At 64.7% G+C, this 56,391-nt stretch carries 52 protein-coding genes, 1 tRNA gene, 1 other RNA gene and 1 pseudogene (2 of these 55 only partly in view); 20 read left to right on the top strand and 35 right to left on the bottom strand.

Translation table 11 applies throughout. The features are described 5' to 3' along the window. A protein-coding gene (locus ABIB90_RS01790) for a phosphoenolpyruvate carboxykinase (protein ID WP_354200021.1) crosses the window boundary here: on the top strand, nt 1-1,360 show its 3' portion. 257 nt of this gene lie to the left of the window's left edge; the window shows 1,360 of its 1,617 coding nt (coding positions 258-1,617); its start codon lies off the left edge, out of view; the stop codon is at nt 1,358-1,360. Nucleotides 1,361-1,571: 211 nt separating this feature from the next. Here the strand turns inward: ABIB90_RS01790 and ABIB90_RS01785 are convergent, their stop codons facing one another. After that, nucleotides 1,572-2,387: an acyl-CoA thioesterase gene (locus ABIB90_RS01785; RefSeq protein WP_007597740.1), complete on the bottom strand. Its 816-nt coding sequence runs from the start codon at nt 2,385-2,387 to the stop codon at nt 1,572-1,574. Between the two features lie 94 nt (nt 2,388-2,481). Beyond that, nucleotides 2,482-4,998, bottom strand: coding sequence for a glycogen/starch/alpha-glucan phosphorylase (locus ABIB90_RS01780; RefSeq protein ID WP_007597739.1), 2,517 nt, complete (start codon nt 4,996-4,998; stop codon nt 2,482-2,484). A gap of 205 nt (nt 4,999-5,203) precedes the next feature. On the opposite strand from ABIB90_RS01780, the gene ABIB90_RS01775 reads away from it, so the two are divergent. Beyond that, nucleotides 5,204-5,461 (top strand): hypothetical protein, encoded by a 258-nt coding sequence (locus ABIB90_RS01775; RefSeq protein ID WP_354200376.1) that lies wholly within the window; start codon nt 5,204-5,206, stop codon nt 5,459-5,461. 50 nt (nt 5,462-5,511) lie between these two features. Here the strand turns inward: ABIB90_RS01775 and ABIB90_RS01770 are convergent. Beyond that, nucleotides 5,512-5,812: pseudogene (locus tag ABIB90_RS01770) on the bottom strand (GIY-YIG nuclease family protein). Nucleotides 5,813-6,001: 189 nt separating this feature from the next. Between ABIB90_RS01770 and ABIB90_RS01765 the strand changes: the two are divergent. Further along, on the top strand, nt 6,002-6,433 hold the full coding sequence (locus ABIB90_RS01765) for a hypothetical protein (RefSeq protein WP_007597734.1): 432 nt from the start codon (nt 6,002-6,004) through the stop codon (nt 6,431-6,433). A gap of 122 nt (nt 6,434-6,555) precedes the next feature. Here the strand turns inward: ABIB90_RS01765 and ABIB90_RS01760 are convergent, their stop codons facing one another. Continuing rightward, nucleotides 6,556-7,332, bottom strand: a complete 777-nt coding sequence (locus ABIB90_RS01760) for a DUF2865 domain-containing protein (RefSeq protein ID WP_354200375.1) — start codon at nt 7,330-7,332, stop codon at nt 6,556-6,558. Between the two features lie 258 nt (nt 7,333-7,590). Next, entirely contained in the window at nt 7,591-8,154 is a 564-nt protein-coding gene (gene pyrE, locus ABIB90_RS01755; RefSeq protein ID WP_007597730.1) for an orotate phosphoribosyltransferase, read from the bottom strand. A gap of 198 nt (nt 8,155-8,352) precedes the next feature. On the opposite strand from pyrE, the gene ABIB90_RS01750 reads away from it, so the two are divergent. Further along, on the top strand, nt 8,353-8,979 hold the full coding sequence (locus ABIB90_RS01750) for a glutathione S-transferase family protein (RefSeq protein WP_035995324.1): 627 nt from the start codon (nt 8,353-8,355) through the stop codon (nt 8,977-8,979). Between the two features lie 120 nt (nt 8,980-9,099). Here the strand turns inward: ABIB90_RS01750 and ABIB90_RS01745 are convergent, their stop codons facing one another. From ABIB90_RS01745 to ABIB90_RS01730, 4 genes are all read right to left on the bottom strand, one after another. Next, nucleotides 9,100-9,735: a LysE family translocator gene (locus tag ABIB90_RS01745; RefSeq protein WP_007597728.1), complete on the bottom strand. Its 636-nt coding sequence runs from the start codon at nt 9,733-9,735 to the stop codon at nt 9,100-9,102. Nucleotides 9,736-9,815: 80 nt separating this feature from the next. Next, nucleotides 9,816-10,451 (bottom strand): LysE family translocator, encoded by a 636-nt coding sequence (locus ABIB90_RS01740; RefSeq protein ID WP_007597727.1) that lies wholly within the window; start codon nt 10,449-10,451, stop codon nt 9,816-9,818. A 34-nt stretch (nt 10,452-10,485) separates the two neighbouring features. Next, a complete protein-coding gene (gene polA / locus ABIB90_RS01735; RefSeq protein WP_354200020.1) occupies nt 10,486-13,566 on the bottom strand; it encodes a DNA polymerase I in 3,081 nt (1,026 codons plus the stop codon). 209 nt (nt 13,567-13,775) lie between these two features. After that, nucleotides 13,776-14,843, bottom strand: a complete 1,068-nt coding sequence (locus ABIB90_RS01730; RefSeq protein ID WP_354200019.1) for an acyltransferase family protein — start codon at nt 14,841-14,843, stop codon at nt 13,776-13,778. Nucleotides 14,844-15,036: 193 nt separating this feature from the next. Here ABIB90_RS01730 and ABIB90_RS01725 point away from each other — a divergent pair, with 193 nt between their 5' ends. The 4 genes from ABIB90_RS01725 to ABIB90_RS01710 all read left to right on the top strand — a co-directional run bounded on the left by ABIB90_RS01725 (nt 15,037) and on the right by ABIB90_RS01710 (nt 21,430). Next, entirely contained in the window at nt 15,037-16,353 is a 1,317-nt protein-coding gene (locus ABIB90_RS01725; RefSeq protein ID WP_354200018.1) for a UDP-glucose dehydrogenase family protein, read from the top strand. A gap of 143 nt (nt 16,354-16,496) precedes the next feature. Beyond that, nucleotides 16,497-18,974 carry an ATP-dependent helicase HrpB gene (gene hrpB / locus ABIB90_RS01720; RefSeq protein ID WP_354200374.1) on the top strand — a complete coding sequence of 826 codons (2,478 nt, stop codon included), beginning with the start codon at nt 16,497-16,499 and terminating at the stop codon, nt 18,972-18,974. 257 nt (nt 18,975-19,231) lie between these two features. Continuing rightward, nucleotides 19,232-19,741 carry a TIGR02281 family clan AA aspartic protease gene (locus ABIB90_RS01715; protein ID WP_354200017.1) on the top strand — a complete coding sequence of 170 codons (510 nt, stop codon included), beginning with the start codon at nt 19,232-19,234 and terminating at the stop codon, nt 19,739-19,741. A 189-nt stretch (nt 19,742-19,930) separates the two neighbouring features. Continuing rightward, the gene (locus tag ABIB90_RS01710; protein WP_219682996.1) at nt 19,931-21,430 is read left to right on the top strand and encodes a phosphomannomutase/phosphoglucomutase; all 1,500 of its coding nucleotides are present in this window, start codon (nt 19,931-19,933) and stop codon (nt 21,428-21,430) included. 144 nt (nt 21,431-21,574) lie between these two features. On the opposite strand, the gene ABIB90_RS01705 is transcribed toward ABIB90_RS01710, so the two are convergent. The 9 genes from ABIB90_RS01705 to ABIB90_RS01665 form a co-directional block, all read right to left on the bottom strand. Continuing rightward, nucleotides 21,575-22,084, bottom strand: coding sequence for an Lrp/AsnC family transcriptional regulator (locus tag ABIB90_RS01705; RefSeq protein WP_354126968.1), 510 nt, complete (start codon nt 22,082-22,084; stop codon nt 21,575-21,577). A 67-nt stretch (nt 22,085-22,151) separates the two neighbouring features. After that, on the bottom strand, nt 22,152-23,105 hold the full coding sequence (locus tag ABIB90_RS01700; protein WP_354200016.1) for a sugar kinase: 954 nt from the start codon (nt 23,103-23,105) through the stop codon (nt 22,152-22,154). 8 nt (nt 23,106-23,113) lie between these two features. Continuing rightward, nucleotides 23,114-24,052: an NAD(+) diphosphatase gene (nudC, locus tag ABIB90_RS01695; protein ID WP_354200015.1), complete on the bottom strand. Its 939-nt coding sequence runs from the start codon at nt 24,050-24,052 to the stop codon at nt 23,114-23,116. 11 nt (nt 24,053-24,063) lie between these two features. Further along, on the bottom strand, nt 24,064-24,483 hold the full coding sequence (locus tag ABIB90_RS01690; RefSeq protein WP_219682994.1) for an HIT domain-containing protein: 420 nt from the start codon (nt 24,481-24,483) through the stop codon (nt 24,064-24,066). A gap of 278 nt (nt 24,484-24,761) precedes the next feature. Then, nucleotides 24,762-25,889 (bottom strand): muconate cycloisomerase family protein, encoded by a 1,128-nt coding sequence (locus ABIB90_RS01685; protein WP_354200014.1) that lies wholly within the window; start codon nt 25,887-25,889, stop codon nt 24,762-24,764. Further along, nucleotides 25,886-26,641: an SDR family NAD(P)-dependent oxidoreductase gene (locus ABIB90_RS01680; protein ID WP_007597709.1), complete on the bottom strand. Its 756-nt coding sequence runs from the start codon at nt 26,639-26,641 to the stop codon at nt 25,886-25,888. The genes ABIB90_RS01685 and ABIB90_RS01680 overlap by 4 nt, the downstream gene beginning before the upstream one ends. Next, the gene (locus ABIB90_RS01675; RefSeq protein WP_354126964.1) at nt 26,641-27,438 is read right to left on the bottom strand and encodes an amino acid ABC transporter ATP-binding protein; all 798 of its coding nucleotides are present in this window, start codon (nt 27,436-27,438) and stop codon (nt 26,641-26,643) included. Before ABIB90_RS01675 ends, ABIB90_RS01680 begins: the two co-directional genes overlap by 1 nt. Beyond that, the gene (locus ABIB90_RS01670; RefSeq protein WP_354126963.1) at nt 27,435-28,097 is read right to left on the bottom strand and encodes an amino acid ABC transporter permease; all 663 of its coding nucleotides are present in this window, start codon (nt 28,095-28,097) and stop codon (nt 27,435-27,437) included. The genes ABIB90_RS01675 and ABIB90_RS01670 overlap by 4 nt, the downstream gene beginning before the upstream one ends. 223 nt (nt 28,098-28,320) lie before the next feature. Then, nucleotides 28,321-29,166, bottom strand: coding sequence for a transporter substrate-binding domain-containing protein (locus ABIB90_RS01665; RefSeq protein ID WP_035993754.1), 846 nt, complete (start codon nt 29,164-29,166; stop codon nt 28,321-28,323). Between the two features lie 193 nt (nt 29,167-29,359). Here ABIB90_RS01665 and ffs point away from each other — a divergent pair. The 5 genes from ffs (at nt 29,360) to ABIB90_RS01640 (ending at nt 32,790) form a co-directional block, all read left to right on the top strand. Further along, nucleotides 29,360-29,456: signal recognition particle sRNA small type (ffs, locus tag ABIB90_RS01660), an RNA gene on the top strand. 94 nt (nt 29,457-29,550) lie between these two features. Further along, the gene (locus tag ABIB90_RS01655) at nt 29,551-31,368 is read left to right on the top strand and encodes a DNA polymerase III subunit gamma/tau (protein WP_007597705.1); all 1,818 of its coding nucleotides are present in this window, start codon (nt 29,551-29,553) and stop codon (nt 31,366-31,368) included. A 24-nt stretch (nt 31,369-31,392) separates the two neighbouring features. After that, nucleotides 31,393-31,722, top strand: coding sequence for a YbaB/EbfC family nucleoid-associated protein (locus tag ABIB90_RS01650; RefSeq protein WP_007597704.1), 330 nt, complete (start codon nt 31,393-31,395; stop codon nt 31,720-31,722). A 1-nt stretch (nt 31,723) separates the two neighbouring features. Beyond that, nucleotides 31,724-32,326 (top strand): recombination mediator RecR, encoded by a 603-nt coding sequence (gene recR / locus ABIB90_RS01645; RefSeq protein WP_007604678.1) that lies wholly within the window; start codon nt 31,724-31,726, stop codon nt 32,324-32,326. A 26-nt stretch (nt 32,327-32,352) separates the two neighbouring features. Further along, nucleotides 32,353-32,790, top strand: coding sequence for a hypothetical protein (locus ABIB90_RS01640; RefSeq protein WP_007597700.1), 438 nt, complete (start codon nt 32,353-32,355; stop codon nt 32,788-32,790). A 130-nt stretch (nt 32,791-32,920) separates the two neighbouring features. Here ABIB90_RS01640 and ABIB90_RS01635 read toward each other — a convergent pair whose 3' ends face one another. The 3 genes from ABIB90_RS01635 to ABIB90_RS01625 all read right to left on the bottom strand — a co-directional run bounded on the left by ABIB90_RS01635 (nt 32,921) and on the right by ABIB90_RS01625 (nt 35,989). Next, a complete protein-coding gene (locus ABIB90_RS01635; RefSeq protein WP_354200013.1) occupies nt 32,921-34,285 on the bottom strand; it encodes an AmpG family muropeptide MFS transporter in 1,365 nt (454 codons plus the stop codon). Between the two features lie 113 nt (nt 34,286-34,398). Beyond that, nucleotides 34,399-34,701, bottom strand: a complete 303-nt coding sequence (locus ABIB90_RS01630; RefSeq protein ID WP_007597697.1) for a GIY-YIG nuclease family protein — start codon at nt 34,699-34,701, stop codon at nt 34,399-34,401. Between the two features lie 88 nt (nt 34,702-34,789). After that, nucleotides 34,790-35,989: a DNA recombination protein RmuC gene (locus ABIB90_RS01625; RefSeq protein WP_354126960.1), complete on the bottom strand. Its 1,200-nt coding sequence runs from the start codon at nt 35,987-35,989 to the stop codon at nt 34,790-34,792. Between the two features lie 171 nt (nt 35,990-36,160). Between ABIB90_RS01625 and def the strand changes: the two genes are divergently transcribed. The 3 genes from def (at nt 36,161) to truA (ending at nt 38,686) form a co-directional block, all read left to right on the top strand. Next, a complete protein-coding gene (gene def / locus ABIB90_RS01620; RefSeq protein ID WP_219682519.1) occupies nt 36,161-36,685 on the top strand; it encodes a peptide deformylase in 525 nt (174 codons plus the stop codon). A gap of 207 nt (nt 36,686-36,892) precedes the next feature. Then, nucleotides 36,893-37,828, top strand: coding sequence for a methionyl-tRNA formyltransferase (gene fmt, locus ABIB90_RS01615; protein WP_354200012.1), 936 nt, complete (start codon nt 36,893-36,895; stop codon nt 37,826-37,828). A gap of 120 nt (nt 37,829-37,948) precedes the next feature. Then, nucleotides 37,949-38,686, top strand: coding sequence for a tRNA pseudouridine(38-40) synthase TruA (gene truA / locus ABIB90_RS01610; RefSeq protein ID WP_354200373.1), 738 nt, complete (start codon nt 37,949-37,951; stop codon nt 38,684-38,686). Nucleotides 38,687-38,849: 163 nt separating this feature from the next. On the opposite strand, the gene dapE is transcribed toward truA, so the two are convergent. The 10 genes from dapE to rpmH all read right to left on the bottom strand — a co-directional run bounded on the left by dapE (nt 38,850) and on the right by rpmH (nt 47,880). Continuing rightward, on the bottom strand, nt 38,850-40,016 hold the full coding sequence (gene dapE, locus ABIB90_RS01605; protein ID WP_354200011.1) for a succinyl-diaminopimelate desuccinylase: 1,167 nt from the start codon (nt 40,014-40,016) through the stop codon (nt 38,850-38,852). A gap of 11 nt (nt 40,017-40,027) precedes the next feature. Beyond that, entirely contained in the window at nt 40,028-40,873 is an 846-nt protein-coding gene (gene dapD, locus ABIB90_RS01600) for a 2,3,4,5-tetrahydropyridine-2,6-dicarboxylate N-succinyltransferase (RefSeq protein ID WP_354200010.1), read from the bottom strand. A 244-nt stretch (nt 40,874-41,117) separates the two neighbouring features. Continuing rightward, on the bottom strand, nt 41,118-41,810 hold the full coding sequence (locus ABIB90_RS01595) for a pyrimidine 5'-nucleotidase (protein WP_354126956.1): 693 nt from the start codon (nt 41,808-41,810) through the stop codon (nt 41,118-41,120). A gap of 199 nt (nt 41,811-42,009) precedes the next feature. Continuing rightward, nucleotides 42,010-42,996 (bottom strand): DUF1036 domain-containing protein, encoded by a 987-nt coding sequence (locus ABIB90_RS01590; protein WP_354127106.1) that lies wholly within the window; start codon nt 42,994-42,996, stop codon nt 42,010-42,012. 185 nt (nt 42,997-43,181) lie between these two features. After that, nucleotides 43,182-44,069: an acetylglutamate kinase gene (gene argB / locus ABIB90_RS01585; RefSeq protein ID WP_007597683.1), complete on the bottom strand. Its 888-nt coding sequence runs from the start codon at nt 44,067-44,069 to the stop codon at nt 43,182-43,184. Nucleotides 44,070-44,275: 206 nt separating this feature from the next. Then, nucleotides 44,276-44,647, bottom strand: coding sequence for a DUF423 domain-containing protein (locus tag ABIB90_RS01580; RefSeq protein WP_007597682.1), 372 nt, complete (start codon nt 44,645-44,647; stop codon nt 44,276-44,278). Further along, on the bottom strand, nt 44,647-45,300 hold the full coding sequence (yihA, locus tag ABIB90_RS01575) for a ribosome biogenesis GTP-binding protein YihA/YsxC (RefSeq protein ID WP_354200009.1): 654 nt from the start codon (nt 45,298-45,300) through the stop codon (nt 44,647-44,649). Before yihA ends, ABIB90_RS01580 begins: the two co-directional genes overlap by 1 nt. A gap of 112 nt (nt 45,301-45,412) precedes the next feature. Further along, nucleotides 45,413-47,260, bottom strand: coding sequence for a membrane protein insertase YidC (gene yidC, locus ABIB90_RS01570; RefSeq protein WP_354162527.1), 1,848 nt, complete (start codon nt 47,258-47,260; stop codon nt 45,413-45,415). A gap of 13 nt (nt 47,261-47,273) precedes the next feature. Continuing rightward, on the bottom strand, nt 47,274-47,717 hold the full coding sequence (gene rnpA, locus ABIB90_RS01565) for a ribonuclease P protein component (protein ID WP_354200008.1): 444 nt from the start codon (nt 47,715-47,717) through the stop codon (nt 47,274-47,276). 28 nt (nt 47,718-47,745) lie between these two features. After that, on the bottom strand, nt 47,746-47,880 hold the full coding sequence (rpmH, locus tag ABIB90_RS01560) for a 50S ribosomal protein L34 (RefSeq protein WP_008542748.1): 135 nt from the start codon (nt 47,878-47,880) through the stop codon (nt 47,746-47,748). A 384-nt stretch (nt 47,881-48,264) separates the two neighbouring features. Here rpmH and ABIB90_RS01555 point away from each other — a divergent pair, with 384 nt between their 5' ends. Further along, the gene (locus tag ABIB90_RS01555) at nt 48,265-49,764 is read left to right on the top strand and encodes an ATP-binding protein (RefSeq protein ID WP_219682512.1); all 1,500 of its coding nucleotides are present in this window, start codon (nt 48,265-48,267) and stop codon (nt 49,762-49,764) included. A 163-nt stretch (nt 49,765-49,927) separates the two neighbouring features. Next, nucleotides 49,928-50,004: transfer RNA gene (locus ABIB90_RS01550), tRNA-Arg, on the top strand. An 80-nt stretch (nt 50,005-50,084) separates the two neighbouring features. On the opposite strand, the gene ABIB90_RS01545 is transcribed toward ABIB90_RS01550, so the two are convergent. Together ABIB90_RS01545 and ABIB90_RS01540 are read right to left on the bottom strand one after the other, a co-directional pair. Continuing rightward, nucleotides 50,085-51,491, bottom strand: a complete 1,407-nt coding sequence (locus tag ABIB90_RS01545) for a DUF7986 domain-containing protein (protein WP_354200007.1) — start codon at nt 51,489-51,491, stop codon at nt 50,085-50,087. Between the two features lie 264 nt (nt 51,492-51,755). Continuing rightward, nucleotides 51,756-51,980: a hypothetical protein gene (locus ABIB90_RS01540; RefSeq protein ID WP_245285951.1), complete on the bottom strand. Its 225-nt coding sequence runs from the start codon at nt 51,978-51,980 to the stop codon at nt 51,756-51,758. 237 nt (nt 51,981-52,217) lie between these two features. Here ABIB90_RS01540 and ABIB90_RS01535 point away from each other — a divergent pair, with 237 nt between their 5' ends. Beyond that, a complete protein-coding gene (locus ABIB90_RS01535) occupies nt 52,218-52,703 on the top strand; it encodes a hypothetical protein (protein ID WP_354162542.1) in 486 nt (161 codons plus the stop codon). A 75-nt stretch (nt 52,704-52,778) separates the two neighbouring features. Here the strand turns inward: ABIB90_RS01535 and ABIB90_RS01530 are convergent, their stop codons facing one another. After that, a complete protein-coding gene (locus tag ABIB90_RS01530) occupies nt 52,779-55,073 on the bottom strand; it encodes an MHYT domain-containing protein (RefSeq protein WP_007597668.1) in 2,295 nt (764 codons plus the stop codon). Between the two features lie 447 nt (nt 55,074-55,520). Between ABIB90_RS01530 and ABIB90_RS01525 the strand changes: the two genes are divergently transcribed. Then, on the top strand, nt 55,521-55,679 hold the full coding sequence (locus tag ABIB90_RS01525; protein ID WP_354126950.1) for a hypothetical protein: 159 nt from the start codon (nt 55,521-55,523) through the stop codon (nt 55,677-55,679). A 30-nt stretch (nt 55,680-55,709) separates the two neighbouring features. On the opposite strand, the gene ABIB90_RS01520 is transcribed toward ABIB90_RS01525, so the two are convergent. Further along, a protein-coding gene (locus tag ABIB90_RS01520; protein WP_354200006.1) for an LLM class flavin-dependent oxidoreductase crosses the window boundary here: on the bottom strand, nt 55,710-56,391 show its 3' portion. The gene runs 341 nt beyond the window's last position; 682 of the gene's 1,023 nt are visible here — the last part of the coding sequence; its start codon lies off the right edge, out of view — the gene reads right to left on this strand; the stop codon is at nt 55,710-55,712.

Raw genomic sequence — 56,391 nt, 5'->3', positions numbered from 1 at the left:
CACCGCAGAGCAGTTCGAGACGCTCTACCAGGACTTCCTCAAGCACGCCGAAGGCAAGTCGCTGTTCGCGCAGGACCTCTATGGCGGCGCCGATCCGGCTTATCGCATCAGGACCCGCGTCTTCACCGAGCTCGCCTGGCACTCGCTGTTCATCCGCACGCTGCTGATCCGTCCCGAGGCGGTCGAGTTGTCGAGCTTCATGCCAGAACTCACCATCATCGACATGCCGAGCTTCCGCGCCGATCCGAAGCGCCATGGCTGCAAGTCGGAGAACGTCGTCGCGATCGATTTCGCCCGCAAGATCGTGCTGATCGGCGGGTCTTATTACGCCGGCGAGATGAAGAAGTCGGTCTTCACCACGCTGAACTACTATTTGCCAGAGCGCGGCGTGATGCCGATGCATTGCTCGGCCAATGTCGGCGCCAAAGGCGACGCCGCGATCTTCTTCGGCCTGTCCGGCACCGGCAAGACCACGCTGTCAGCCGATCCGAACCGCACGCTGATCGGCGATGACGAGCACGGCTGGGGCCCGAACGGCGTCTTCAATTTCGAAGGCGGCTGCTATGCCAAGTGCATCAAGCTGTCGCAGGAAGCCGAGCCCGAGATCTACGCCGCCTCGACCCGCTTCGGCGCAGTGCTCGAGAACTGCGTGCTCGACGAAGACACCCGCGTGGTCGATTTCGACGACGGCTCAAAGACCGAGAACACGCGCTCGGCCTATCCGCTCGAATTCATCCCGAACGCCTCGCGCACCGGTCGCGCGCCGCAGCCGAAGAACGTGGTGATGCTCGCCGCCGACGCCTTCGGCGTGCTGCCGCCGATCGCCAAGCTCTCGCCGGCGCAGGCGATGTATCACTTCCTGTCGGGCTACACGGCGAAGGTCGCGGGCACCGAGCGCGGTCTCGGCAATGAGCCGCAGCCGGAATTCTCGACCTGCTTCGGTTCGCCCTTCCTGCCGCTCGACCCCAGCGTCTACGGCAACATGCTGCGCGACCTGATCGCCCAGCACAATGTCGACTGCTGGTTGGTCAACACGGGGTGGACCGGCGGCAAATACGGCACCGGCTCGCGCATGCCGATCAAGGTGACGCGCGCGCTGCTCACCGCTGCGCTCGACGGCTCGCTTCGCAACGTCCAATTCCGCACCGACAAATATTTCGGCTTCGCGGTCCCGACCGCGCTGCCGGGTGTGCCGAGCGAGATCCTCAATCCGGTCAACACCTGGAAGGACAAGGACGAGTTCGACAAGACCGCCCGCGCGCTGGTCGGGATGTTCCAGAAGAATTTTGCCAAGTTCGAAGCCCAGGTCGACGCCGAAGTCCGCGCCGCTGCACCGGACGTGAAGCTCGCGGCGGAGTAAGATCGCCGCGCTTGAAATCGAAAGGGCGGCCGCGAGGCCGCCCTTTTTTATCTTTCCTTCTCCCCTTGCGGGAGAAGGTGGCGCGAAGCGCCGGATGAGGGGTTCTCTCCGCGCGTTCAACCGCAAGAGAAGCGCTCGCGGAGAGAACCCCTCACCCGTCTCGTCGCTTCGCGACGAGCCACCCTCTCCCGCAGGGGGAGAGGGGAAGCAGCTACGCCTTGAAATACGCGATCTGCGTGCTCGTCGCGAGCAACCTTCCGTTCGGCGACCACAGCTCGGCGTTCTGGTCGGCGTAGCTCTTGTGCATGATCTTGGAATCTGCGGTCGCCAGCACGCGGGTGATGTCCTCGGCCGCGAGCTCTTCGCTGTCGGTGTGGAAATACGTCGTCAGCGACACCGTGCCGAACGGCACCAGCTCGCGCCGCGCATGGAAGATGCGGCCGAAGAAGGCGTCCGACATCGACATCAGCGACGGCATGTCGAGCTTGCGCGGCTCGCGATCACTGATCCAGAGCTTTGAGTAAGTGCTGGCGAGCTCGGCCCGCGGCGGGCCGATCCGCATCTCGCCCTCGACGAAGCGGAATTCATACTGGTTGGCCCAGGACGCCGCGATCTTCGGGAACGGCATCGTCTGTTCGAACGGCTTTGCATCGGGATATTGCGCCACCCTGTGCTCCCAGGACGGCCGGCGTTCGGCGAATACGGCGGTGGCGAGCGTTGCGACCTCGCTGCCGCCTTGCGACAGTTCGACGCTCCAGTGCTGGCTGGAGCGGTTGGCCTTCACCAGCCGCACGTCGAGATCGAACGGTCCCTTCGCGATCGGCGCGCAGTAATTCACGGTGAGCGCCAGCGGATCGCCGGCACGTTCCGGATGCTCGATCAGCGCACGCAAAATGGTCGCAGCAGTGGCGCCGCCGAACGGGCCGACAAAGGCCCAATAGTCGTCGCTGGTGTGTCCCTGCCAGCTCGAGTCACCGGCGGTGACGCGGGTGGCGTCGTCGAAAGGGTGCGGGAGCTTGGCGTGCATCGTTTGATCCGGCGTTCAATGACGGACGTCATATCACGTCCGCCGCCGGCTTGTGCAATTACCTCGCGGGTAACCGATTTCACGCAGCGGAAAATCAGCCCGCGACGTCGCGCAGGGTCGGCAGCAGCGGTGTGGTCGGATTCACCGGCACGTTCCAGATCTCCTCGGCGTATTCGCGGATGGTGCGGTCGGAGGAGAACCATGCCATGCGCGCGACGTTGAGGATCGAGGCGCGGGTCCAGGCCGGCGCCACCTGCCAACGCGCATCGACGCTGCGCTGCGCCTCGTAATAGGAATCGAAGTCCGCGCTGACCATGTAATGGTCGAGATAACGCAGCGCGTGCGCGATCGATTCGAAGCGGCCGGGATCGCCGGGCGAGAACTCGCCGGCGCCGATCGCGTTGATGGCGCGCTGGAGCTTTGGCGAATTGCGGATCACGTCGGAAGCGTCCAGCCCCTGCTTGCGCCGGATCATGACGTCGCCGGCTTCCATGCCGAAGATCGCGATGTTCTCCGCGCCGACATGGTCGCGGATCTCGATGTTGGCGCCGTCGAGCGTGCCGATGGTGAGGGCGCCGTTCAGCGACAGCTTCATGTTGCCGGTGCCGGAGGCTTCCATGCCGGCCGTCGAGATCTGCTCGGACAGGTCGGCGGCGGGAATGATCACCTCGGCAAGGCTGACATTGTAGTCGGGCAGGAAGACGACCTTGAGCTTGCCGCCGATCGCGGGATCGTTGTTGACGGCTTCCGCAACGTCGTTGATCAGCTTGATGATCAGCTTGGCGTAACGGTAGCTCGCCGCAGCCTTGCCCGCAAAGATCTTCACCCGCGGCACCCAATTGCCGTTGGGATCGTCCTTGATCGCCTGGTACAGCGCGACGGTCTCGATGACGTTCAGGAGCTGGCGCTTGTATTCGTGGATGCGCTTGATCTGCACGTCGAACAGCGCGGTCGGATCGACCTTGATGCCGAGCCGCTCGCCGATCAGGCGCGCCAGCGCGGTCTTGTTGTGATGTTTGACGGCGCGGAACTTCTTCTGGAATTCGACGTCGCTGGCGCGGGCCTCGATCAGGCTGAGCTGCGTCGGATCGTCGAGCACGGCATCGCCGCAGGTCTCGCGCAACAGATCGGTCAGCTTCGGGTTCGCCAGCATCAGCCAGCGGCGGAAGGTGATGCCGTTGGTCTTGTTGGTGATGCGACCGGGATAGAGATGGTTGAGGTCGTGGAACACGGTCTCGCGCATCAGGTCTGAATGCATCGCGGAGACGCCGTTGATGCGGTGCGAGCCGACGAAGGCGAGCTGGCCCATGCGCACGCGCCGCCCGCTCCTCTCGTCGATCAGCGAGACCGAGGCGCGGAAGTCGATGTCGCCGGGGGCGCGCGCCTCTGCGAGCGCGAGATGCTGCACGTTGATGCGGTAGATGATCTCGAGATGCCGCGGCAACAGCCGTTCGAACAGCTCGACCGGCCAGGTCTCCAGCGCTTCGGGCAGCAGCGTGTGGTTGGTGTAGGACAGCGTGGCGACCGTGATCTTCCAGGCCTCGTCCCAACGGAAATTGTGGTCGTCGATCAGGATCCGCATCAGCTCGGTGACGGCGAGGCTCGGATGGGTGTCGTTGAGCTGCACCGCGACCTTGCTCGACAGGCTGCGGAGTTGGCCGTCCGACGCAAGATGCCGCTTGATTAGGTCCTGCAGCGAAGCCGAGACGAAGAAATATTCCTGGCGCAGGCGCAGCTCGCGGCCCGCCGGGCTCTCGTCGTTCGGATAGAGGAATTTACAAATGGCTTCCGCGCGCGACTGCTCGGCGCTGGCGCTGACATAGTCGCCGGTGTTGAAGGCGTCGAGCTTCAACGGATCGGGCGAACGTGCCGACCACAGCCGCAGCGCGTTGACGTGCTGGCCGCGCCAGCCGACGATCGGCGTGTCATAGGCCATCGCCTGCACGGTCTCGGACGGATGCCAGATCGCGCGATCCCGGCCCTTGTCTTCGACGTGCTCGACACCGCCGCCGAAGCGAATGTCATAGATCACTTCGGGCCGCTGCAATTCCCAGGGGTTGCCGAAGCCGAGCCATTCGTCCGGGTATTCCTGCTGCCAGCCCTGATTGATGATCTGGCGGAACAGGCCGTAATCATAACGGATGCCGTAGCCGATCGCGGGGATCGACAGCGTCGCCATGCTTTCCATGAAGCAGGCGGCGAGACGGCCCAGGCCGCCGTTGCCGAGCGCCGCGTCCGGCTCGCATTTGCGCAGCTCAGGCAAGGAGACGCCGAGATCGCCGAGCGCGACCTCGAAGATCTTCAGCAGCCCCATATTGTTCAGCGCGTCGCTGAAGAGGCGGCCGATCAGGAATTCGAGCGAGAGATAGTAGACGCGCTTGCGTCCCGCATCGTAGCTGTGCTTCTCGGCCGTGAGCCAGCGATGCACGATGCGGTCGCGCAGCGCCAGCGCGGCGGCCTGGTACCAGTCGTGCTTGGTCGCCATGCCCGCATCCTTGCCGATGGCAAGGCGCAGCTTCGCCAGAATCGCGCCCTTGATCTCAGCCAGCGCGAGCTCGTCGATGGGCTGGTTGGCGGCGGGAAAATTGGGCTGGAACGATGAATCTTGCAAAGTCGTCACTTCCTGGTCGCGAGAACACTACTGACCCTACGCATCTTGCCTCTGTACCGGAACCATTGCTGGTGCGACCGTGCACTGCGCTGGCGTAAAATTATGCAAGGAACGGGCCGATTTGGGAACCCGGACGCATACGGGGAAACGTGGATTTGGTGCTAGAATGGCGGCCAATTCAGCCATCAGTGTGGAGGAGACATCCATGAAAGCTCTGATGAGACCTGTGACGCGACGGCTGATCGAAATCGCAGCGGCCATCTTTCTCGTCGTCTGCATCACCGCCTCCAGCGCCGCCTTCGCCGCCGGCAAGATCGGCCGCAGCGTCGACGGCCTGAGCTGCGCCGTCACACTCCCGCAAAACGCATCCCCCGCCGCCCGCTGCGCCGCCATCAAGCGCCAATGCGGCGGCAAGTTTTATGCGAGCGCGTGCGGGGATAAGCTGATGTCGGCGGCGAATTGAGGAGGGCCTCGCGACAAAATTGGCGTCGTCCTGGCGAAAGCCAGGACCCATTACCCCGACTGTGAGATGAGGCCCGACCGGTCATTCCAATCGGGATTTTCTTCTTCGATCAGTTTGATCTTCCAATCCCGCTTCCAGAATTTGAGCTGCTTCTCGCGCGCGATCGCCTCCTGCGGAGTTGCGAAGGCTTCGACATGAACGAGGCCGAATATCTTGTATTTGTGCACGAACTTCGAGCCGCGACCCGAACGATGTAGCTCAAGCCGCGCGCGGATGTCATTGGTCACGCCGGTAGATCGTGCCGTGGTGGCGGCTCGCCAAGATGTAGACGTAGTAGCTGCTTGCGCTCATGGCCTCAGCTCGCAAGGGCAACGCTGACCGGGGTAATGGGTCCTGGCTTTCGCCAGGACGACGCTCTCCAACAATCGCGCCTAGCGTCAGAACAAATTAAGAACACTTTAGCAAGTCTTTGATATATCATTGTGATTCGGCGCGTTGCCGACACAATATCTAGCGTCCGCCAGACTTCGCGAGGACTACATGTCCACCATTGCCTTCGACCAGTTTGCCCTCACCAGGATCGCCGATTTCGCGCGCTCGCTGTCGCGGCTGCATCAGGCGGCGCGGCGCTACGCGGTCGATGACGACCAGTTCGACCGCGAGTTCAATGCGGTGTGCCAGTCGATCTGGGGCTACACCATCGACGACGTCAGCGACGATCTGTTTTCTGCCGAGGACCATCTGTTCCTCGACACGCTGGACGAAGCGCAAGCGCGCATCTTCGCCGCCGAGCAGGGTTATGACCTCGTCGACGATCAGGGCATGCTCACCGACTGGTGGGGGTTTTGCTGGATGATCCTGGCCGAGAAGCGCGGCCTGCTCACGGCAGACAACCGCGCCGCCGCGCGCGCGGCGATCGAGGAGAAATATCTGGCGGCGCCGAACGTGATCGGCGTGATCATCGGACGTTGACGGTCTCAACCCTCATCCTGAGGAGCTTGCGCAGCAAGCGTCTCGAAGGATGAAGGCCGAGCCGTAGCAGCCGGGCCTTCATGGTTCGAGACGCGCGTTCCGCGCTCCTCACCATGAGGATTTCAGTCCAGCCCCGCCCGCTTCGCTGGCTTTTGCGTTTTCGGCACCGTCACGTCGGGCAGCGTCTCGCGCACGATCTCCGTGGCGGGGCCATCCGCCGCCACCGTGTCGGCGCGCACCGGCGCCACCTTCATCTCGCCGAGCCGTGCGCGGACCTGCGCGGTGAGACCGGGATAGGAGGCGACCGGCGTGAAGTCCGCGGCCTGGTCGTTGCCGACGCGAATGCCGGTATAGGCGACGAGGCCGTCGCTGGTGGCGATCACGTCGCCGGGTTTTAGCGACGAATCCAGCGCCAGATCGACCGGAGCAAGTCCGACCGGCTCGCGGCCGTTGCAGGTGCAGTCGGCGCGCAGCGCCTTGCGATAGGCGAACGCGTTCTCGCTATCGGCGTAGCGCTCGCCGGTCTGCGACGCGGCGCCGTCGATCGAGGAGCCGAAATAGATCTTTGTCGCGCTCGCAGGACAGAAGGCCTGACACATCTGCGCGGGCGAGGTGAGACCGCGCATCAGCGGAAAATATTTGCCGTCGCAGCTGCGCACGCAGAACGCCGGTCCCGAGCCGCCGGCTGCGGCCGAACGTGTCGGCGGCACGTATTGCGGGGATGCGGCATTCTGCTGGCCAGTGAAGGGATCGGCGTAGGAGCTCGCCTGCTGCGGCACCTCACGCTGCGGCCGCTGCTGCTGCTGCATTCCGCCGAAGAAGAATTCGAACAGGCCTTCGGCCGAAACCGGCGCCGGAGCCGCGAGCAGCGGTGCTGCCAGTGTCGCGGCGACGAGCATCGCGCGACGCCGCCGGCGCGCATGGGACATGACTGTACGCAAACGCTTACTCCACCCGACGCTACCGAACCGGCCGGGACCATCAGGCCCAGCACATGATTCACCATAGAGCGGGATGGTAAATGAGCGGTTGAGGGGGGAGCGGTGTCGCCGGACGGGGTGGACCTCGTCATGGCCGGGCTTGTCCCGGCCATCCACGATCTCTGGTGCGGCAAAGACGTGGATGCCCGGGTACGACGGCGGAGAAAGTCTAGCCGCTCAAGCCTTCAAGAACTCCGACGCCTTGTACAGCGAGCGGAATGGCAGCCCGGCCGCGCCAAAAGTGTCGTCGGCGCCTTCCTCGCGGTCGACCATGGTCAGCACCAGCACCACCTCGGCGCCGGTCTCGCGCACCGCTTCCACTGCCTTCATCGCCGAGCCGCCGGTGGTGGTGACATCCTCGACTATCACGACGCGCTTGCCCTCCAGCGTCTCGCCCCTGGGCAGCCCCTCGATCGCGAGCTTGGCGCCGTGCTCCTTCGGCTTCTTGCGCACGAAGAACGCCGCGATCGGATGGCCCTTGATCCAGGAAATCTGCGCCAGCGCGCCGGCCAGCGGCACCGCGCCCATCTCGAGCCCGCCGATGAAATCGAGATTGTCGTCCTTCAGCGCCTCATAGGTCAGCTCGGCCAGCAGGGTCGCGCCCTCCGGGTCCAACATGGTCGGCTTGAGGTTGAAGTAGAAGTCGCTCTTGCGGCCCGACGCGAGCGTCACCTCGCCGCGGCCGAAGGAGCGCCGGCGGATGATCTCGAACAGGCGGGCGCGGGAGGCTGATTTAGACACGGCGGGCCCTCGGGAGCATTTTTGGAAGTGGCGGAATTTATCCGCGACGGCCCCGACATTCCAGAGGGGGCTTCCCCCGTCAACAGGGATCGGCCATCCCGGCCCGCCGGTTGTGGGGGTGCAACCTTCTGGAGTAGGTGGATGCCGGATATCTCGGGCAAGAAAACCGGCAAGAAGGCTGGGCAAGGACACGCGAAAATGACCATCGAGCTGCACACCTGGAATACGCCGAATGGCCGCAAGATCTCGGTCGCGCTGGAGGAGATGGGGCTGCCCTACAGGGTGATCCCGGTGAATATCAGCAAGGGCGAACAGATGGCGCCGCAGTTCCTGAAGCTCTCGCCCAACAACAAGATCCCCGCGATCCTCGATCCTGATGGCCCGGACGGCAAGCCCGTCAGCATCTTCGAGTCGGGCGCGATCCTGCTTTATCTCGGCGAGAAGACCGGCAAATTCCTGCCGAAATCGCTTTCAGGCCGCATCCCCGTCTATGAATGGCTGATGTGGCAGATGGGCGGTTTCGGGCCGATGCCGGGCCAGGTGCACCATTTCATCGCGCTCGAGAACGAGCAGGACCGCGCCTACGGCCTCAAGCGCTACATGGCGGAGACGCGACGGCTCTACGGCGTCCTCGATCGCCGGCTAGAGGCCCGCGATTTCGTCGCCGGCGAGCTCTCGGTTGCCGATTTTGCCATCCTGGGCTGGGCCTGGCGTCACCCTCGCCACAAGGTTGACCTGGCCGACTTCCCCCACGTGAAGCGCTGGTACGAGGCCCTGATGGCACGCCCGGCGGTGAAGCGGGGCATGGAGGCGAAGCTGGATTGAACTGACGGTGTCATCGCCCGCGAAGGCGGGCGATCCAGTATTCCAGAGGCGGTGGTGATTTACCGAGAGGCCGCGGCGTACTGGATGCCCCGCCTTCGCGGGGCATGACAGCGTTGCGCCTCACACCTTCCGCGCTTCCACCGCCATCCGCACCGCAAGCCCGGCCAGCACCGTGCCCATCAGCCAGCGCTGGACCAGCATCCAGCTTGGCCGGCTTGCGAGAAACAGCGCGATCGATCCGGCCGCGAGCGCGATCATCGCATTCACGCTGACACTGATCGCGATCTGGATCGCGCCGAGCACCACCGACTGCGCCAGCACGCTGCCGGCGGTGGGATCGATGAACTGCGGCAGCAGCGCGAGATAAAGCATCGCGATCTTCGGGTTGAGCAGATTGGTGACGAACCCCATTGCGAACAATTTGCGCGGGCTGTCGATCGCAAGCTGCTTCACCTGGAACGGCGAGCGACCGCCCGGCTTCACCGCCTGCCAGGCCAGCCACAACAGATAACCGGCGCCGGCAAAGCGCAGCGCGTCGTAGGCGAAGGGAACGGCGAGCAGCAGCGCCGTGATGCCGAACGCCGCGCACAGCATGTAGAACACGAAGCCGAGCGCCACGCCGCCGAGCGAAACGATGCCCGCTGCCGGCCCTTGCGTGATCGAACGCGAGATCAGGTAGATCATGTTCGGCCCCGGCGTGAGCACGAGGCCGAGGCAGACGAGGGCGAAGCCGAGCAGGGCGGAGGTGTGGGGCATGGCTGAACCGGTGCGGGAGACGGCACGGTTCTAATATGGGTGGCGCGGTCGGGCCATCGCGCAATTGCACGGAGGACAATTCAACCCGACCGGCCGGTGGTGAACGCGAACCAGACCGCTATCGCGACCAGTGCCAGGGCGAACAAGCGCCGCACCACGTTGCGGTTGTTCGCGACGTCGATGGTCGATTGCAGCGAGCCCGCCAGCGCGACGATCGCCGCATGGATCAGCGTGGCGATTGTCACGTAGATGACGCTGAGCATCAGCGTCTGCCGGACCACGGAGCCGGCATCGGCGCGCACGAACTCCGGCAACACCGCCACGTAGAACATCGCGGCTTTCGGGTTGAGCAGGTTGGTGATCAGGCCGCGCCGGAACGCCGGCCACGGCCGCGCGTCGGCACCGACCGTCCTGCCCGGCGAAGCGTCCTCCTTGCCCGACCACGCGTCCCAGGCAAGCCACAGCAGATAGGCGACGCCACCCCATCGCAGCAGGCCATAAAGCCACGGCGAATGGTCGATCGCCGCGGCGAGGCCGAAGGCCGCGATCACGCCATAAGTCATCAGCCCGAGCGCGATGCCGGCCACCGCGGCAAAGCCCGTGCGCATGCCGCGCGAGAGCGACAGCGCGGCGAGATAGGTCATGTTGGGACCGGGCGTGATCTCGATGACGAGCGCCGTCAGCGCGAAGGCGAGCAGCGGGCTGAGATCACTCACGCAGTTCGCCTCTGGACTCGATCACGGTGACGGATCAGTGCGCCTCGTCCCAATTGTTCGCCGCGCGTGCATCGACATGCAAAGGCACCGAGAGCAGCACGGCCGGGAACGGCGCGTCCTGCATCACGTGCTGCACGACGGGGAGCGTGGCCTCGACCTCCGCGTCGGGCACCTCGAAGATCAATTCGTCATGCACCTGGAGCAGCATCTGCGCCGACAGCTTCTTCTCGGCCAGCGCAGCCTCCATCCGCGTCATGGCACGGCGGATGATGTCGGCGGCGGTGCCCTGGAGCCGGGCGTTGATCGCGGCGCGCTCGTTGAAGGCGCGCACCGAGGCGTTCGAGGCCTTGATGTCGGGATAGTACATCTTCCGTCCGAACAGCGTGGTGACGTAGCCGTGGCTGCGGCAAAAGTCGCGCGTCTCGTCCATGTAGGCGCGGATGCCGGGGAAGCGCTCGAAGTACTTCTTGATGTAGGCGGAGGCTTCCTCGCGCGCGATGCCGAGCTGGTTGGCGAGGCCGAATGCCGAAATGCCGTAGATGATGCCGAAATTGATCGCCTTGGCGCGGCGCCGGATTTCGCTCGGCATGCCCTTGATCGGCACGCCGAACATTTCCGATGCCGTCATGGCGTGAATGTCGAGGCCGTCGCGGAACGCCTGCTGCAGCACGGGAATGTCCGCGATCTCGGCGAGCAGCCGCAGCTCGATCTGCGAATAGTCGGCGGAGACCAGCTTGTGCCCTGGCGTCGCGATGAAGGCGCGCCGGATCTTGCGTCCGTCCTCGGTGCGCACCGGAATGTTCTGCAAATTCGGCTCGTTCGACGACAGCCGGCCCGTCGTGGTCGCGGCCAGCGCGTAGGTCGTGTGGACGCGGTGGGTCTGGGGATTCACGTAGGTCGGCAGTGCGTCGGTGTAGGTCGATTTCAGCTTGGAGACCTGGCGCCACTCCAGAATTTTCTTCGGGAGGTCGTGGCCCTGCTCGGCGAGCTCGTCGAGCACCTGCGCGGTGGTGGACCATGCGCCGGTCTTGGTCTTGGTGCCGCCGGACAGTCCCATCTTGCCGAACAGGATGTCGCCGATCTGCTTCGGGCTGCCGACATTGACGGGCTCGCCCGCGATCTGCTGGATCTCGGCCTCGACGCGCGACGCGGTCTGGGCGAAATCGCCGGAGAGACGCGACAGCACCTGGCGGTCGATCGAGATGCCGCGCCGCTCCATGCGTGCGAGCACTGCGACCAACGGGCGTTCCAGCGTCTCGTAGACCGTGGTCATGTGCTCGGCGACGAGGCGCGGCTTCAGCACGCGCCAGACCCGCAAGGTCACGTCGGCGCCCTCCGCCGACAGCGACGCGGCCTTGTCGATCGGCACCTGGTCGAACGTGATCTTGCCCTTGCCGCTGCCGAGCAGCTCGTTTTCCTTGAGCATGGCGTGACCGAACCAGCGCTCGGACAGCTGCTCCAGCGCATGCGAGCCGCGGCCGGCATCGAGCACGTACGAGATCAGCTGCGCATCGTCGGTGTTGCGCAGTGTGATGCCGTGCTGCGCCAGCATCACCGCGGTGAATTTGACGTCGAAGCCGATCTTGAGAATGCCTGACGATTCCAGCACCGGCCGCAACGCCTCGACCGCCTCGGCATGCTTGACCTGATCGGGCGCGAGGCCCGCGTCGAACAGGCCGGCACCGCCACCGGACTGCTTGTGCGCCAGCGGCACGTAGCAGGCCTCGTTCGGCGCCAGCGCCAGCGCGATGCCGCAGAGATCGGCCTGCATCGGGTCGATCGAGTTTGCCCGGATCTCGACCGCGACATGGCCGGCATCATGGATGCGCGCGATGAAGGCGTTCAGTTCCGCGAGGCTCTTGATCGCCTGGTACTTGCTGCGGTCAACCGGGAGCTTGCGCAAAGCCTCTTCGCGCGCGGCGGCGAGAGAAATCGGCGCGCCCTTCGGGCTCGCGGCCTTGTCCTCCTTGGTCGCCGATGCGTTGCGTTGGCCCACTGGCGCTTGCGGCGGCGCGCCGGTTCCCGGGGCTGGCACGACGTCCGAAGGCGGCAGCGGCGAGAACACGCTGGCGCCGCTGGAATAGCCTGGATCGGCATCGACGTTGGCCGGATCGATCTGCGAGAACTCGGCGACGCGGCGCGTCAGCGTGGAAAATTCCATCGCCTTCAGGAACGCGATCAGCTTGCGCGCATCGGGCTCGTGGACGGCGAGATCGTCCAGCGGGACTTCGAGGTCGACCTTGTCGTCGAGCAATACGAGCTGCCGCGAGATGCGCGCCTTCTCGGCGTGCTCGATCAGCGCCTCGCGCCGCTTCGGCTGCTTGATTTCGGTGGCGCGGAACAGCAGCTGCTCGAGATCGCCATATTCGACGATCAACTGCGCCGCGGTCTTGATGCCGATGCCGGGCACGCCCGGAACGTTGTCGGTGGAATCGCCGGCCAGTGCCTGCACTTCCACCACCTTCTCCGGCGGCACGCCAAACTTCTCGATCACCTCGGGGATGCCGATGCGGCGGTCCTTCATGGTGTCGTACATGGTGACGCAATCGGTGACGAGCTGCATCAGGTCCTTGTCGGAGGACACGATCGTCGCGCTCGCGCCGCGCTCGCAGGCCTGCCGCACATAGGTCGCAATCAGATCGTCGGCCTCGAAGCCGACCTGTTCCAGGCAAGGCAGGTCGAAGGCGCGTACCGCTTCGCGGATCAGCGAAAATTGCGGGATCAGATCGTCCGGCGCCGGCGCCCGGTGCGCCTTGTACTCAGGATAGATCTTGTTGCGGAAGGTGATTTCCGACTTGTCGAAAATGATCGCCAGATGCGTCGGCCGGTTGTCCTCGGGCATCTCGCGCAACAGCTTCCACAGCATGTTGCAGAAGCCGAGCACGGCATTGACCTGCAAGCCGTCGGACTTGCGGTTCATCGGCGGCAGCGCGTGATAGGCGCGGAAGATGTAGCCGGAACCGTCGACCAGGAAAACATGGTCGCCCTTGCCGGCGGCCTTGGCGGCGACGGGCTTGGCAGCAGCTGTCGCTGCAGCGGGCTTGGTTTCGGCGGCCTTGGGCGCGGCAGCCTTGGTGTCAGCTTGGGCGGTGGTCTTTGGGGAGCTCTTGGGCATGGCCGCAATGTATGAATTTTTGCGGGATTTGACAGCCTCGGGAGGTGGATTTTTGGCTTGCGGATGCCGCTATCCCCACTGTCATTTCCCGCATCCCCCGCTGTCATTCCCCGCGAAGGCGGGGAATCGAGTATGCTGCGGCTTATCCGTATACGACTGCTGCCTCTGGAATACTGGATCCCCGCCTTCGCGGGGATGACAACAGAGCATCACTCCGCCGCCTGCAATCGCGCCTCTGTCTTCTTCGGCGCGATGCAGAACGCATCGGGCCGCTCGAACAGGAAATTGCCGCCAAGCCGCAGAGCGATCTGCCAGATCGCGAGCGAGCCGATCACGCCAACGATGGTCACGATCAGCGACACCGCACCGATGTCGGGAATGATGCCCGTGCGCAAGAGCAGCGTCCGTGTCGCCGCCATCGGCAGGAAGAAGGCGAGATAGATCACGATCGAATGCTCGCCGCAGAAGCGGAAGACATTCAGCCATTGCGCGCGCGCGAGCAGCGTGCCCATCGTGATGATGGCGCAGGCCCCGGCGAAGCCGAGCACGAGCGATACGATTTTCCATTCGCTGGCCCCGAGCGCAACGAGGCCGGCATTGACCAGCGCCCATGTCGCGAGCGCTGCCAGCGCCCATGCAGGATGATTGCGCGCGCGGTCCGACAGCGCGAACACGAAGGGCGCGAACAGATAGCCCGAATAGAAATAGACGAAACGCGCGCAGAACTCGTCGATCGCGGTCCAGCCGGTTGCGACACGTGCCGTCTCCAGTGCGGCCGCGATGAGCCAGATCGCGGGCGACGGGACTCGCCGTGTCAGTTTTGTGACGACGAAGAAGATCGGCAGGAGGTAGATGAACCATAGCGTGCCGAACGGCTCGACGAAGGATTCCAGATACAGCAAGCCGGCGTCGCGCCAGCTCGTTTCCGCCGCGAATGCGGGGGCCTTGAAGCCGAACTGGATTGTCACCCAGACGACATAGAAATAGGCGAAATGCACCACCTTGCGGTCGAGATAGGTTCGCCAGTCCCGGTCGATCACCAGTGGCAGGAACAGGCCCGAAATCAGGAAGAAATCCGGCATCCGGAACGGCTTTGCGAAGGCGACCAAAACATGCATGAAACCGGTCTCACCGGCAGCAAGCTCGACCCCGAGCACCGAATGCATCATCACGACCATGACGATGCAGATGCCTTTGGCGTAATCGATCCAATCGACACGCGCAGCAGCCGGGGCCTTGAGTCCCCCGCTCGCGGCGATTGTGCCTGATGGTGCCATGGTGTCTCTTTTTGAGGCGTGTTCCGCCAGGATCTGCGTGAACGCGGGGCAGTTTGCCGCCTTGCGGCTTACGATTTCTTTACCGGTACAAGTGCTGTGCCGTTTTTTGTACGCGGGCTGTTCCCTCACCCCGGGAAAATGCTAAACCGCCTTGGAATAGGGGTTTTGTTAACCAAGCCAAACAGGGTTTTTCATGCGCATTGCTATGATCGGCACGGGCTATGTGGGACTGGTGTCCGGGGCCTGCTTTGCGGATTTCGGTCACGACGTCATCTGCGTCGACAAGGACGAGAAGAAGATCGCGGCCCTTCATCGCGGCGAGATCCCGATCTACGAGCCCGGGCTTGACGAACTGGTCGCGACGAATGTGAAGGCCAAGCGGCTGGAGTTCACCACCGATTTGTCCAGGCCGGTCGCGGATGCCGATGCTGTCTTCATCGCGGTCGGCACGCCGTCGCGCCGCGGTGACGGCCACGCCGATCTGTCCTACGTTTATGCCGCCGCGAAAGAGATCGCGCAGTCGCTGTCCGGCTTCACCGTCGTCGTGACCAAATCGACTGTCCCGGTCGGCACCGGCGACGAGGTCGAGCGCATCATCCGCGAGACCAATCCCAAGGCCGACGTGGTCGTCGCCTCGAATCCCGAATTCCTGCGCGAGGGCGCGGCGATCCGCGACTTCAAATTCCCCGACCGCATCGTCGTCGGCACCTCCGACGAGCGCGGCCGCAAGGTGATGAGCGACATCTACCGTCCGCTGTCGCTGAATCAGGCGCCGCTGATGTTCACGGAACGCCGCACCGCCGAGATGATCAAATACGCCGCCAACGCGTTCCTCGCGACCAAGATCACCTTCATCAACGAGATCGCCGACCTCTCTGAAAAAGCCGGCGCCAACGTGCAGGAGGTCGCGCGCGGCATTGGCCTGGACAACCGCATCGGCACCAAATTCCTGCATGCCGGTCCGGGCTTCGGCGGCTCGTGCTTTCCGAAGGACACCAAGGCGCTGATCAAGATCGCGCAGGACTACGACGTGAGCCTTCGCATCGTCGAGTCCGTGCTGGCGGTCAACGAGAACCGTAAGCGCGCGATGGCGCGAAAAGTGAGCCAGGCGCTCGGCGGCTCGCTGCGCGGCAAGACCATCGCCGTGCTCGGCCTCACCTTCAAGCCCGACACCGACGACATGCGCGATGCGCCGTCGATCCCGCTGGTGACCGGCCTGATCGACATGGGCGCGAAGGTGAAGGCCTTCGATCCCGTCGGCATGGAGCAGGCGAAGAGCGAGCTGCCCAGCATCACCTATTGCGAGGACGCCTATTCCTGCGCGGAAGGCGCCGATGCGATCGTGATCGTTACCGAATGGGTGCAGTTCCGGGCGCTCGACCTCGACCGGCTGAAGGCGACCATGGCCCAGCCCGTCATCGTCGATCTGCGCAACATCTACCGCCCCGAGGAGATGGCTGCGGCCGGTTTCGTCTATGAGAGCATTGGACGACCGCCGGTGCAGGGCTGATAGCCACATATGATTGTCATACCCCGCGAAGGCGGGGTATCCAGCAATCCGCGATCTTCGTAATAGCCGGGATCCGAGTTTACTGGATCACCCGCACCAGTGCGCAAGTGCGCACAAGGCGGGTGATGACGGAAGCGAGATATTTGCCCCGCAGTTTCGACACGCCCCTCCCGATCGATGCCGTGCTCGACGACCTCTCGCGCACGCTGGAGGCGCATAATGCCGCCGTGCTGGTGGCGCCCCCGGGCGCCGGCAAGACAACGCGCGTGCCCCTGGCGCTGCTCGATGCCCCCTGGGCCAAAGGCAAGAAGATCATCGTGCTGGAGCCGCGGCGCATCGCGGCGCGCGCCAGCGCCGACCGCATGGCCAAATCGCTCGGCGAGCGCGCTGGGGAGACTGTCGGCTATCGCGTCCGCTTCGGCTCGAAGATCTCGCGCGCGACCCGCATCGAGGTGGTGACGGAGGGCATCTTTACCCGCCAGATCCTCGACGATCCCGAGCTGTCGGGCATCGCCGCCGTCCTGTTCGACGAATTCCACGAGCGTTCGCTCGATGCCGACATGGGCCTCGCGCTGGCGCGCGATGCGCAAACCGGCCTGCGCGAGGATTTGCGCATCCTCGTGATGTCGGCAACGCTCGATGGCGCCCGCGTCGCAAAATTGCTCGGCGAAGCGCCCGTCGTCGAAAGCGAGGGCCGCGCCTTTCCGGTCGAGACGCGCTATCTCGGTCGCAAGGCGGACGCGCCGGTGGAGCGGCAGATGGCGGATGCGATCGCCTCGGCGCTGCGGGCCGATGCCGGCTCGGTGCTGGCGTTCCTGCCGGGCGCCGCCGAAATCCGCCGCACCCAGAACCTCCTCGCCGAGCGCGTGCAGGACGCTTCGATCGAAATCGTGCCGCTGTTCGGCGCACTCGACGCCGCCGTGCAGGATCGGGCTATCTCGCCGGCGCCCAAGGGCACGCGCAAGGTGGTGCTGGCGACCTCGATCGCGGAGACCTCGCTCACCATCGAGGGCGTGCGCATCGTGGTCGATTCCGGCCTTGCCCGCGTGCCGCGCTACGAGCCCGACATCGGCCTGACCCGACTCGAGACCGTGCGCGTCTCGCGCGCGGCGGCTGACCAGCGCCGCGGCCGCGCCGGCCGCACCGAGCCCGGTGTCTGCTACCGGCTCTGGGATGAACCTCAGACAGCCTCGCTCGCGGCCTACACCCAGCCCGAGATCCTCAGCGCCGATCTGTCCTCGCTGGTGCTCGATCTCGCGCAATGGGGCGTCGCCGACCCTGCCGCGCTGTCGTTTCTCGACCCGCCGCCGCAGCCGGCCTGGAAGGAAGCAAAAAGCCTGCTCTGCGAGCTCAACGCGCTCGATGCCGATGGCCGCATCACCGCGGAGGGCAAGAGCCTGCGGGCGCTGGCGCTGCCGCCGCGGCTCGCCCGCATGATCGTGGATTCGCATCGTGCCGGCGAGGGCGAGGCCGGCGCCGAGATCGCCGCCATCATCACCGAACGCGGGCTCGGCGGCGACAGCGTCGATCTCGAGCACCGGCGCGACCAGTTCCGCCGCGACCGTTCCCCGCGTGCTGCAAGCGCGCGCGACCTCGCGCGGCGCTGGGCCTCGCAGGTGGCGGCGTCGGAGAAGGCGGCGACCGGCGAAGACGGCCTCTCGACCGGCCTGATGCTCGCCTACGCCTTCCCGGATCGCGTTGCGCGCAACCGCGGCAATGGCAGCTTCGTGCTCGCCAACGGCCGGGGTGCTGCCGTGGATCAAACCTCCTCGCTCGCCCGTGCACCCTATATCGCGATCGGCGAGATGACCGGCACGGCGGCGAGCGGGCGCATTCTGCTCGCCGCGCAAATCTCGCAGGACGAGATCGAACGGCATTTCGCCGAGCACATCGAATCCGCCGAGGAGATATCGTTCGATCGCGGCGCGATGGCGTTGCGGGCGCGGCGCAAGCGCGCGCTGCACGCGATCACGCTCTCCGAGGCGACGCTTGCCGTCTCGCCCTCGGAGGACACTGCGCGCATCTTCGCGGACGGGCTGATCGCCGCCGGCCTCGACCGGCTGCCCTGGTCGAAGGCAGCCAAACAATGGCGCGATCGCGTGATGTTTTTGCGCAAGGCCGAGGGCGACAGCTGGCCTGATCTCTCGGACGACGGATTGATCGCGCGGCGCGACGATTGGCTGGTGCCGGCGCTCTACGACAAGATCGCGCTGAAGGATATGTCCGCCGGCGAACTCTCCGACGCGCTGATGACATTGTTGCCGTGGGAGATGCGCGCGCGGCTCGACCGCGCGGCGCCGACGCATTTCGAGGCGCCGACCGGCAGCGTGCTCGCGATCGACTATGAAGCCGAGCAGGGGCCGACCATCGCGGTGCGGCTCCAGGAATTGTTCGGCCTCAACACTCATCCGTCGATCGCCGCCGGCAAGGTGCCGCTGGTGCTGGAGCTGCTGTCGCCGGCGCAGCGCCCAGTGCAGGTGACACGCGATCTCCCCGGTTTCTGGCGCGGCAGCTACAGCGCCGTGCGCTCCGATTTGCGCGGCCGCTACCCGCGCCATCCCTGGCCGGAAGATCCGGCGAATGCGCTGCCGACCCGGCGGGTCAAGCCGCGCGGCACGTGAGGCGCAAGAAGACCCTCATGGTGAGGAGCGCGGAACGCGCGTCTCGAACCATGTAGGCCCGCCTTTCACCCGCGGCCATCCTTCGAGACGCCCGCTTCGCGGGCTCCTCAGGATGAGGATATGCCGTATCTGCGACACCGGCGCATTAACCGTCCGCTCATCCTTTTCGTCAAAATAGCACAGCTCTGGCCGCAGCGTCGCTCGCGGACAGGCCTGCCGCGTGGTGAAATCGAGCCTTCCGGCTCGGAACTGGTGTGATGCGTAACATAATGATTTTCGCGGCGATCATGATCGGCCTCGGCACCTTCATGGCGCAGATGGCGGACAGGATGAGCTCCGCCTCGGCGACGTCGGTGCCGCGCACGGTAGCAGTCGCGTCCATCGCGCCGGCCGCTGGCCGTAGCCTCAACATCCCTCGCGACGGCCGCGGCCACTTCCAGACCGAAGGCCGGATCGAAGGCCAGCGCATCGGCTTCATGGTCGACACCGGCGCCTCCGTGGTTGCGCTGAACGAGACCTCGGCCGCCCGTTTCGGCCTGCGTCCCTCGCGCAGCGATTACAAAGCCACCGTCTCCACCGCCAACGGCACCATCAAGGCCGCGCGCACCCGCATCGCCATGCTCGATATCGGCGGCCTAATCGTGCGCGACGTCGATGCCATGGTGCTGCCCGACGAGGCACTGTCCGAGAACCTGCTCGGCCTCTCCTTCCTCTCCCGCCTCAAACGTTTTGAGTACGCCAACGGTCAGATGGTGCTGGAGCAGTAAGGGTCTCCCAAAGGCTCCAGCGACCGCATATTTCAAGAAAATCTCTATTCCGACCGCTCTCGCGGCCAGATTTCCCCGTTACCAAACTGCCGCAATTATCATCCATAAGCTGCCATTCCCGCCTTCCGCAGCAGCCCGGCATTCGCTAAGGCTGCATCAAGTCTGGCTCTTTTTCACGAGACCGTCTCCATGTTCCCCAAGCCGAAATCCGTGTTGCTGCCCAACACCTATGCCTTCGAATCCGAGCCGATGGTGAAGGCCACGGGCTTTCGCGAATACGACGCGCGCTGGCTGTTCCAGAAGGAAATCAACCTGATGGGAATCCAGGCGCTCGGCATGGGGCTGGGCGCGCTGATCGCAGAGCTCGGCGTCAGCCAGGAGATCGTCACCGGCCATGATTTCCGCGGCTATTCGGCCTCGATCAAATATGCGCTGATCTCCGGCCTGATGGCAGCAGGCTGCAAGGTGCACGACATCGGGCTCGCGGTGACGCCGATGGCCTATTTCGCCCAGTTCGACCTCGACGTGCCCTGCTGCGCCATGGTCACGGCCTCGCACAACGACAATGGCTGGACCGGCGTGAAGATGGGGGCCAACCGCCCGCTGACCTTCGGCCCGGACGAGATGACGCGACTGAAGGAGATCGTGCTGGGCGCCGAGTTCAAGAACAAGGCCGGCGGCTCCTATCAATTCCACGAGAATTATCCGGCGCGCTACATCGCCGATCTCACCAGCCGTCCGAAGCTCAAGCGCAAGCTCAAGGTCGTCGCGGCCTGCGGCAATGGCACCGCCGGCGCGTTCGCGCCGCAGGTGCTGGAGGCGATCGGCTGCGAGGTGATCCCGCTCGACACCGAGCTCGACCACACCTTCCCGAAATACAATCCGAACCCCGAAGACATGGAGATGCTGCATGCGATCCGCGACGCGGTGCTGCAGCACAAGGCCGATGTGGGCCTCGGCTTCGACGGCGACGGCGATCGCTGCGGCGTGGTCGACAACACCGGCGAGGAGATCTTTGCCGACAAGGTCGGCGTGATGCTGGCGCGCGACATGTCCGCGATCCACAAGGACGCGCAGTTCATCGTCGACGTGAAGTCGACCGGCCTGTTCATCACCGATCCGGTGTTGCAGAAGCAGGGTGCAAAAACCACCTATTGGAAGACCGGCCATTCCTACATGAAGCGCCGCACCCATGAGACGGGTGCGCTCGCCGGCTTCGAGAAGTCCGGCCACTTCTTCTTCAACAAGCCGTATGGACGCGGCTATGACGACGGTCTCGTCTCGGCGCTCGCGATCTGCGACATGCTCGATCGTGCCCCCGGCAAGTCGATGGCCGATCTCAAGAACGCGCTGCCGAAGACCTGGTCGTCGCCGACGATGTCGCCGCATTGCGGCGACGAGGTGAAGTACGGCGTCATCGACAAGGTGGTGAAGCACTTCGAGGGCTTGCAGGCCAAGGGCGCCAAGATCGGCGACCAATCGATCCGCGATCTCGTCACCGTCAACGGCGTCCGCGTCACGGTGGAGGACGGCAGCTGGGGTCTGGTGCGGGCCTCCTCCAACAAGCCCGAGCTCGTCGTCGTGGTCGAGAGCCCGGTCTCCGAGCAGCGCATGCACGACATGTTCGAGATGGTGAACAGCGTGCTGCGCACCCATCCCGAAGTCGGCGAGTACAATCAGAAGATTTGAAGTGCGAGGCTAGCCTCACTTGCTGTCATGCCCCGGCTTGACCGGGGCATCCAGTACGCCGCGGCTCATCCGTACCCCATCGTCGTCTCTGGAATACTGGATCGCCCGGTCAAGCCGGCGATGACAGTTTGCGTGTGGTGAGCCTTAACCCGCCACCACAGCCGGGATCGGCAGCGCGGTGACTGACTTGATCTTCTCCATCGCGAAGCGCGAGGTGACGTTCTTCAGCGGCACGGCGCTGATCAGCTTCTTGTAGAACACGTCATAGGCCTGCATGTCGGCGACGACGACGCGCAGCATGTAGTCGACGTCGCCGGCCATGCGATAGAACTCCATCACCTCGGGCATGGCGCTGACGGCTTCGGCGAACTTCTTGAGCCAGGCGTCGGAATGGTCGGAGCTCTCGACCGACACGAACACCGAGATGCCGAGCCCGATCTTGTTCTGGTCGACCAGCGCCACCCGCTTGGTGATCACGCCGTCGGCTTCCAGGCGCTGGATGCGCTTCCAGCAGGGGGTCGAGGACAGGCCGACGCGGTCGCCGATCTCGGCGACGGAGAGGGAGGCATCATCCTGCAGCACCATCAGAATCTTGCGGTCGATGGCGTCGAGGCGGCGGCTGGTCTCGGGGAGCGGGACGGCGAGATCGGTCATTTGAAGAACTTTGTTCCATATCAAGGGTCGTTTTTCCTGATATAGAGAAAATCCTTCTATAGCAAGTCTATAATCTCGGCATCCGTCCGAGCGTCGTCCCGCGCGGCATGTTCAAAAGCTCTTCAACTTCAACGCGTTGCGGAGCGGCCAGGCCGCCGCCGTGACGGGTGCATTTCAGCGCCGCGGCGGCCGCGGCGAATTGCAGCGCCTGCCGCACGCCGCCGCCTTCGGCAAGGCGAAGCGTGAAGGCGCCATGGAAGACGTCGCCGGCGCCGAGCGTATCGACGGCCTGAACCGGAACCGCCGGCGTCTGCTCCAGTTCGCCGCTCTCGTTCAGCCAGATCGTGCCACGCGGGCCGCGGGTGGCAGCGAGGAAGGCGGGCGTGAGTCCGGCCAGGCGCTGCAACGCCTCGCCGTCGTCAGGGATGCCGGCTGTCTCCTGTACCTGTTCGCTGGCGAACAGCAGGTGCGAGGCGGCCGTGAGCAGTCCGTCCTGCAACGATATCGCGCGGTCGACGCCGACGATGACGACAATGCCGCGCCGGCGTGCCTCAGTGCAGAGATCCGTGCAGAACGATGCGCAGCGGCTCTCGACGAGGACCGCCTGACAATCGGCGAGCAGCTTGTCGGCGTCGGGCAGCTCGACTGTCCACAGCGCCGGATCGCGATAGATCGTGAGCGTTCGCTCGCCCGTCGCGTCAATGATGATGGCAGAGACGGGCGTGGTCGCATCAGGTATGCGCACAATATGGCTTGTGTCGATATTTTCGGATGTCATGCGCTCGAGAATGAAGCCGCTCGACGTTTCCTGCGCATCGCCCATCGGACCTGCGAACGCGACGCGGCCACCAAGCCGCGCGATAGCGATCGCGGCATTGAGCGCATTGCCGCCGCAGATCTCCGCAAGGTGCGTGGCGTTGGCCTTGCTGCCGCGCGCGGGCACTGCCTCGACACGAAAGGTCAGGTCGCGCACGGGAATGCCGATGCAGAGGATGCGCGGCGCGATCACAGAGTGCGCCATCGGCGGTCTCAGCTCTTGTCGTGCACCCAGCGGCCGAGCAAGTGATGGGCGATGGCGAACGGGTGCGGACCGGCGAGCCCGTCGGGATGGGTCCGCGTCAGCATCAGGGCGGCCTCCTCGCGCGTGAACCAGCGCGCATCCTCCAGCTCGGAATGATCGACGACGATGTCCTCGCTCACGGCCCGCGCGCTGCAGCCGATCATGAGCGACGACGGATAGGGCCAGGGCTGGGTCATGTAATACTGCACGTCGGTGCAGCGGATTCCGGATTCTTCGAGGATCTCGCGGCGTACCGCGTCCTCGATGGTTTCGGCGGCCTCGACGAAGCCGGCGAGGCACGAATACATGCCGGGCGGAAACTGCTTCTGGCGGCCGAGCAGGCACCTTTCGCCGGAGGCGACGTGCATGATCACGACGGGATCGGTGCGCGGGAAATGCTCGGCCTTGCAGCTCGGGCACTCCCGCTTCCAGCCGCCTTCCTTCATCGCGCTGCGCGTGCCGCAATTGGCGCAATAACCATGGCGCTGATGCCAGCTCACCATCGACTTCGCCATCGCGATCGCCGACAGCTCCTGCGGCGGCACCGCGCCCTGCATCGCCATGCCGCGCAGCTCGCTCAGCGCGTAGTCCTCGCGCCCGATCAGCTTCTCGGACGCGGCCTGCGAGAGGCCCATGCCGAACATCGCGGCGCCGTCGCGTAAGCCTAAGAAGATCGTGCCGGGATTGGCGCCGCATTTCAGCGCCTCGTCGATTCCGAGCAGTGCGCGCACCTTGTCGCCTTCGCGCTTCACCAGCAGCGAGTCGCGGTAGACCACATAGGCGCGCGACGACGGCGTCTGCTCCATCGCGAACAGCCTTTCGTCGTCGCGGCGCAGATGCGCGGCGCGGTCGAGAATGTTGGTGACGAAGGCCGGCTGCCCCAGCGGAAACGAGTCGAATGCTGACATTTCTTGTTCTTTCAACCCAACCAGATCTTGCGGCGAAGCGCGCTGATGAAAGTCTGCACCTCGGTGGCGTCGTGCGCCAAGGGCTGCATCACGCCCCAGACCGGCCGCGGCCAGGCGGCGTCACTGGTTCGGCGCGCGATGATGTGGACGTGAAGCTGGGGCACGAGGTTGCCCAGTGCCGCGATGTTGAGCTTGTCGCATTGGGTGATCTCCTTCAGCGCGCGCGAGACGCGGGAGATCTCGGTCATCAATTGCGCCTGCTGCACCTCGTCGAGGTCGATGATCTCGACCGTATCCGCGCGCCGCGGCACCAGCAGCAGCCAGGGATAATGCGCGTCCTTGATGACCAATACCTTGGACAGCGGCAAATCGCCGATGTCGATGGTGTCCTCTTTCAGGCGGGAGTGCAGCGACCAGGCGGGTTCGGGCATGAAGATTTCCGGATGGCCCGACGGGAATCGGGCATGGCGGGGCGGAACCCCTGAATATTTGCTCCGACCATACGACAGCGATTCCGATAGGGGAAGGATGGCGCTCCGCAGGGGCCGCATACGCGATCGTCGTCCTGGACAAGAGCAGCGCAGATCCAGGACCCATTACCACAGGATTGGGCTTGGCGAAGATTTGGGGTTTACCGACTTCGTGCCACAAACTTCTCCTTGGGGTAATGGGTCCTGGCTTTCGCCAGGACGACGGTGGGGGCGTGCTTTTACGCCTCCGCCAGCACTCGCGCATTGGCGCGGACCGAGGCTTCGCTGACGCGGATGCCGAGGCCCGGGCCGTCGGGCACCACGACGTGGCCGCCGCGATTGGCGACGCGCTCTTCCAGCACGTCCTCGGTCAGCACATGGTGCGGCATGTAGAATTCGCAGCCGAGCGAGATTCCCGGCGTCGCCGCGATCAGCTGCGTGCCGGCGGCGAGCCCGATGCCGCCCTCCCACAGTGTGCCGCCATAGCCGGGCAGGCCGGCGATGTCGGCGATCGCCATGATCGCCTGCGCCTCGAACAGGCCGCCGGCCTTCATCAGCTTGATCGAGACGGCATCAGCCGCCTCGCGGCGCACCACCTCCATCATGTCGCGGCGGTCGAAACAGCTTTCGTCGGCGAGCACGGGCGTTTCCAGCGCCGCGGTGAGCTGCGCCATCACGTCGAGATATTTGCGCGGCACCGGCTGCTCGATAAAGGTCGGCGCGAACTGCTCGATGTCGCGCAGGATCTTGATGGCGCCGAACGGCGCTAAGGCCTGGTTGTAATCGACGCGAAGGTCGACCTTGTCGCCGAATTCTTTCCGGATCGCCGCGAGATGATCGAGGTCTTCGCGATGCGGCTTCACGCCGGTCTTGACCTTGTAGATGACGTTCCCGTCCGGAACCATCTTCCGCATGCGTTCGAGATCGGCAGTGAAATCCGGATCGGCGATGGAGAACGACAGCGGGATCGTGTCCCGCACGCGGCCGCCGAGCAGGTCAGCGACCGAAAGTCCCGAGGACTTGCCGACGATGTCGAGCAGCGCCATTTCGATCGCGACCTTGGCTTCGGCATGTCCGACCAAGGCACGATCGAGCTCGGCCATCAGCGCGCGGATGCGACGCACCGACTTGCCCATCACGATCGGCCGCAAATAGATGTCGAGCGCGGCGAAGGCCGCTTCCGGCGTTCCCGTGAACACTTCCCACGGTGCCGCCTCGCCCCAGCCTATCACGCCGTCGCTCGACGTCAGTTCGAGCAGCACGCGTTTCACCGTGCCCTTGACGTTGCCGACGCCCTGGAGGCGCGCCATCTTGATCGGGCTCTCGATCAGGAACAGCCTGAGACGTGCGACGGTCGCTTCGGTCATGTCAGGCCTCCATTGACGTGCCAGACCTGGCCGGTGACGTAGGATGCTTTTGGGGAGGCCAGAAAGGCGATGATCTCGGCCACTTCCTCCGGCCGCCCGCGGCGATTCATCGGGATCAGTGCTTCGGTCGCCGCGATCTGCTCGGGTGACAGCCGGCTTTCGCTGGGCTTGTCCTTGATGATCAGGCCCGGCGCGACGGCGTTGACGGTGATGCCCTCCCCGGCGAGCTCGACTGCGGTGAGGCGCACCAGCGCTTCGAGCGCGGAGCGGCTCGCGGCCGTCGCTGCAAAGGGTGCGAACTCCGGCCGGATCGCGTGCGCCACGAACGACGACACTGCCACGATCCGCGCATCTCGTCCCGCACGCAGCAGCGGGAGCGCGGCGTCCACCAACCGCGTGAACGCCAGCGCCGATTCATCCATCGCCTTGCGGAACTGATCCGCCGGCGTACCGATGGCGCTCCCGCGGCGGGCATGGCCGCCGACCAGGATCAATCCGTCGAGCCGGCCGAAGGCGCTTTGCGTAGCGGCGAGGGCGTCGGTGACCGCGGCCTCCTCGGCGAGATCGCCGAGGCATTTTGCGACGATCGCACCTTGCGCTTCGGCTTCCGCGGCCGTGACGTCGAGACCCTCTGCGTTCGAGCGCGTGTGGAGCAGCAGCGCCGTGCCGGGCGTTGCGAGCAGTCTTGCGGTGGCGCGGCCGATGCCGCTGGCGGCGCCGGTGACGAGATAGACGCGGTTGATATCGGACATCACGATGCCGTTGTGGCCGGCGGCAATGCGCCGGTGCGGTGGAAATGGCTAAGGAAGGCGCGGGTCGCAGCTTCTCTTGGATTGTCGATTACCTGCCGCGCCGGGCCTTCCTCGATCACGACGCCGTCGCGCATGAAGATCAGACGGTCGGCGACTTCGCGGGCAAAGGCGATCTCGTGGGTCACGATCACCATGGTCATGCCCTCCGACGCCAGCTGCTGGATCACGGCGAGCACCTCGCCGACAAGCTCGGGATCGAGTGCGGAGGTGGCTTCGTCGAACAGCATCACGTCCGGCTCCATGGCAAGCGCCCGGGCAATCGCGACGCGCTGCTTCTGTCCGCCGGAGAGCGTTGCCGGATATTGGTCGGCCTTCTCTGCAAGGCCCACCTTGACGAGTTGCGCTCGTGCGAGTTTCTCGGCGTCCGCCCTGGCCATGCGCCGCACCGTGACCGGTCCCTCCATCACATTCTGGAGCGTCGTCATGTGCGGGAACAGGTTGAAATGCTGGAACACCATGCCGGTGGTGGCGCGGAATCCTGCCAGCGTCTTCACGTCGGGCAGCTTTGTGCCTTGTCCGAACGAAAAGCTCGTGTCGCCAACGCGGACGCTACCGCCGTCGGGCGTCACCAGGAGGTTGATGCAGCGGAGCAGCGTCGATTTGCCGGAGCCGGACGGGCCGATCAGCGCGACGACGCCGCCCTTGGGGACATCGAGGCTGATGTTCTTCAGGACTTCGTTGCTGCCAAAGCTCTTGCGCAGCGCCCGGATCTCGATCTTGGAAGAGGTGTCGCTCATTCGCCGACCGCCAGTCGCTTCTCGCCGCGCCGGACCATGATGGTCAGGGGAATCAGGATCGCCGCATAGGCAACCGCGACGGCGGTGTAGGTCTCCAGCGGACGGTAGCTGTCATGGGCGGCGACCTGGCTCTGATAGACCAGGTCGGGCACCGCCAGCACCGAGACCAGCGAGGTGTTCTTGAACTGGATGATCGACTGGTTCATCAGCGCCGGGATCATGCGCTTGATCGCCTGCGGCAGCACGATGCGCCGCATGCTCTGGCCTGGGGTCATGCCGAGCGCGGCGCCGGCTTCGGACTGGCCGCGATCGATCGAGATGATGCCGCCGCGGATGATCTCCGAATAGAACGAACCGCCATAGAGCGAGAGCGCCAGCGCCGAGGCCGTGATCGGCGTCATCTCGACGCCGGCCAGGATCGGCAGCGCGTAATAGAACCAGATCAGCTGCACCAGGATCGGCGTGCAGCGGAACGCCTCGATGAAGGTGAGCGCGAGAAGGCGCACCGCGCGAAAGCGCGACAGGGTCCCGAACGCGCCGAACAGGCCGAAGACGAGGCCGAGCACAACGATGACCAACGTGAAGCCAACGGTGACGCCGAGCCCGTTGAGAAAGAGCCAGCGATAGCTCCAGAGGATGCCGAAATCCCACTGATACATATTATCTTGGACCTCAGTCGCGCGCGAATTGAAGACAGTCGAGCCGCATGCTCGGTGCACCTCTCCCGCTTGCGGGAGAGGTCGGCGCGAAGCGACGGGTGAGGGTTCTATCCTCTTGGGGAGTCTCCGTAGAGGAGACACCCTCTCCCCAACCCTCTCCCGCAAGCGGGAGAGGGGGAGCACAGGCGCTCGGGGATCCAGCCCGATCCAAATTCAGCATACCTTACAACGACACGCCCGGCGGGATGTCCGCCTCGGTCACGCCCACCAGCTCCATATTGGTGATGATCGCGTTGCGGATGAAGCCGAGGCCCTTGTTGAAGTCGATCCAGGTGTTGACGTAGTCGCGCCAGGTCTTGTCGGTCTCGCGGCGGAAGCCGGCGTTCGACGTCGTCGCAAAGATCGGCGTCGGCAGCACGAACTGGCCGAGCGAGGGGTTCTTCTTCAATACCGTCAGCGACAGCATGGTGATCAGGCACTGCGCGTCGACGCGGCCGGTCTGCAGCGCGGCGGTGGCGTCATCGGCAGTCTTCAGCCGCGAGATCTGCGCCTTAGGCGTCAGGCGGCTGACGACCTGGTCGTGCGACGAGCCCTGGTCGACCGCGATCTTGACGTCGGGCGAGTTCAGCTCGGCCCAGCTCTTCGGCTTGAAGTCCTTCTTGCAGAGGATACCGAAGGCGTTGTTGAAGACCGGCACCGAGAAGTCGACCACCAGCGCACGCTTCGGAGTCGGGTTGAGGCCGAAGAAGATGTCGATCTTGTTGGACTGCAGGTCGAGCACCGAATTGCCCCAGGTGGTCTCGGTGATCTCGAGCTCGGCCTCCATGTCCTCGGCAAGCGCCTTGGCGATGTCGACGTAAAATCCCTTCCACTGGCCCGTCGAAAGATCCTTCATGTAATAGGGCGCGCCGCCGCCGACCGCGCCGATGCGCATCTTCTTGGTGCGGCGGATGCGGGCGAAGGTCGATTCATTGGAATCGGCGGTCTGCGCCACGGCCGGGGAGGCCAGCGTCGCCGCAGCCATCGCGCCAAGTCCGACAATCGATGCAACATCACGACGTGTAACCATTGGGATCAATCGCTTTTCTGTTGGAAGGGGTTCCGGCAGCGTTCTTACCAAGGCGCCTCCGGCAGTGAAAGCACAGCCTATCGGCTAGGCAGACCGGGAATTGCCCGGATGCTGGGCAAGCCACCATGAAGCCCAGCCTGTTCAAGCCGATACCCGCTTGCTTTCCGGTCCTTTTGGCCCCAAATAGGGACCGGGAGATTGGCGGTGGACGAGCCACTCGCCAACCGGGTCAGGTCCGGAAGGAAGCAGCCCTAACGAGGTCCGGATCGGGTCGCTCGTCAGTCTCCTACCTGTTTTTCCGAGCGAATTGCGCCGGCGGCTCGGGCCGCCAGCGCGCTCCTTTCCGCAAAGCCGGCCGAAAGACACTTCATTGCGGATCGACCGATGACCGACGCTGGCGCCCCTCCCAACCCTCACAGCGCCGGCCAGGCCAGCACGCCCTACCGGGTGCTGGCGCGGAAATACCGTCCTTCAAGCTTCGACGATCTGATCGGCCAGGAGGCCGTGGTCCGCACCGTCTCCAACGCGTTCGAGACCGGCCGCATTCCGCAGGCCTGGATTCTCACCGGCGTCCGCGGGGTCGGCAAGACCACCACCGCGCGCATCCTTGCCCGTGCGCTCAACTACGAGATGCCGGATGGCTCGGTGAAGGGCCCGACGGTCCAGATGCCGACGCTCGGCGTGCATTGTCAGGCGATCATGGAAAGCCGGCACATGGACGTGCTGGAGATGGACGCGGCCTCGCATACCGGCGTCGACGACGTTCGTCAGATCAATGACAGCGTCCGCTACGCGCCGGCCAGCGCCCGCTACAAGGTCTACATCATCGACGAAGTCCACATGCTGTCGACAGCGGCGTTCAACGCCTTCCTGAAGACGCTGGAGGAACCGCCGGAGCACGCCAAATTCGTGTTCGCCACGACGGAGATCCGCAAGGTTCCGGTGACCGTGCTGTCGCGCTGCCAGCGTTTTGACCTGCGCCGCGTCGAGGCCGACGTGCTGATGAAGCATCTCGCCAACATCGCGGCCAAGGAAAACGTCGAGATCGAGCCTGAAGCGCTCGGCATCATCGCGCGCGCCGCGGAAGGCTCGGTGCGCGATTCGCTCTCGCTGCTCGATCAGGCGATCGCGCATGCGGCGGGCACCGTGAAGGCCGATGCCGTCAGGCAGATGCTGGGGCTCGCCGACCGCACCCGTGTCATCGATCTTTTCGATTCTCTGGCGCGTGGCGACATCGCATCCGCGTTCAGGGAGTTCCGCGACCAATACGACGTCGGCGCCGATCCGATCGTCGTGCTCTCGGATCTCGCCGAATTCGTCAATTTCGTCACCCGCGTGAAGATCGTGCCGGCGACCGCCGACAACGTCGCCTATGGCGAGACCGAGCGTGTGCGCGCACGGGATTTCGCCTCGAAGATCTCGATGCGCGTGCTGTCGCGGATGTGGCAGATGCTGCTCAAGGGCATCACCGAGGTGCAGGCCGCGACGCGGCCCGCGGCTGCCGCCGAGATGGTGCTGGTGCGCATCGCCTATGTCGCCGACCTGCCGACGCCGGACGAAGCGATCAAGATGCTGGAGCAGAACGGCGGCGGTTCGCCGGTCGTGAGCGGCGGCGGTGCCACGCGCAGCGCGCCGGCCGGGCCGGTGGCGTCCGCGGCTCCAGTTCGCATTCCGACATCGTCGCCGTCCTCCTTCGGCGGCGGTGGTGCCCGTCCGCAGATGGCAACGCCCGCGCCGGATCCGCAAGCTGCCGCGCCCGTGTTGCGCGTCACGAGCTTCACCCAGCTCGTTGCGCTGGCCGGGCAGAAGCGCGACCTCCTGACCAAGGGCGCGCTCGAAGGCGACATGCGCCTCGTCCGTTTCGAGGAAGGCCGGCTGGAAGTCGCGCTCGAGCCCAACGCCTCCAAGACCATGATTTCCGATCTCGCGCGCAAGTTCGAGCTCTGGACCGGACGCCGCTGGACCGTGATCGTCTCCAACGAGCCGGGCCAGCCCACGCTGCGCTCGGTGAACCAGGCGGCCAAGCAGGAACATGCGCGCACCGCCGAGGCCGATCCGCGCGTGCGCGAGGTGCTGTCGCGTTTTCCGGGTGCGAAGGTCGTCGAGGTCCGCAGGCTTGCCCCCGAGGCGCCGGAATCCGATATTAATGCCGACTATGGCAGTGACGATCCGCCCGACGGTTCCGACGGCGACGATCTCTAGAGCCGATTTTCAAGGACAGCACCGATGGTCGATATATTCGGCATGATGAAGCAGGCGCAGCAGCTGCAATCCAAGATGCAGGAGATGCAGGATCAGCTCGCCAACGTCGAGGTCGAGGGCATCTCCGGCGGCGGTCTCGTCGCTGTGCGCATGACCGCGAAGATGGACGTCAAGGGCGTCAAGATCGATCCTTCGCTGATGAAGGCGGAAGAGCGCGAAGTGCTCGAGGATCTGCTCGTCACCGCGTTCGGCGAGGCCCGCCGCAAGGCGGAAGCCGCTATGCAGGAGAAGATGCAGTCGCTCACCGGCGGGCTCGGCCTGCCGCCGGGGCTGTCGGGGCTGTTCGGCCAGTAGGATGGGCGCTGTTGCGGGTCCTGAAATCGAGCGGCTGGTCCAGCTTCTCGCGCGGCTGCCGGGCCTCGGCCCGCGCTCGGCGCGGCGCGCCGCGCTGCATCTGATCAAGAAGCGCGAAGCGCTGATGATGCCGCTGTCCTCGGCCATGCAGGTCGCGCTCGAGAAGGTCCAGGTCTGCAAGACCTGCGGCAACATCGACACGCAAAGTCCCTGCACGGTCTGCACCGATCCGAGGCGCGATCCCTCGATCATCGTCGTCGTCGCCGACGTTGCCGATCTCTGGGCGCTGGAGCGGGCCAATGCCACTCAAGGGCGCTATCACGTGCTGGGCGCGACATTGTCGCCGCTCGACGGCGTCGGTCCGCAGGACCTCACCATCGAAGCGCTGGTGGCGCGCGCGCATGAGGCGCAGGTGCACGAGGTCATCCTGGCGCTGAATGCCACGGTCGACGGCCAGACCACGGCCCATTACATCACCGACCTGCTTCAGGACGCCAACGTAAAAGTAACCCGGCTCGCCCATGGTGTGCCGGTCGGCGGCGAGCTTGATTATCTCGATGAAGGCACGCTATCGGCCGCGATGCGGCAGCGTACCCTGTTCTAGCCATCCAGACTCACGGAACGGACGACATGACGAAACTTTTCGCCACACGATGGGCTTTGGTCGCGACGCTGACGATGCTGGCGACGCCGGCCATCTCCGCGCAGCAGGACGATGGGGCTCCGCCGCCGTCGAAGCCCGGCAAGCCGATCAATGCCGGCGAGGTGCTGTCGGGCGAGCTGAACACGATGAAAGTGCGCGACGTCAAGAACGTCGGCAAGCGGGTTGCGACCTACCAGATCACCTCCGAGCCGCGCCGCCTGCCGCCGCCGAGCGGGCTGTGCAATCTCGAGACCGGACCCGAAACCTTCCAGCTCGTTCCCAGCGGCGACGCCCAGGCCGCGCAGCTGAAGACGTTCGCCGGCAAGGAGATCTCGGTCAAGGTCGACGAGATCGCCTGCGCCAGCGATCCCGGCCAAATGAGCGAGGCCGTGATCACGAAGTGGAGCCTGATCAAGAAGCAGTAGCGGGGTGGGCGCGCTACCCTCTCCGTTCGTCATTGCGAGGAGCTCTTGCGACGAAGCAATCCAGATCGTGTCCGCGGCGGCAGTCTGGATTGCTTCGCTTCGCTCGCAATGACGAGGAGAGAGGGCAGTGTCAAACCCTCACCGGCCCCAGTGCATCAAAATGCCCGCGCTTCTGCAGCCAGGCCAGCAGCACCAGGCTCGGGATCGCCACCAGCATGCAGATCACGAAGAACAGCGGCCAGCCGGTGGTATCAGCCACGAAGCCGGCGCCTGACGAGAGATAGGTCCGCCCCACCGCGGCAAGCGCGGTGAGCAGCGCATACTGCGTCGCCGTGTGCAGCGGGTTCTGGCAGAGCGCCGAGAGATAGGCGACGAAGATCACCGTGCCGATGGCGCTGGTGAAGTTCTCACAAGTGATGGCGAAGGCGAGCGCCCATTGGCTGGTGCCGACGAAGGCGAGCCAGGAGAAGGAGAGGTTCGCGAGCGCCTGCACCACGCCGCCGATCCAGAGGCTGCTCGCGAGCGAATAGCGCCGGGCGACGAAGCCGCCGGCAAAGCCGCCGATCAGCGTCGCAGCGAGGCCCACACCTTTCACGATCGCGGCATAGTCGTTGCGGGAGAAGCCGAGGTCGATCACGAACGGCGCGGTCATCGTGCCGGAGAAGGCGTCGGTGAACTTGAACAGCACGACGAAGGCGAGTGCCGCAAGCGCGTCCTTGCGCGTCAGGAATTCCGAGAAGGCGCCGATCGCGGCGTGCAGCACGCGCGCGAACGCGGTTTGCGTCTGCGTCGCGGCTTCCGCCCGCACCGACTGCTCGGGTTCGGTCGCGATCAGCGCCGTGATCGTCCCGATCAGCACCATCGCCGCCATCACCACATAACCCCACATCCAGGCGGACGTGCGGGTGATGCCGGTGCTCTCGAAGCCCGACACAATGAACAGCGCGCCGGCGGTCGAGACCAGCATGCCGATGCGATAGGCCGCGACATAGGATGCCATGCCGGCGGCCTGCTCGCTTTCCGGCAGGCTCTCGACGCGGAAGGCATCGACCACGATGTCCTGCGTCGACGAGGCCGTCGCCACCAGCAATGCGCCGAGCGCGACATAGAACGGCGAGCGCGCGGGATCGGTCAGCGCCAGCAGCAGGATCGCGACGATCAGCAGCAATTGCGAGAACAGCAGCCAGCCGCGGCGCCGCCCGAACGCGCGCGTGAACAGCGGCACATGCATCGCATCGACCAGCGGCGCCCACAGGAATTTCAGCGTGTAGGGCGTGCCGACCAGCGCAAACAGCCCGATGGTCTTGAGATCGACGCCGGATTCCCGCATCCACACCAGCAGCGTCGAGCCCGACAACGCCAGCGGCAGCCCGGACGAGAAGCCGAGGAACAGCACGATCAGCACCCGCGGTTGCAGGTAAACGGCAAGGCTGTCACGCCAGGAGGTGGGGGTCGTATCGGGCGTGGCGGGGGAGGTCGCGTCGGGTGCGGTCATGGGTGGGTGTTAGCAGATTCTGGCCGCCACAAGTGAGGTGTCGCTCCTGCCGGCCAAAGAGGAGGTGTCGTCGCCCGGCTTGACCCGGCGACCCAGTATTCCAGAGGCCGGCATTATGGGGGGCCAGCAATCCCCGAATAGAGATCGTTCCAATCCGGATTGTCTTTCTCGATCAACGCGATCTTCCAATCGCGCTTCCACTTCTTCAGCCGCTTCTCCCGTTCGATCGCATTCTCGGGGTCGTCGAACTGCTCGAAGTAAACGAGCTTCACGACATCGTAGTCTTTCGTGAAGCTCTCGATCAGTTTCAACTTGTGCTCTGCCACCCGGCGGATGAGATCGTTCGTTACGCCAATATAAAGCGTGCCACCCATCTTGCTGGCGAGAATGTAGACGTAGTAGCAGCGAGCGCCCATCTGCCGCCTCTGGGATACTGGGTCGGCCGGTCAAGCCGGGCGACGACAGCGAGATTGAGGCGGCAGGTTACCGCATCTCAGCGTAGAATCACTCCCCAGCCTGGAGCTTCCTCGGGAACAGTTCGGCAGCGCCGGTGGCCACGAGATGCGGGGCTTCGGGCGCATCGGTCTTGCTGAAATCGAGCTCTTCGATGCGCCCGGCGCGCTTCTCGATCTTGTCGGCGGAGATCAGGATCTGGCGGACGTCTTCGTTGGCGTCGGCAAAGTGTTTCTGCAATTTCAGCACGCGCTCGCGCAGGCGGCCGAGATCGTCGCCGAGCTTGATCACCTCGGTCTGGATCTGGTCGGCGGCATCGCGCATGCGCGCGTCCTTCATGATCTGCTGCATCACCTGGATCGCGAGCATCAAGAGCGACGGCGACACCAGCACGACGCGGGCGCGATACGCCTTCTGGATCACGTCGTCGAAACCGTCGTGAATTTCGGCGTAGACCGATTCCGACGGCACGAACATCAGCGCCATTTCCTGGGTCTCGCCGGCGACGAGATATTTTTCGGCGATGTCGCTGACGTGCTTCATCACGTCGCCGCGCAGCCGCTGCGTGGCGATCCGCTTTTCCTCATCGGTGCGCGCATCATGCAGCGCGGTCATCGCTTCCAGCGGAAATTTCGCGTCGATGCAGAGCGGCCGCTGGTCGGGCAGGAACACGACGCAGTCCGGACGCTTGCCGGTCGAGAGCGTGAACTGGAACTCGTAGGCGCCCTTCGGCAGACCGTCCTGGACGATCGCCTCCATTCGCGCCTGACCGAAGGCGCCGCGCGACTGCTTGTTGGCGAGCACGTCGCGCAGGGTCGTCACCTGCGTGGTGAGGTCGGTGAGGTTCTTGTGCGCGCTGTCGATGATGCCGAGCCGCTCGTGCAGCGCGCGCAGGCTCTCCATGGTGTTGCGGGTGGTGTGCTCCATGGATTGACCGACCCGGTGGGTCACCGAATCCAGCCGCTCGTTGACCGCGCGTGCCATGTCTGCCTGGCGGCCGGCCAGCGTCTGGGTCATGGCATCGACCCGCCCCGAAGCCTCGCTCTGGGCATGCAGCATCTGGCTGATGCGCTCCTCGAGTTCGTCGGCGCGGATCGCGTTGGCCATCGCGAGTTCCGCGCCGCGCCGCCCCGAGCGTGCAATCACCACGGCGATGACCGCCAGCAGGATGAGGACCAGCGCGCCGAAGCCGATCAGCGCGTCCACCGTGCGCACCGGCCAGTCGCCAGCCGTGAAAATGATCTCGTTCATGCCTGCCCTTCTAGCCGATTCGCACTGTGGCACGAACGAATAGCGAACATTTCGAGGTAATGCCCTGCTAATTTTGGTGGTTAACGAAACCTGAAGTTTTATGGTTAGGGGAGGGTTAACGGGGTTCCTGGCCGCATTGACCGCGTCCGGCGCCCGGCTTAAATCGCGGCCATGGCCCTCAGAGAAATCATCATCCTGCCCGACAAGCAGCTGCGTCTGGTCTCCAAGCCGATCGAGAAGGTCACGCCGGAGATCCGCAAGCTTGCCGACGACATGTTCGAGACCATGTACGACGCGCCCGGCATCGGGCTCGCGGCGATCCAGATCGCGCAGCCGTTGCGGCTGATCACCATGGACCTCGCCAAGCCCGACCAGGACGGCGAGACCAAGCCCGAGCCGCGCGTCTTCATCAATCCGGAAATCATCGCCTCCTCCGAGGACCTGTCGGTCTACGAGGAAGGCTGCCTGTCGATCCCCGAATATTACGAGGAGGTCGAGCGTCCCGCGAAGGTGCGGGTGCGCTACATCGATCTGGACGGCAAGGTGCATGAGGAGGACGCCGAAGGCCTCTACGCCACCTGCATCCAGCACGAGATCGACCATCTCAATGGCGTGCTGTTCGTCGACTATCTGTCAAAGCTCAAGCGCGACCGCGTGCTGAAGAAATTCGAGAAAGCCGCCAAGCGCGGCGAGTGAGTAAGGTTTAGTGCTGCCTCACACTCCCCTGCGCTCCCTCCCCCCTTGTGGGGGAGGGCGGGGGAGAGGGATAGCCCAGACGGAAGTCTCTCCGTCATCTGAATCAGGTGCGTGCCGCGAAACCTCAAACCGAGAGAGCGCGTCGTGTGGCACCCCTCTCCCTAACCCTCCCCCACAAGGGGGGAGGGAACGTACCGAGTTCTTGTCATGCCACTCCGCCTGATCTTCATGGGCACGCCCGATTTCTCCGTGCCGACGCTGCTCGAGCTCGTCGCGCATGGCCACGAGATCGCGGCCGTGTATACGCGCGCGCCGAAGCCCGGCGGCCGGCGCGGCCTGCAATTGCAGCCGACCCCGGTGGAAGAGGCCGCGCGAAAGCTCGGCGTGCCCGTGCTGACGCCGAAGACTTTGAAAACGCCGGAGGCGCTGGAAGAATTTCGCGCCTTCGACGCCGATGCGGCCGTCGTCGTCGCCTACGGCATGATCCTGCCGCAGGCGATCCTCGATGCGCCAAAGCTCGGCTGCTACAATCTGCACGCTTCGCTGCTGCCGCGCTGGCGCGGTGCCGCTCCCATCAACCGCGCGATCATGGCCGGCGATGCCGAGAGCGGCGTGATGGTGATGAAGATGGATGTTGGCCTCGACACCGGCGACGTCGCCATGGCGGAACGGCTCGCGATCACGGACAATATGACCGCGCTCGATCTGCACGATCGTCTGGCCCGGCTCGGTGCCGATCTGATGGTGCGCGCCATGGCCGCGCTCGACCGCGGCGGACTTCAGCTCAAGCAGCAGAGCGAGGATGGCGTCACCTACGCCGCCAAGATCGACAAGGCCGAAGCGCGGATCGACTGGACCAGGCCCGCGCGCGAGGTGCAGCGCCATATCCACGGCCTGTCGCCGTTTCCCGGCGCCTGGGCCGAGCTCACCGGCGTGAGCGAGAACGCGCGCGTAAAAATCCTGCGCTGTGAATTGGCGAAGGGTTCGGGTACGCCGGGCGAGGTGCTCGACGATCACCTCACCATCGCCTGCGGCGAGGGCGCAATCCGCCTGATCGAGCTCCAGCGCGAAGGCAAGGCGCGCATGCAGGCCGCGGACTTCCTGCGTGGCGTGCCGCTGAAGTCCGGCGCCAAATTCACCTGACGCTGTCATACCCCGCGAAGGCGGGGTATCCAGTACGCCGAGGCTTCTCGGTCGAACGGATAGGCTGCGGAGTACTGGATCGCCCGGTCGAGCCGGGCGATGACAGCGAAACTGGACAAGATGCCCCGCTACAAGCTCATCATCGAATATGACGGCGCGCCGTTCTTCGGCTGGCAGGTGCAGGAGACGCTGCCCTCGGTGCAAGGCGCGCTGGAGGCTGCCGTGAAGGCGATGACCGGCGCGGATGCGCGCGTGCACGGCGCCGGGCGCACCGATGCCGGCGTGCATGCGCGCGGCCAGGTCGCGCATGTCGATATCGACAAGCAGTTTCCGCAGGGCCGTTTTCGCGACGGCTTGAATGCGCATTTGCGCCCGCATCCCATCGCCGTGCTCGAAGCCGATATCGTGCCGGAGACTTTCGAAGCGCGCTTCTCGGCCATCAAGCGCCACTATCGCTACCGCATCGTCAACACCCGCGCCAATCTCGCGCTCGATGCCGGCCATGCCTGGCGCGTGCCGCGCCGGCTCGACGCCGATGCGATGCATGCGGCGGCACAACGCCTGCTCGGCAAGCACGATTTCACCACCTTCCGCGACACCGAGTGTCAGGCCAGGTCGCCGGAGAAGACGCTCGATCAGCTCGACGTGCTGCGCGACGGGCGCGAGATCACGATTCTCACCTCGGCGCGCTCGTTCCTGCACAGCCAGGTGCGCTCGATGGTGGGGTCGCTGATGTGGGTCGGCGAAGGCCGCTGGACCGCCGAAGATCTCTCCGTAGCGCTCGCTGCACGCAACCGCGCCGCCTGCGGCATCGTCGCCCCGCCGGACGGGCTGTATCTGATGCAGGTGGATTATTAGAGCGCGAGGCTGGAAACTCTCGCCGCGCTCACCACTGTCATTCCCCGCGAAGGCGGGGAATCCAGTACGCCGCGACCTCTCGGATCAATGACTGCTGTCTCGGATTACTGGATCGCCCGGTGAAGCCGGGCGATGACAGCGGAGGGTTTGGCGGCAATGGGGGCTACGCAAAATACCTCGCCAAAATCCCGCGATACACCTTCGTCAGCTGCTCCAGGTCCCTGACCGGCACGCGCTCGTCGACCTGGTGCATGGTCTGGCCGACCAGGCCGAACTCGATCACCGGGCAATAGCTCGAGATGAAGCGCGCATCCGAGGTGCCGCCTGAGGTCGACAGCTCCGGCTTGCGGCCCGTGACTTCCTCGATCGCGGACACCGCGAGATCGGTGAAAGGGCCGGGCTTGGTCACGAACACGTTCGAGTTCGAGGGCTCCCAGACGATGCGGGCGCGGATGCGGTTGCCGCAGGCTTTTGTCAGCCGCGTCTCGACCAGCTCGCGCAGGCTCGCCTGGGTGTGGTTGTCGTTGTAGCGGATGTTGAATTTTGCGCGGGCTTGGCCCGGGATGACGTTGTTGGCGGTGTTGCCGACGTCGACCGAGGTGAATTCGAGATTGGAGGCCTGGAACTGCGCGCTGCCATGGTCGAGCGGCTCGTCGGAGATGGCCACGATCAGCCGCGAGATATCAGGCACCGGATTGGCAGCGCGGTGCGGATAGGCGACATGGCCCTGCACGCCGTCGACATACAGCGTGCCGGATTGCGAGCCGCGGCGGCCGACTTTGATGGTGTCGCCGAGCGCCTCGACGTTGGAGGGCTCGCCGAGCACGCAATGATCGAATTTCTCGCCGCGCTCCGCCGCCCACTTCAGCAGCTTGATGGTGCCGTTGATGGAGACGTCTTCCTCGTCGCCAGTGATCAGGAACGAGATCGAACCTTTGCCGTCGCTGCGTGGCTTGCCGTCGTTCGCGGCAAGATGCTCCAGCACCGCGGCGACCGAGCAGGCGATGCCGCCCTTCATGTCGACCGCGCCGCGGCCGTGCAGAAAGCCGTCCTTCACCTCGCCGGAGAATGCGCCGACGCTCCAGGCGCTCTCGTCGCCAGGCGGCACCACGTCGGTGTGGCCGGCAAAGGTGATGTGCGGCCCGTCAGTGCCGATCCGCGCATAGAGATTGTCGACGTCGGCGGTACCGGGCTCGCTGAAGGTCACGCGGTGGCATGTGAAGCCGGCTGCGGTGAGGACTTGTTCGAGCACACCCAGCGCACCGGCATCGGCCGGAGTTACCGAGGGACAGCGGATGAGATCGCGGGCAATCGAGAGAGCATCGGTCATGCGCGCCCCAATCAATCCCGCAGCAGCTCGTTGATGCTGGTCTTGGAGCGCGTGCGCTCGTCGACGCGCTTGACGATGACGGCGCAGGCGGTGCTCGGGCCGATCTGGCCGTTCTTCATGGGCTTGCCGGGCAGCGCGCCGGGGACGACGACCGAATATTCCGGTACTTCGCCGATAAAGATCTCGCCGGTCTCGCGGTCGACGATCTTGGTCGATGCACCCAGGAACACGCCCATCGACAGCACCGCGCCCTTGCGCACGATCACGCCTTCGGCGACCTCGGAGCGCGCGCCGATGAAGCAATCGTCCTCGATGATCACAGGCTCGGCCTGCAGCGGCTCGAGCACGCCGCCGATGCCGACGCCGCCGGAGATGTGCACGCGCTTGCCGATCTGCGCGCAGGAGCCGACGGTCGACCAGGTGTCGATCATGGTGGATTCATCGACATAGGCGCCGAGATTGACGAAAGAGGGCATCAGCACGACGTTGCGGGCGATGAAGGCCGAGCGGCGCACGATGGCGCCGGGGACGGCGCGGAAGCCGGCGTCGCGAAAGCGGTTCTCGCCCCAGCCGTCGAACTTCGAGGGCACCTTGTCCCACCAGGTCGCCTTGCCGGGGCCGCCGGGAATGGCGCCCATGTCGTTGAGGCGGAACGAGAGCAGCACCGCCTTCTTCAGCCATTGATTGACCTTCCACTTGCCGTCGGTGCCGCGCTCGGCAACGCGGGCCTCGCCCTTGTCCAGAATCTCCAGCGCGTGATCCACGGCCTCGCGGACCTCGCCCCTGGTCGAGGTCGAGACGCCGTCGCGCGCCTCGAAGGCGCCGTTGATGGTGGATTCGAGGGCGGACAGGGACATCAGGATTTCCTCTCGGGAAGGCAGGATTTGCGGTGATTTGGAGCGCTTTTTCGGGATTTGGGGGGACGGAGTCAAGGCAAACTCAGTGTCGTCCTCCATCGTCGTCCTGGACAAGCGAACAACGTGAGCGCCGATCCAGGACCCATTACCCCTGGGAGGTGTTTGGCGAAGACTGGTAGTTATCAGCTCGCGCCAAATTCCACCCTGGGATAATGGGTCCTGGCTTTCGCCAGGACGACAGCGGTTATTTGGGAGACAGCCTGCCCAAAAAACCCGCGAGATCATCCGTGACATGGTCGACATGGGCGGCATCACGGCCCGCCAATTCCCAGTCCTCGCGCACGACCTCTTTCGTCCCATCCGGTATCACCAGCACGGTGGTCATGCCGAGTTCGTGCGGGACGGTGAGGTTGCGGGCGAGGTCTTCGAACATCGCGGCGCGGGTCGGATCGACCGAATGGTCGGCGAGAAACTTGCGGTAGGTCTGCGGCGCCGGCTTCGGCTCGAAGTCGGCGGCGATGATGTCGAACACGCCGTCGAAATGCGTGGCAAAGCCGAGCCGCGCCAGCACCGCATCGACATGATCGACCGAACCGTTGGTCAGGATCAGCTTTCGTCCCGGCAGTTTTGCGATGGCCTCGCCCAGCGCCGGGTTCGGCTCTAGCGGAGAGTGGTCGATCTTGTGGACATAGGCGAGATAGTCGTCGGCGCGGACGCCATGCAGGGTCATCATGCCGCGCATGGTGGTGCCGAAGCGCTGGTAATAATCCTTCTGGATCTTGCGCGCTTCCACCGCTGTCAGATCGAGCCAATTGCAAACGAACTCGGTGATCCGCGCATCGACCTGTTGCCACAGATTGACGTGGTGCGGATAGAGCGTGTTGTCGAGGTCGAACACCCAGGTGTCGATATGGCCGAAGGCACGGGGGGATTTCATTTTCACTCTCTATCCGTTGACCGCGGCGGCGCCCCACCCTCAATCGTCGTCCTGGCGAAAGCCAGGACCCATACTCCGTGACCGATCATTGGGGCACGCTAGTCGTCGTTCTTCGCCAAACGCGATCCTGGGGTCATGGGTCCTGGCTTTCGCCAGGACGACAGCGGAGTGCATGGCACCGGTACGATCACAAAAGCAATCACGGCATCGCAAACCGCAGCGTCTTGCCGCCGCTCGACATGTCCACCGCGCCAAAACCCGTCGCCGCGAAGCCGCGCGCGCCGCAGTCGGTCTGCTCGTTGGTCTCGAACTTGGTCTCGCGCGTGCAAAGCTGCTTGTCGCCGCCCCAGTTCAGCGGCTTGTCCTTTAGCTTGACGATTCGGTTGTCGGCGTCGATGGCTTCCGCGAAGCTGAAGATCTGCTTCGGCTGGCCGCTCACATCGGGGTGCAGGCAGGTCTTGGGGTCGATGCGATACCAGCCGCGGCTGGTCACCGCCTTGCCGTCGTCGGTGGCAACCGCCGCCATCACCTTGTGCGTGGTGTCGTTGCACCAGGTGAGGCCGGTCGCAGACGGCGTCTGCACGGCATCGACCATGGTCTTGAAGAAGTTCGGCGACGACAGGATGTCGGACGACAATCCGCGGCTCTTCAGGAAAGCGGCCAGCGCGCCTTGCGTCTTCGGCCCGTCGACGCCGTCGATTGGCGCGGCGTCGTAGCCTGCGATCACCAAAAGCCGCTGGATGCCGGCGAGGCGAGCCTGCTCGTCGTCATATTCGGAGTCCTCGGCGAGATAGGCGACGAAATTGCCGTCCGCGCCTTGCGTCGGCGTGATCTGGGTGAAGGCGGCCTGGGTCTGGCCACTGCGGCACTGCCGCGCGGCCGCGATGACGAAATTGTCCTGCGCGACGCACAGCGTGTCGCTGCCGTTCTGCGGGATCGGGGAGGCGCCGTAGACGCCAAGCGCGCGGGCGTTGAGCAGGATGCGGTCGGCGGAGAGCGTGCCTTGCACGACCACGCGGCAGGTGGCGGGGTCGATCCTGAACCAGCCACGCGTCGCGGTCGCCGCCTTGTCGTCGATGCCGATCGCGGCCTCGACGACATAGGACATGCGGTTGCAGATTTTCAGGTCGGCGAACGCCGGTGCGGAGGAGAACACGAACGAGATGGCTGCGGCAGGGAGCGTCATCAAGAAACGGCTCAAGGTCGAGCGGCGATGCCGCCGAGTCCTCAACTCGTCATGCCCGGGCTTGTCCCGGGCATCCACGTTCTTGGCGCGGGACGAAAGGTCGTGGATGGCCGGGACATCTTCGCGAAGACGCGCTTCGCGCTGTTGCCTGGCCATGACGGCTTTCATGCGTGGCGCCTCTCGCATCACTTGTGGATCAGCGTGCCCGTGCCGGTGTTGGTGAAGAGCTCGAGCAGCACCGCGTGCTGCATCTTGCCGTCGATGATGACGACACCCTCCACGCCCTGTTCGAGCGCATAGATGCAGGTCTCGACCTTGGGGATCATGCCGCCGGAAATGGTGCCGTCGGCGATCAGCTTTCGTGCGTCCTTCACCGAGAGCTGCGGGATCAGCTTCTTGGATTTGTCGAGCACGCCCGGCACGTCGGTGAGCAGCAGCAGCCGCTTCGCTTTCAGCGCGCCGGCCACAGCGCCGGCGAAAGTGTCGGCGTTGACGTTCAGCGTCTGGCCCTCTTTCGAGGTCGCGAGCGGTGCCAGCACCGGGATCAGCTCGTAGCCGATCAGCTGGTTGAGCAGCGTGAGATCGACTTTCTCGGGATCGCCGACGAAGCCGAGATCGACCGCCTTCTCGATGTGCGAGTCCGGATCCATGATGGTGCGCGTCGTCTTGGACGCCTTCACCATATTGGCGTCCTTGCCTGATAGCCCCACGGCCTTGCCGCCGGCCTCGTTGATGTAGCCGACGATCTGCTTGTTGACGGAGCCGGCGAGCACCATCTCGACGATCTCGATGGTCGCGGCATCGGTGATGCGCAGGCCGGCTGCGAATTCCGAGACGATGCCGAGGCGCTTCAGCATGGTCGCGATCTGCGGGCCGCCGCCATGCACCACCACCGGATTGATCGCGGTCTGCTCGAGCAGCACGATGTCGCGGGCGAAATTCTTCGCGGTCTCCTCGTCGCCCATGGCATGGCCGCCATACTTGATGACGATGGTTTCCTCGTCATACTGCTGCATGTGCGGCAGCGCTTCGGACAGGATGCGGGCCTGGTCGAGCGGGGAGATTTCGGTCATGAGGCGGATCTCGCTGGCGGGATACTCGGGCCGCGTTCTATCCGATTGGCGGGCGGGGCGCAAAGTGGTCTTCGTCCCCCACACGCAGCCGCGTAGCCCGGATGGAGCGCAGCGTAATCCGGGAATCTACCCGCGCAAGCTCTCCCGGATTGCGCGGAGCCTGTCATCGGGCGGCGCTTCGCGCCGACCCGTTGGCTCCATCCGGGCTACGGACTGCGCTTCACCACCACCGCGGCGAGCGTCACCGCCAGCCAGCTCAAGATCATCACCGATCCACCGGTCGGCGCTGCATAGGGAAACAGCGAATGGCCGGCATATTGCCGCAACGTGAGGTCGCCCGCGAACAGCGCGGCGCCGGCTGCGAAGCCGGACGCGGCGATGATGCCAATTCCGTCGTGCAGAAGGCCGCGCCCGAGCAGGGCGACGGCCGCGAGTATGGCGGTTGCATGAAACAGCAGCATGGCACTTGCGGCGGCGAGCCGGCTCGCATCGCCGCCATGCGCGGAAGCCGCGGCCAGCGCGACGCCGGCGGCGCCCATCACGCCGGCAAGCCCGATCAGCAGGCGGAATGCCGTCATTACGAGGTTCGCTCTTCCAGCAACTTTGCGATCGCTGCGCGCAGCTCGGCCATGCCGGTCGCGCTCCGCGACGAGGTCGCGAGCACGTTGGGGAACGCCGCCGGACGCTTGGCGAGCGCGGCCTCGGTCTCGATGATGCGCGATTGGAGCTCGGTGGCCTTGATCTGGTCGGCCTTGGTCAGCACGATCTGGTAGCTGACCGCGGAGCGATCGAGTGTCTTCAGGACTTCGAGATCGACGTCCTTGAGGCCGTGCCGCGCGTCCACCAGCACGTAGACACGCGCGAGGCTGGCGCGTCCGAGCAGGAATTTGTGGATCAGCTCGGTCCAGGACGCGACCTGGCTCTTCGGCGCTTTGGCGTAGCCATAGCCGGGCATGTCGACGAGGCGCAGTTCACTTTTCCCGGGGACCTCGAAGAAGATCAGCTCCTGGGTGCGGCCCGGGGTATGCGAGGTGCGCGCGAGCGCGTTGCGCCCGGTCAGCGCGTTGATCAGGCTGGACTTGCCGACATTGGAGCGGCCGGCAAAGGCGATCTCCAGCCCCACCATCGGCGGCAGCGTTTCAGTCGAGGGCGAGGCCCAGATGAACTGCCAGTCGCGCGTGAACAGCTTCCGCCCGACCTCGATCAGCTTCGCATCCTTGTCGTCATTCATGCGAAGGCTTTCTGTTTGTCCGCGTCATTGCGAGCGAAGCGAAGCAATCCAGAAATGCGTCCGCGGAGGGGCTCTGGATTGCTTCGTCGCTCGCTCCTCGCAATGACGACCGCTACGTCGCCTTCTTCGCGAACGTCGCCTTGAGATTATCGAATAACTCCACCTTCACGCCGTTGCGGCGCATGATGAAGCTCTGCTGCAGCACCGAGAGCGTGTTGTTCCAGGCCCAGTAGATCACGAGGCCTGCCGGGAAGCCCGCCAGCATGAAGGTGAAGATCAGCGGCATCCAGTTGAAGATCATCTGCTGCGTCGGATCCGGCGGCGTCGGATTCAGCTTCATCTGGAACCACATCGTGATGCCCATGATGATCGGCCAGATGCCGAGCGCGAGGTAGTGGCCGAACACCGGGATAGTGGTCGGATCGAACGGGATCAACCCGAACAGAGTGAACAGGTTGGTCGGGTCCGGCGCGGAAAGATCCTTGATCCAGCCGAAGAACGGCGCGTGCCGCATCTCGATGGTGACGAACAGCACCTTGTACAGCGAGAAGAACACCGGGATCTGGATCACCACGGGAAGACAGCCGGCGACCGGATTGATCTTCTCCTTGCGGTAGATCTCCATCATCTCCTGCTGCTGCTTCACCTTGTCGTCAGGGTAGCGCTCCTTCAGCGCCTGAAGCTGCGGTTGGACCGACTTCATCTTCGCCATCGAGGCGTAGGACTTGTTCGCCAGCGGGAAGAACAGGAGCTTCACGATCACGGTCACGAGCAGGATCGAGATGCCGAAATTGCCGAAGAAGCGGTAGAAGAAGTCGAGGCCGAGGAACATCGGCTTGGTGATGAAGTAGAACCAGCCCCAGTCGATCAACAGATCGAAATGGTTGAGGCCGAGTTCCTTGTTGTAGCCGCCATGGCCGGCGAGCGGGAAGTTGATGCCGACGACGCTGGCTTCCTTGGCGCCGGCGAACAGCCGCGCGTTCGCGGTCGCGGAGCCGCCGATCGCGACAGTGACGGGATCGAGCAAATAATCGGTCTGGTAGGTGTGGACGTTGCCGCTCGGGTTCGACGAGAAGCGCGCCTGAATTTGCGCACTGGTGTCCGGCAGCAGCGCCGAGGCCCAGTACTTGTCGGTCATGCCGAGCCAGCCATTGGTGGCCTTGAAGTTCACCGTCCGGGCTTCGTCGATTTTCTTGTAGGCGTATTCCTGCAAGCCATCGAGATAGCCGATCAGGCCTTCATGCAGGATGTAGTAGCCGGAGACCTGCGGCGTGCCGTGGCGCGAGATCAGCGCGAACGGATAGAGCGTGACCGGCGCGTTGCCGACATTGCTCACCTCGTCCTTGACGGTGAAGAGGTAGTGGTCGTCGACCGCGATGGTGCGGCGGAAGCTGAGGCCTTCGCCATTGTCCCATTTCAGCACCACCGGCGTGGTTGGCGTCAGGCTGCCGCTGCCGTCCTGCTTCCAGACGGTCTGCGCGTCCGGCAGTTTCGCCGTCACGCCCGTCGCCGGCACCCAGCCGAACTCGGCGTAATAGGGCTCCGCGGTACCCGAGGGCGAATACAGAATGATCGGCGGTGACTTCGGGTCGACCGTTTCGCGGAATTGCACCAGCGCGACATCGTCGATGCGGCCGCCCTTGAGCGAGATGCTGCCGGCGATCCGCGGCGTCTCGATCTTCACGCGCGGGCTCGCTGCAATCGCGCTGTCACGGCTTTGGACCGGCTGGGCTTGCTGGTTCGCGCTCGGCGTCGACGGCTGGGCCGTGCTGCCGGCCTGCGGCGTGGCGCCCGGCGTCGCGGAAGCCGTTGGCTGCGGCGTGGTCTTCTGCAGCTCGGCCTGTGCCTGTTGCTGCGCGCGCTGCTTCTCCATCGCCGGCATGTTGTAGAAATATTGCCAGGCGATCAGCACGAAGCCCGACAGAATGACGGCGAGGATGGTATTGCGGTTGTCGGTCATCATTCTCTCGTCATCAATCCGGTTTGCGGCTGGTCGCAGGAGCGGGGCCGGGCTTTAAGCCGTCGGTTGTTGGGCTGCTTTTTGAGCCGCGTCCCTTGTGCGTATGCCGCGCGGGCTTCGCGAACGCTATGCGCAGATCGTCGAGCATGGTGGCGAAGTCGCGCGAGAGCGCGTCCCTTCGGCCGACCAGCACATAATCATGATGGGGCTGCATCGACATCGGGTCGAGCCGCTTCACCAGTTCGCGAAGCCGGCGCCGGATGCGATTGCGCTGGGGGGCGTTGCCGTTCTTTTTGGTGACGGTGAAGCCGATCCGGATCGGGCCGCTATCGTCTCGGCCAAGGTTTTGGCGGTCAAGGCTTCGGCGGTCAAGGCTTTGCAGGACGAACGCGGGACTATTCACCCGCGCGCCATTGGCAACGGCGAGGAAATCCGCTCGCTGCCTCAGCCGATCCATGATGAAATCCCAAAAAAGGGGGTCCGGCTCAGGCGCTCAGACGCTTGCGGCCGCGGGCGCGGCGGGCGGCGAGCACCTTTCGGCCGCCGGCCGTGGCGAGACGGGCACGGAAGCCGTGACGGCGCTTGCGCACCAGTTTGCTGGGTTGATAAGTCCGCTTCACGGGTTTTTCTCCGCTGACCGGGCAATTTGCCTGTAGAATTGATGATAAAGTCCGGAAGATGCTGCCCAAAACGGGCCTTTTTCGGCCCCAAGAGAGCCGCTCCCGGCGGTCACACCGGGTCATCGCGGACAATTGGCCGGCTTATATGCGAGCGCCTTCTTTTCGTCAACGCCGCACAAGAGCTCAATTCGGGCGAATATCGCTGTCCGTGCGGGGTTTTTAACCCTTGAGGTAGCGACTCGCCAGATCTGCGCTTACATCCGACCTTGGCAGATTGACGATCTGTAATTTGACCGCGCTGGGGGCGGGCCGCATCTTGATACGCGCCAAAACCCTTCACCCGGCGATATCTTTCATCCGGTAAAGGCAGCGAGGGCGAATTTCGTGGCAGCGACAGACCTCCAGCCGATCCAGGATGGGGATCAGCGGGACCCGCCGGCGGCGCTGCCGCGCGGGACGCGCGGGCTTGGGCTGTCCGGCAAGCTGCTGCTGCTCACCGTTCCCCTGGTGATGATCGCGGCCATCCTGCTCTACGTGCCGGCCATCGCCAACTTCTGGGTCAACCGGCTCAACGACCGCGTCGCCGCGGCCAACACGGCGGCGCTGGTGCTCGATGCGGCGCCGCTCGGCATGGTCCCCGATTCGCTCTCGCGCGAGATCCTGAAGAGCATCAATGCGCGCGCCGTCGCCATCAAGATGGGCCAGCAGCGCCGTCTGCTCGCCAGCGACAATCTGCCCGCGGCCATCGAGCACGACATCGACCTGCGCGACATGACGGCGTGGGAGGCGATCACCGGCTCGTTCCGGATGATGCTGGAGACCGGCAACCAGGCCATCCGGATCGTCGGGCCCGGCGTCGGCAACGCCCAGTTCATGGAGATTGTCACCGACGAGCTGCCGCTGCGGCAGTCAATGTACCGCTTCTCCCGCAACGTCGTGGTGGTCGCGCTGATCATCGCGGTGCTGACCGCCGGCCTCGTCTATCTCGCCATGCATTATCTCTTCGTGCGCCCGATGCGGCGGCTGACTGCGAGCCTGGTCGGCTTCCACGAAAATCCCGAGAGTTCGGCGGGGATCATCGTGCCGAGCCAGCGCAGCGACGAGATCGGCGTTGCCGAGCGCGAATTGTCGGACATGCAGCGCGACCTGATGTCGATGCTGCACCAGAAGAGCCGGCTCGCCGCCCTCGGCCTCGCCGTCTCCAAGATCAATCACGATTTGCGCAATCTGCTGGCCTCGGCGCAGCTCCTGTCGGACCAGCTCGCCAGCGTGCCGGATCCGCGGGTGCAGCGCTTTGCGCCAAAACTCGTGCGCTCGCTCGAGCGCGCCATCGCCTTCTGCCAGTCGACCTTGTCTTACGGCCGCGCTCAGGAAGCCGCGCCCGACCGGCGCATGATCATGATCGAGCCTGTGGTGCTGGAGGTGCGCGAGACCGCCGGCCTTGCCTCCGACGCCTCGATCGCCTGGGTCGCCGCGATTGAGCGCGGGCTCGCGGTCGACGCCGATCCCGACCAGCTGTTTCGCGTGCTGCTCAACCTCGTCCGCAACGCCGCCCAGGCGCTGGAAAGCCATGCGTCCGCCGAGGGCGGCGCGCAGCAGATCCGGATCACGGGAAAACGCGAGGGCGCGGTCGCCATCATCGAGGTCTCCGACACCGGCCCTGGCGTGCCGCAGAAGACCCGCGATCACCTGTTCGAGGCGTTCCAGACCTCCGGCCGCCCCGGCGGCAGCGGCCTCGGCCTTGCCATCGCCGCCGAGCTGGTCCGCGCCCATGGCGGCGACATCCATCTGGTCGAAGGCACCATCGGCGCCACCTTCCGGATCGTCATCCCCGACCGCCCCGTGGAACTGCTCTCCGTCCGCAACGAGCGGGCGCGGGCGTAGGTCGGCCGGCGGCCGAGTGCGGAAACCGTCATGTCCCTGCAAAATCTCCCCAATCCGGACCTTGCCAATTGGGGCAAGAGCGGTTAGTCAGAGCGCTCTTTCGCACCCCTCCGGCGTCGCCGGGGGCTGCCTGCGGGCCACGCCCGCACTGTCAGCGAAAAACGCGCCCGTAGCTCAGCTGGATAGAGCATCAGACTACGAATCTGAGGGTCGGACGTTCGAATCGTTCCGGGCGCGCCATTTCGGTACCGACTGTCGCCTGGTCACGCGGATCGAAGCCCCCTTCAGCGGCCCAGCGCAGCGGTCATTGCCCGGTTCGTTCACTCCCTCCGCTCACTGAGACCCAACTCTGTCCATAGCCACGCGAAATTGTAGCTCGCCATCGGATTATCTGGATCGGCGTGCTTCGCCGTCCGGTTCTCCATGAGCTTGAGCCACTCGACGACCTTCATCCGTCCGCCCTCCGTCTTCACCGCGGTCCGCGGCGTTTGCCCGTCGAGCGCGGGAACCGGTTGATCGAGCACGTCACGGTAATGCCGGTCCATGTAGTCATGGACGATGGCACGCTGCTCGTCCTCAGGGATATCGAGCTGATTTGGCATGGCAGACTCTCGCGACACCATGACCTGCTCGATCGATTCCGTCTTGACCGAGGGGTGGCGCAGGCGTCCGCCGAGCGCGTCGGACAGCAGTGCGCATCCGCGGCTGCAGCGCTGTTCGGAGTTGGTATTGAGCACCAACGTCTTGCTCTCCAGCCGTATATCGCCCAGCACGAGCCTGTCCTCGTCGGACCATGTTTCGAAGGTCAGCTGTTTCCGCGATGATCCGTCGTGCCCTGGTGCGGCGGCGGGCTTGGCTGCGCTTCTGTTTTCGCCAACCCAGCTCCATGACTTCGAGCTCGTGGCGCGAAACTCCGGACGTGCTTCCAACGCCGCTCGGATGTCACGCCCCGTGGTGCGGGCGGCGAGCGGGAAGCGCGCCTCGCACAGCATCACCTCGTCCCCTTCCGCGTTCCGCAAATCGGGAATTCTCGGTGACTGAATTCGGTCGATGGCGTCGACAAGCCAGAACGTGGTGAACATGGGCGTGATTGCGCGGAGCCTGTCGGTGGGAGAAAGATCCGAGAATCGGTCCTCGTCGAACTCGTATCCGTTCGCTTCCGCCAATTCTCGCTCTTCCTCGCTGCTCAGCGACTCCAGCTTCCGAACGGCCGCGACCAAAAGTTCCGATGTCTCGTGGTCGAATACCAGCAAGCCGCCACCGATCTGCGACCGCGAACCGACATGAACCACGCGCGCGGCAATGCGGTCCCATGGCTTGAGGCTTCGGGTCGCGCTCCGCTCGCTGACCAGGACCGGTTCGGCGTCGCGAAGCAGGTCGCGCGCCAGGAACGAAGTGTCGGGGACGATGTCGCTGACCTCATAGAGGCTCATCGTCGATTTCCGCAGCGCGGCCATGTAATTGCGAATCGATGCGGATTCTTTCCAGCCGCGGCGCTTGAGATAGTCATCCGTCGCGTTCTCGCCGTCGAATTCACGGGTCAGGAAGTCCTCGAAAGCGCAGGCCCACACGGTGCTCATGAACAGGTCTTCGCCGATGGTCGAAGCGATCTGCTCGATCTCGATGCCGGTTTCCTCGCAGGTGGGGACAAGGTGACCTTCAAGGACCCAGTCGAACCGATCGGCCCATCGATCGCGCGTAGACCACCTTATCAACCCTTCGAGCACGTGCTTGCTGGCCATGTCCCTGCTCGCATCCCGGAATTCCCGGTCGCCGCGTAAGCGCGGCCATGCCGGAGTTTAGCAGGCCCGCGCGACCTGTTCGATCCGGAACTGGATTTTTCGAAACGACGATCAACGAATTTCTTTGGCACCCGAACTGGCCCTGCGACGCCAGGGCCGCGTGCGCGCCGACGATGCCTGCTCGCACCGCTCACCGAAGCCGCTGCAATTGATTGCACCGGTTCCAAGCCTACGCGAACAAGGCCCGCTTTAGCGCCGCCCAACTTCCTGCGCCGTCGGATCCGAACCGAGCCCCTTGCTCGTCAGCAAAAGGTTGAACTGATCGGCGAAAAAAAGCTGCCCGTTCGGAGCCGTGATCGAAACCACAAAACCATTCACCGCGTGCTTGCGGGCCAGGATCACCGCAACGATCGCGCTGTCACGGAAATCCACGGTGCGGCAGTCGTCTTTAATAGCTTCGATGATAAATGTCATTTGGCCCATGACTACAATTGGCACGCGCCAATTGCGCGCCCGGCAACTCAACCTCGTATCGGTGAAAATGATGTTGCCGACAAGCCAGCTATTGACCCGATGGAACCGCGACCATACCCATATTGGGGGAAACAGCAGACCGGTCCTGCCTCACGCGGTGCGCCAGGGAGACATATAACTGGCTTGCAACCGACTTGTGGACGTCGGACCGGACATCCGTAGAAGCGGGCACTGGCCATGGTTGGTACGGCGAAAGACGAGGACATCGCGGCGGATTTGATCCGAACCGTCTCCCGCCACTCGTTGGCCTACATGCTGTGCGCAGCCAGCGAAATGTTCCGCCACTACGATTTCGATCCGCTGGACTTGATGATCATTCATGCGGTCTTGAACGCGAACGTTCTCAAGATCATGAAGAACCCCGAACTGGACCGGCAATTTGGCAGCATCCAGGCGGTTGAGCCGGACAAGATCAAGCAGGGCGTTTCCCGTGCCGCCCTGTCCCGCTTTTTCGGTCTGCCGATCGAAACCGTCCGGCGGCGCGCCGATCGCTTGAAGAAGCAAGGCATTTTCCGCGAGACCGACCATGGACTGATCGTGACCGAAGCCAATCAGTTCAAGTTCGGCAATAATCACGAGCTGCAGAGAACCAACATGCTCCTGGTGCGGAAATTCCTCCGTGACCTGACGGAAGCGGGCGTCGAGCTTCCCGGCGGGATTTGATGGACCATTGCCTTGGAGTCTCCGAACCGGGACCGCACCGCGCGCAGGCGGCGTGCGCCATTCATCATCCGGCTTTCACGCGCTCTTCGGCCGAAAGGCGACGATGGATCCGGTTGGCTCGTCTTCGCGCATTGCCGCCTCGATGGCCTTCGCCAACGCAGCCTGGTCGAATGGTTTTGACAATCGCGGCAGGCTGGATCGTTCGTCGCTGGGAATCTCTGCGTATCCCGTGCTCAGGAGGATGACCGTCCCGGGGCGCTCCGCGGCGACAGCGCTGGCCAGCTGCAGTCCAGTCATCCCAGGCATGGCATAGTCGGTCACGACCAGGTCGACGGTACGGGTGCGGCGGAGCAAAGCCAGTGCCTCGTCGCCCGAGCGCGCCTCGACCACGATGTGCCCAAGATCGTCCAACATCGCTGCCGTGTTCTCGAGCACCAGGAGGTCGTCGTCGACGACAAGTACGGAAAGCTGTCGGCTGGCCCGCGGTACGGGCGCCGGAGCTTCCGCGCGCGGGTCAGGCACCGCGGTCTCCCCGGCCATCGGCAGCCAAATTTCGGCTGTCGTGCCCTCCCCGGGAAGGCTCCTCAAAGCGAGCTTGCCGCCGGACTGCTCGGCAAGTCCGTGGACCATTGACAGGCCGAGCCCGGTGCCTTTGCCGACGCCTTTGGTCGTAAAGAACGGCTCCTGGGCGTGCCTGAGGGTCTCGTCATCCATGCCGCAGCCGGTGTCGCTCACCGAGAGCGCAACATAGTCGCTCGTCCGAAGGCCGCCATCGCCCCGCTCTTCGCGAGCGGCAATGGTAATCAGGCCGCCGCCCGGCATCGCATCACGTGCGTTGACCGCCAGGTTGAGGACAGCCAGTTCGAGCTGGTTCGCGTCGACCCTCACCTTCGGCAGGTCCATCGGAAACAGCGTCTCGACACGAATTCCGGCCTCGAATTTCAGCAATGAGGCCATGCCGTGCACCAATTCGTGGATATCGACGACCGCCGGCCTGAGATCCTGTTTACGCGCAAAAGCGAGCATACGCTGGGTCAGGGACGCGCCCCGCTGCGCGCCTAGCGTCGCGTTGTCCACCAGGCGCTGGACCTTCGCATCGCCCGGCGGCAGGCGCCTCTTCAGAAGTTCGAGGCTGCCGAGAACGGCTGCGAGCAGGTTGTTGAAGTCGTGGGCCACGCCGCCGGTAAGCTGGCCGATGGTTTCCATCTTCTGCGACATCATCAGTGCTTCGCGCGCCCGATCCAGCGCATCCTGTGCCCGTCGCCTTTCGCTGACGTCGCGCACGATCTTCGCAAAGCCGGCGATTGCGCCGCTCTCGTTCCGTACCGCAACGATCGTTGCTTCCGCCCAGAAGCGGCTGCCGTCCTTGCGGACACGCCAGCCTTCGATTGCAGACTTCCCCTCCCGCTCGGCTTCAACAAGGGCGCGCGCCGGGGCCCCGGCCGCGCAATCCTCCTCGGTGTGAAAGATCGTGTAGCTCGTCCCCACGATGTCATCGCCATAGCCCATCAGCCGGTGCGCGCCGAGATTCCAGTTGCCCACGCGCCCGTCCGGATCGAGCATGAAGATCGCGTGGTCGACGATACCTTCGACAAGGAGCCGAAAGCGTTCTTCGCTGCGCCTCAGGGTGTCGGCCTCGCGTTGAGCGCGCTCCGCGGAAGCCCTGTCATAGACGGCAGCCGCGATTCCGATGCTCAGGATCACAATGGTGATGCCGGCGAGCAGGAACGCGAGCGGCGCCTGACCGACGCCGAGATGTCCTGCCTGCCGGGCCATGATGTTCGTCGGCAGGAACATGGCGCCTTCCATCGCGGCGTAGTGCATGCCGGAGACCGCAAGGCCCATCACCAGTCCCGCGAACAGCCGCTGGACCGCGTTGGTGTTGCGAAAGGCGAGCCAGAGCGCCACGACGGAGGCGCTGATCGCGATCAGGATCGAGAGCACAACCCATCGGGGATCGTACTCCATGAGGGCCGCCATTCGCATCGCGGCCATGCCGGTATAGTGCATGCCGGAGATACCAAGTCCCATCGCGAAGCCGGATGCGAGGAGCGCCCGTGGCCGTCGTCCGACGACGGCAAAGGCCGCAGCGGCGACGACGATCGGAATGACAAGCGAGAGGAGAGTCAGGAATGGGTCGTACGAGATCTCGATTCCAGGCAGGCTGAAGGCCAGCATACCGACGAAATGCATGGACCAGATGCCGCCGCCCATTGCGATCGCGGCGGCTACCAGCCAGGATCGGCGGGCCCTTCCCGAAGCAGCTCGCATTCGGGTCGCCAGGTCCAACGCCGTATAGGAGGCGAGTGCCGCGATCAGAATCGATAACGCAACCAGAACGGGATCGTGAAAAGCCGCATGATGATGCATTTCGGCCGACGCTAGCCGAACTTACGTTCGCGTTCGCGTTCCCGCAAATTGTCCTCCCCCGACGACGCCGAGTCATCCTCGGCACCAAGATCGTTTCCGCCTGACAGGACGGCGCCGATGACCGGCCGCGGCATCCGTACCTCGCCAGACGAGAATCAGTTGAGAATAGTACCGACGACGAGCCTGCACCGCAAAGGTGGCAGCAAGTCGGCCGGTTCCCGCAAAAGATGCATGACGAGCGGCCGCCCGTCATACGCGAGGGCAACGTCACGCGCTGCTACGCCGGCAAGGGCGTGGCGCGCTACCAATGGTAAGATCCAGGCAGGCTCGGCCGGCGGTGTGAGGTGCAGCACGCGAGATCACCTGTAATCTGCTTCACACGCAAACGCGCCCAATGACGCTAGATGGAACAGGCCGTGCCTCCGCGCGGCCTGTTCGGAGCTGGCGATGATGGCTGCACTGGCAAAGGCGATATCCCGCGCGACGAGAACCGACGTTGATGTCGAAACTCTGAAAGTCCTCGTGATCTTTTCGGGCGCGGGCTTGCTGCTCTCTCTCGTGGCCGCAATGATCTACGGACAGGCTGTCAGCGCCGCCTTGTTTTGAGAGCGCGCTTCGCCAAATCGACCATTCGCCTCACCGCCACCCGAGCGCCGGCGCCACGTGCGTGAGGATCGCCTCGATGGCGTGCGCGCAATAGTCGACGCCGAGCTGGTTCGGGATTGTCAGCAGCAACGTGTCGGCCTCGGCGATCGCCTCGTCCGCTCGGAGCTGCTCGATCAGCACATCCGGCTCCGCCGCATAGGAGCGGCCGAAGATCGCGCGGGTGCGCGGGTCGATGAAGCCGACCTGGTCCTCGCTCCCGCGCTCGCCGCCGAAATAGGCGCGGTCGCGATCGTCGATCAGCGCGAAGATGCTGCGGCTGACGGAGACGCGGGGCTCGCGGGCGTGGCCGGCTTCCTTCCACGCAGCGCGATAGTTACGAATCTGAGCGGCCTGCTGCACATGGAAGGCTTCGCCGGTCTCGTCGTTCTTCAGCGTCGAGCTCTGCAGATTCATGCCGTGCCTGGCGGCCCAGACCGCCGTGGCGTTCGAGCCGGCCCCCCACCAGATCCGTTCGCGCAGGCCTTCCGCATGCGGCTCGAGCCGCAACAGGCCCGGCGGATTTGGGAACATCGGCTGCGGGTTGGGTTTTGCAAAACCTTCGCCCCGCAAGATGTCGAGAAAGACCTCGGCATGACGCCGGCCCATGTCGGCGTCGCTCTCGCCCTCGGCCGGCTGGTAGCCGAAATAGCGCCAGCCATCGATCACCTGCTCG

Source organism: Bradyrhizobium sp. JR4.1, assembly GCF_040548605.1.
Classification (GTDB): Bacteria; Pseudomonadota; Alphaproteobacteria; order Rhizobiales; family Xanthobacteraceae; genus Bradyrhizobium; species Bradyrhizobium canariense.
This window is presented reverse-complemented; position numbering and strand designations above follow the sequence as displayed.

Bases quoted from the DNA above. Each gene is read 5' to 3' on its own strand.
- dapE (WP_354200011.1), bottom strand. From the start codon at position 40,016: ATGACCGATGCTCTCTCGATTGCCCGCGATCTCATCCGCTGTCCCTCG.
- ABIB90_RS01680 (WP_007597709.1), bottom strand. From the start codon at position 26,641: ATGTCCGATATCAACCGCGTCTATCTCGTCACCGGCGCCGCCAGCGGC.
- ABIB90_RS01650 (WP_007597704.1), top strand. From the start codon at position 31,393: ATGGTCGATATATTCGGCATGATGAAGCAGGCGCAGCAGCTGCAATCC.
- ABIB90_RS01675 (WP_354126964.1), bottom strand. From the start codon at position 27,438: ATGAGCGACACCTCTTCCAAGATCGAGATCCGGGCGCTGCGCAAGAGC.
- ABIB90_RS01665 (WP_035993754.1), bottom strand. From the start codon at position 29,166: ATGGTTACACGTCGTGATGTTGCATCGATTGTCGGACTTGGCGCGATG.
- ABIB90_RS01655 (WP_007597705.1), top strand. From the start codon at position 29,551: ATGACCGACGCTGGCGCCCCTCCCAACCCTCACAGCGCCGGCCAGGCC.
- ABIB90_RS01765 (WP_007597734.1), top strand. From the start codon at position 6,002: ATGTCCACCATTGCCTTCGACCAGTTTGCCCTCACCAGGATCGCCGAT.
- ABIB90_RS01715 (WP_354200017.1), top strand. From the start codon at position 19,232: ATGCGTAACATAATGATTTTCGCGGCGATCATGATCGGCCTCGGCACC.
- ABIB90_RS01775 (WP_354200376.1), top strand. From the start codon at position 5,204: ATGAAAGCTCTGATGAGACCTGTGACGCGACGGCTGATCGAAATCGCA.
- ABIB90_RS01630 (WP_007597697.1), bottom strand. From the start codon at position 34,701: ATGGGCGCTCGCTGCTACTACGTCTACATTCTCGCCAGCAAGATGGGT.
- def (WP_219682519.1), top strand. From the start codon at position 36,161: ATGGCCCTCAGAGAAATCATCATCCTGCCCGACAAGCAGCTGCGTCTG.
- argB (WP_007597683.1), bottom strand. From the start codon at position 44,069: ATGACCGAAATCTCCCCGCTCGACCAGGCCCGCATCCTGTCCGAAGCG.
- fmt (WP_354200012.1), top strand. From the start codon at position 36,893: ATGCCACTCCGCCTGATCTTCATGGGCACGCCCGATTTCTCCGTGCCG.
- ABIB90_RS01760 (WP_354200375.1), bottom strand. From the start codon at position 7,332: ATGCTCGTCGCCGCGACACTGGCAGCACCGCTGCTCGCGGCTCCGGCG.
- ABIB90_RS01725 (WP_354200018.1), top strand. From the start codon at position 15,037: ATGCGCATTGCTATGATCGGCACGGGCTATGTGGGACTGGTGTCCGGG.
- yidC (WP_354162527.1), bottom strand. From the start codon at position 47,260: ATGACCGACAACCGCAATACCATCCTCGCCGTCATTCTGTCGGGCTTC.
- ABIB90_RS01705 (WP_354126968.1), bottom strand. From the start codon at position 22,084: ATGACCGATCTCGCCGTCCCGCTCCCCGAGACCAGCCGCCGCCTCGAC.
- nudC (WP_354200015.1), bottom strand. From the start codon at position 24,052: ATGTCAGCATTCGACTCGTTTCCGCTGGGGCAGCCGGCCTTCGTCACC.
- ABIB90_RS01700 (WP_354200016.1), bottom strand. From the start codon at position 23,105: ATGGCGCACTCTGTGATCGCGCCGCGCATCCTCTGCATCGGCATTCCC.
- dapD (WP_354200010.1), bottom strand. From the start codon at position 40,873: ATGTCCCTGTCCGCCCTCGAATCCACCATCAACGGCGCCTTCGAGGCG.
- ABIB90_RS01635 (WP_354200013.1), bottom strand. From the start codon at position 34,285: ATGACCGCACCCGACGCGACCTCCCCCGCCACGCCCGATACGACCCCC.
- ABIB90_RS01595 (WP_354126956.1), bottom strand. From the start codon at position 41,810: ATGAAATCCCCCCGTGCCTTCGGCCATATCGACACCTGGGTGTTCGAC.
- ABIB90_RS01640 (WP_007597700.1), top strand. From the start codon at position 32,353: ATGACGAAACTTTTCGCCACACGATGGGCTTTGGTCGCGACGCTGACG.
- ABIB90_RS01750 (WP_035995324.1), top strand. From the start codon at position 8,353: ATGACCATCGAGCTGCACACCTGGAATACGCCGAATGGCCGCAAGATC.
- ABIB90_RS01530 (WP_007597668.1), bottom strand. From the start codon at position 55,073: ATGCATCATCATGCGGCTTTTCACGATCCCGTTCTGGTTGCGTTATCG.
- ABIB90_RS01540 (WP_245285951.1), bottom strand. From the start codon at position 51,980: ATGACATTTATCATCGAAGCTATTAAAGACGACTGCCGCACCGTGGAT.
- ABIB90_RS01525 (WP_354126950.1), top strand. From the start codon at position 55,521: ATGATGGCTGCACTGGCAAAGGCGATATCCCGCGCGACGAGAACCGAC.
- ABIB90_RS01670 (WP_354126963.1), bottom strand. From the start codon at position 28,097: ATGTATCAGTGGGATTTCGGCATCCTCTGGAGCTATCGCTGGCTCTTT.
- rnpA (WP_354200008.1), bottom strand. From the start codon at position 47,717: ATGGATCGGCTGAGGCAGCGAGCGGATTTCCTCGCCGTTGCCAATGGC.
- ABIB90_RS01745 (WP_007597728.1), bottom strand. From the start codon at position 9,735: ATGCCCCACACCTCCGCCCTGCTCGGCTTCGCCCTCGTCTGCCTCGGC.
- recR (WP_007604678.1), top strand. From the start codon at position 31,724: ATGGGCGCTGTTGCGGGTCCTGAAATCGAGCGGCTGGTCCAGCTTCTC.
- ABIB90_RS01685 (WP_354200014.1), bottom strand. From the start codon at position 25,889: ATGACCGAAGCGACCGTCGCACGTCTCAGGCTGTTCCTGATCGAGAGC.
- ABIB90_RS01785 (WP_007597740.1), bottom strand. From the start codon at position 2,387: ATGCACGCCAAGCTCCCGCACCCTTTCGACGACGCCACCCGCGTCACC.
- ABIB90_RS01580 (WP_007597682.1), bottom strand. From the start codon at position 44,647: ATGACGGCATTCCGCCTGCTGATCGGGCTTGCCGGCGTGATGGGCGCC.
- yihA (WP_354200009.1), bottom strand. From the start codon at position 45,300: ATGAATGACGACAAGGATGCGAAGCTGATCGAGGTCGGGCGGAAGCTG.
- ABIB90_RS01690 (WP_219682994.1), bottom strand. From the start codon at position 24,483: ATGCCCGAACCCGCCTGGTCGCTGCACTCCCGCCTGAAAGAGGACACC.
- ABIB90_RS01710 (WP_219682996.1), top strand. From the start codon at position 19,931: ATGTTCCCCAAGCCGAAATCCGTGTTGCTGCCCAACACCTATGCCTTC.
- ABIB90_RS01625 (WP_354126960.1), bottom strand. From the start codon at position 35,989: ATGAACGAGATCATTTTCACGGCTGGCGACTGGCCGGTGCGCACGGTG.
- ABIB90_RS01590 (WP_354127106.1), bottom strand. From the start codon at position 42,996: ATGACGCTCCCTGCCGCAGCCATCTCGTTCGTGTTCTCCTCCGCACCG.
- ABIB90_RS01730 (WP_354200019.1), bottom strand. From the start codon at position 14,843: ATGGCACCATCAGGCACAATCGCCGCGAGCGGGGGACTCAAGGCCCCG.
- ABIB90_RS01535 (WP_354162542.1), top strand. From the start codon at position 52,218: ATGGTTGGTACGGCGAAAGACGAGGACATCGCGGCGGATTTGATCCGA.
- polA (WP_354200020.1), bottom strand. From the start codon at position 13,566: ATGCCCAAGAGCTCCCCAAAGACCACCGCCCAAGCTGACACCAAGGCT.
- truA (WP_354200373.1), top strand. From the start codon at position 37,949: ATGCCCCGCTACAAGCTCATCATCGAATATGACGGCGCGCCGTTCTTC.